General features: G+C 38.3%; 59 protein-coding genes, 1 tRNA gene and 1 riboswitch (2 of these 61 only partly in view). Of the genes, 8 read left to right on the forward strand and 52 right to left on the reverse strand.

The window, feature by feature from the left end; all coding sequences use genetic code 11:
• On the forward strand, positions 1 to 753 hold the 3' portion of the coding sequence (locus tag IGJ37_RS10615; protein ID WP_002362334.1) for an MFS transporter. 609 nt of this gene lie to the left of the window's left edge; 753 of the gene's 1,362 nt are visible here — the last part of the coding sequence; its start codon lies off the left edge, out of view; its stop codon occupies positions 751 to 753.
• Between the two features lie 49 nt (positions 754 to 802).
• Here IGJ37_RS10615 and IGJ37_RS10620 read toward each other — a convergent pair whose 3' ends face one another.
• Positions 803 to 1,993: an MFS transporter gene (locus IGJ37_RS10620; RefSeq protein WP_325815110.1), complete on the reverse strand. Its 1,191-nt coding sequence runs from the start codon at positions 1,991 to 1,993 to the stop codon at positions 803 to 805.
• 144 nt (positions 1,994 to 2,137) lie between these two features.
• On the opposite strand from IGJ37_RS10620, the gene IGJ37_RS10625 reads away from it, so the two are divergent.
• Positions 2,138 to 2,494, forward strand: coding sequence for a winged helix-turn-helix transcriptional regulator (locus IGJ37_RS10625; protein ID WP_002356348.1), 357 nt, complete (start codon positions 2,138 to 2,140; stop codon positions 2,492 to 2,494).
• A 93-nt stretch (positions 2,495 to 2,587) separates the two neighbouring features.
• Here IGJ37_RS10625 and thiD read toward each other — a convergent pair whose 3' ends face one another.
• The 8 genes from thiD to galE form a co-directional block, all read right to left on the reverse strand.
• Positions 2,588 to 3,418, reverse strand: coding sequence for a bifunctional hydroxymethylpyrimidine kinase/phosphomethylpyrimidine kinase (gene thiD, locus IGJ37_RS10630; protein ID WP_002362487.1), 831 nt, complete (start codon positions 3,416 to 3,418; stop codon positions 2,588 to 2,590).
• Entirely contained in the window at positions 3,415 to 4,050 is a 636-nt protein-coding gene (gene thiE / locus IGJ37_RS10635; RefSeq protein ID WP_002359423.1) for a thiamine phosphate synthase, read from the reverse strand. Before thiE ends, thiD begins: the two co-directional genes overlap by 4 nt.
• The gene (locus IGJ37_RS10640; protein WP_325815111.1) at positions 4,047 to 4,865 is read right to left on the reverse strand and encodes a hydroxyethylthiazole kinase; all 819 of its coding nucleotides are present in this window, start codon (positions 4,863 to 4,865) and stop codon (positions 4,047 to 4,049) included. Before IGJ37_RS10640 ends, thiE begins: the two co-directional genes overlap by 4 nt.
• Positions 4,849 to 5,337 (reverse strand): energy coupling factor transporter S component ThiW, encoded by a 489-nt coding sequence (gene thiW, locus IGJ37_RS10645; RefSeq protein WP_002356342.1) that lies wholly within the window; start codon positions 5,335 to 5,337, stop codon positions 4,849 to 4,851. The genes IGJ37_RS10640 and thiW overlap by 17 nt, the downstream gene beginning before the upstream one ends.
• A gap of 140 nt (positions 5,338 to 5,477) precedes the next feature.
• Positions 5,478 to 5,566: riboswitch (TPP riboswitch) on the reverse strand.
• Between the two features lie 147 nt (positions 5,567 to 5,713).
• Complete coding sequence (locus tag IGJ37_RS10650; RefSeq protein ID WP_002384048.1) at positions 5,714 to 6,028, reverse strand: YbaB/EbfC family nucleoid-associated protein; 315 nt, start codon at positions 6,026 to 6,028, stop codon at positions 5,714 to 5,716.
• Between the two features lie 20 nt (positions 6,029 to 6,048).
• Entirely contained in the window at positions 6,049 to 7,809 is a 1,761-nt protein-coding gene (gene dnaX, locus IGJ37_RS10655) for a DNA polymerase III subunit gamma/tau (protein ID WP_002356340.1), read from the reverse strand.
• Between the two features lie 71 nt (positions 7,810 to 7,880).
• Positions 7,881 to 9,131 carry a UDP-glucose--hexose-1-phosphate uridylyltransferase gene (locus tag IGJ37_RS10660; RefSeq protein ID WP_002380784.1) on the reverse strand — a complete coding sequence of 417 codons (1,251 nt, stop codon included), beginning with the start codon at positions 9,129 to 9,131 and terminating at the stop codon, positions 7,881 to 7,883.
• On the reverse strand, positions 9,112 to 10,104 hold the full coding sequence (gene galE, locus IGJ37_RS10665; RefSeq protein WP_002388439.1) for a UDP-glucose 4-epimerase GalE: 993 nt from the start codon (positions 10,102 to 10,104) through the stop codon (positions 9,112 to 9,114). Before galE ends, IGJ37_RS10660 begins: the two co-directional genes overlap by 20 nt.
• A 267-nt stretch (positions 10,105 to 10,371) precedes the next feature.
• On the opposite strand from galE, the gene IGJ37_RS10670 reads away from it, so the two are divergent.
• Positions 10,372 to 10,539 (forward strand): DUF3042 family protein, encoded by a 168-nt coding sequence (locus tag IGJ37_RS10670; RefSeq protein WP_002356337.1) that lies wholly within the window; start codon positions 10,372 to 10,374, stop codon positions 10,537 to 10,539.
• 162 nt (positions 10,540 to 10,701) lie between these two features.
• Here IGJ37_RS10670 and IGJ37_RS10675 read toward each other — a convergent pair whose 3' ends face one another.
• The 8 genes from IGJ37_RS10675 to IGJ37_RS10710 form a co-directional block, all read right to left on the reverse strand.
• Positions 10,702 to 12,540, reverse strand: a complete 1,839-nt coding sequence (locus IGJ37_RS10675) for an FAD/NAD(P)-binding protein (RefSeq protein WP_016615804.1) — start codon at positions 12,538 to 12,540, stop codon at positions 10,702 to 10,704.
• Between the two features lie 13 nt (positions 12,541 to 12,553).
• Positions 12,554 to 12,904 (reverse strand): DUF488 domain-containing protein, encoded by a 351-nt coding sequence (locus IGJ37_RS10680; protein WP_002365077.1) that lies wholly within the window; start codon positions 12,902 to 12,904, stop codon positions 12,554 to 12,556.
• 121 nt (positions 12,905 to 13,025) lie between these two features.
• Entirely contained in the window at positions 13,026 to 13,424 is a 399-nt protein-coding gene (locus tag IGJ37_RS10685) for a rhodanese-like domain-containing protein (protein WP_002356334.1), read from the reverse strand.
• Positions 13,425 to 13,439: 15 nt separating this feature from the next.
• Positions 13,440 to 14,411, reverse strand: a complete 972-nt coding sequence (locus IGJ37_RS10690) for an ROK family glucokinase (protein WP_002356333.1) — start codon at positions 14,409 to 14,411, stop codon at positions 13,440 to 13,442.
• Positions 14,412 to 14,630, reverse strand: a complete 219-nt coding sequence (locus IGJ37_RS10695) for a YqgQ family protein (protein ID WP_002356332.1) — start codon at positions 14,628 to 14,630, stop codon at positions 14,412 to 14,414.
• Between the two features lie 17 nt (positions 14,631 to 14,647).
• Positions 14,648 to 15,358: a rhomboid family intramembrane serine protease gene (locus IGJ37_RS10700; protein ID WP_002362481.1), complete on the reverse strand. Its 711-nt coding sequence runs from the start codon at positions 15,356 to 15,358 to the stop codon at positions 14,648 to 14,650.
• A 10-nt stretch (positions 15,359 to 15,368) separates the two neighbouring features.
• A complete protein-coding gene (locus IGJ37_RS10705; protein ID WP_252671539.1) occupies positions 15,369 to 15,911 on the reverse strand; it encodes a 5-formyltetrahydrofolate cyclo-ligase in 543 nt (180 codons plus the stop codon).
• 87 nt (positions 15,912 to 15,998) lie between these two features.
• Positions 15,999 to 16,769 carry an alpha/beta fold hydrolase gene (locus IGJ37_RS10710; protein WP_002356329.1) on the reverse strand — a complete coding sequence of 257 codons (771 nt, stop codon included), beginning with the start codon at positions 16,767 to 16,769 and terminating at the stop codon, positions 15,999 to 16,001.
• A 165-nt stretch (positions 16,770 to 16,934) separates the two neighbouring features.
• On the opposite strand from IGJ37_RS10710, the gene IGJ37_RS10715 reads away from it, so the two are divergent.
• The 3 genes from IGJ37_RS10715 (at position 16,935) to IGJ37_RS10725 (ending at position 20,251) form a co-directional block, all read left to right on the forward strand.
• Positions 16,935 to 17,510: a DUF805 domain-containing protein gene (locus IGJ37_RS10715; protein ID WP_002356327.1), complete on the forward strand. Its 576-nt coding sequence runs from the start codon at positions 16,935 to 16,937 to the stop codon at positions 17,508 to 17,510.
• A gap of 90 nt (positions 17,511 to 17,600) precedes the next feature.
• Positions 17,601 to 19,166 carry a hypothetical protein gene (locus IGJ37_RS10720; RefSeq protein WP_252671538.1) on the forward strand — a complete coding sequence of 522 codons (1,566 nt, stop codon included), beginning with the start codon at positions 17,601 to 17,603 and terminating at the stop codon, positions 19,164 to 19,166.
• A complete protein-coding gene (locus tag IGJ37_RS10725; protein ID WP_252671537.1) occupies positions 19,118 to 20,251 on the forward strand; it encodes a DUF4950 domain-containing protein in 1,134 nt (377 codons plus the stop codon). The genes IGJ37_RS10720 and IGJ37_RS10725 overlap by 49 nt, the downstream gene beginning before the upstream one ends.
• A gap of 259 nt (positions 20,252 to 20,510) precedes the next feature.
• Here IGJ37_RS10725 and IGJ37_RS10730 read toward each other — a convergent pair whose 3' ends face one another.
• The 9 genes from IGJ37_RS10730 to IGJ37_RS10770 form a co-directional block, all read right to left on the reverse strand.
• Positions 20,511 to 21,575, reverse strand: a complete 1,065-nt coding sequence (locus IGJ37_RS10730; RefSeq protein ID WP_002356323.1) for an FUSC family protein — start codon at positions 21,573 to 21,575, stop codon at positions 20,511 to 20,513.
• Positions 21,576 to 21,830: 255 nt separating this feature from the next.
• On the reverse strand, positions 21,831 to 22,082 hold the full coding sequence (locus IGJ37_RS10735; protein ID WP_002398678.1) for a hypothetical protein: 252 nt from the start codon (positions 22,080 to 22,082) through the stop codon (positions 21,831 to 21,833).
• Between the two features lie 89 nt (positions 22,083 to 22,171).
• A tRNA-Ser gene (locus IGJ37_RS10740) sits at positions 22,172 to 22,261 on the reverse strand.
• Positions 22,262 to 22,356: 95 nt separating this feature from the next.
• Positions 22,357 to 22,506: a 50S ribosomal protein L33 gene (gene rpmG / locus IGJ37_RS10745; protein WP_002356321.1), complete on the reverse strand. Its 150-nt coding sequence runs from the start codon at positions 22,504 to 22,506 to the stop codon at positions 22,357 to 22,359.
• 125 nt (positions 22,507 to 22,631) lie between these two features.
• Positions 22,632 to 24,767, reverse strand: coding sequence for a peptidoglycan D,D-transpeptidase FtsI family protein (locus IGJ37_RS10750; RefSeq protein WP_002362471.1), 2,136 nt, complete (start codon positions 24,765 to 24,767; stop codon positions 22,632 to 22,634).
• Positions 24,768 to 24,931: 164 nt separating this feature from the next.
• Positions 24,932 to 26,869, reverse strand: a complete 1,938-nt coding sequence (thrS, locus tag IGJ37_RS10755; protein WP_325815114.1) for a threonine--tRNA ligase — start codon at positions 26,867 to 26,869, stop codon at positions 24,932 to 24,934.
• A 396-nt stretch (positions 26,870 to 27,265) separates the two neighbouring features.
• On the reverse strand, positions 27,266 to 27,445 hold the full coding sequence (locus IGJ37_RS10760; protein WP_002356318.1) for a 2-hydroxymuconate tautomerase: 180 nt from the start codon (positions 27,443 to 27,445) through the stop codon (positions 27,266 to 27,268).
• A 164-nt stretch (positions 27,446 to 27,609) separates the two neighbouring features.
• Positions 27,610 to 29,055, reverse strand: coding sequence for a L,D-transpeptidase family protein (locus IGJ37_RS10765; protein WP_002370561.1), 1,446 nt, complete (start codon positions 29,053 to 29,055; stop codon positions 27,610 to 27,612).
• A 146-nt stretch (positions 29,056 to 29,201) separates the two neighbouring features.
• The gene (locus IGJ37_RS10770; RefSeq protein ID WP_002381386.1) at positions 29,202 to 30,065 is read right to left on the reverse strand and encodes an aminoglycoside 6-adenylyltransferase; all 864 of its coding nucleotides are present in this window, start codon (positions 30,063 to 30,065) and stop codon (positions 29,202 to 29,204) included.
• A gap of 121 nt (positions 30,066 to 30,186) precedes the next feature.
• Here IGJ37_RS10770 and IGJ37_RS10775 point away from each other — a divergent pair, with 121 nt between their 5' ends.
• Together IGJ37_RS10775 and IGJ37_RS10780 are read left to right on the forward strand one after the other, a co-directional pair.
• Entirely contained in the window at positions 30,187 to 30,768 is a 582-nt protein-coding gene (locus IGJ37_RS10775) for a YdcF family protein (RefSeq protein WP_002359392.1), read from the forward strand.
• Positions 30,769 to 30,925: 157 nt separating this feature from the next.
• Positions 30,926 to 31,870 (forward strand): endo-beta-N-acetylglucosaminidase, encoded by a 945-nt coding sequence (locus IGJ37_RS10780; protein ID WP_002382461.1) that lies wholly within the window; start codon positions 30,926 to 30,928, stop codon positions 31,868 to 31,870.
• Between the two features lie 278 nt (positions 31,871 to 32,148).
• Here IGJ37_RS10780 and IGJ37_RS10785 read toward each other — a convergent pair whose 3' ends face one another.
• The 26 genes from IGJ37_RS10785 to bgsA form a co-directional block, all read right to left on the reverse strand.
• Positions 32,149 to 32,979 (reverse strand): DUF6287 domain-containing protein, encoded by an 831-nt coding sequence (locus tag IGJ37_RS10785; RefSeq protein WP_252671536.1) that lies wholly within the window; start codon positions 32,977 to 32,979, stop codon positions 32,149 to 32,151.
• Positions 32,980 to 33,212: 233 nt separating this feature from the next.
• The gene (locus tag IGJ37_RS10790; protein ID WP_002356305.1) at positions 33,213 to 33,932 is read right to left on the reverse strand and encodes a YebC/PmpR family DNA-binding transcriptional regulator; all 720 of its coding nucleotides are present in this window, start codon (positions 33,930 to 33,932) and stop codon (positions 33,213 to 33,215) included.
• An 86-nt stretch (positions 33,933 to 34,018) separates the two neighbouring features.
• Positions 34,019 to 35,206, reverse strand: coding sequence for a nucleotidyltransferase (locus IGJ37_RS10795; RefSeq protein WP_252671535.1), 1,188 nt, complete (start codon positions 35,204 to 35,206; stop codon positions 34,019 to 34,021).
• A gap of 80 nt (positions 35,207 to 35,286) precedes the next feature.
• Positions 35,287 to 36,027, reverse strand: coding sequence for a class I SAM-dependent DNA methyltransferase (locus IGJ37_RS10800; protein WP_002356302.1), 741 nt, complete (start codon positions 36,025 to 36,027; stop codon positions 35,287 to 35,289).
• A 1-nt stretch (position 36,028) separates the two neighbouring features.
• A complete protein-coding gene (rsfS, locus tag IGJ37_RS10805) occupies positions 36,029 to 36,367 on the reverse strand; it encodes a ribosome silencing factor (RefSeq protein WP_033072556.1) in 339 nt (112 codons plus the stop codon).
• Positions 36,368 to 36,413: 46 nt separating this feature from the next.
• Positions 36,414 to 37,004: a bis(5'-nucleosyl)-tetraphosphatase (symmetrical) YqeK gene (gene yqeK / locus IGJ37_RS10810; RefSeq protein ID WP_002356300.1), complete on the reverse strand. Its 591-nt coding sequence runs from the start codon at positions 37,002 to 37,004 to the stop codon at positions 36,414 to 36,416.
• On the reverse strand, positions 36,982 to 37,641 hold the full coding sequence (locus IGJ37_RS10815) for a nicotinate-nucleotide adenylyltransferase (protein ID WP_002365150.1): 660 nt from the start codon (positions 37,639 to 37,641) through the stop codon (positions 36,982 to 36,984). The genes yqeK and IGJ37_RS10815 overlap by 23 nt, the downstream gene beginning before the upstream one ends.
• Positions 37,642 to 37,658: 17 nt before the next feature.
• A complete protein-coding gene (yhbY, locus tag IGJ37_RS10820) occupies positions 37,659 to 37,970 on the reverse strand; it encodes a ribosome assembly RNA-binding protein YhbY (protein ID WP_002356298.1) in 312 nt (103 codons plus the stop codon).
• Between the two features lie 23 nt (positions 37,971 to 37,993).
• On the reverse strand, positions 37,994 to 39,103 hold the full coding sequence (gene yqeH, locus IGJ37_RS10825) for a ribosome biogenesis GTPase YqeH (protein ID WP_002381381.1): 1,110 nt from the start codon (positions 39,101 to 39,103) through the stop codon (positions 37,994 to 37,996).
• Positions 39,100 to 39,627 carry a YqeG family HAD IIIA-type phosphatase gene (locus IGJ37_RS10830; protein ID WP_002356296.1) on the reverse strand — a complete coding sequence of 176 codons (528 nt, stop codon included), beginning with the start codon at positions 39,625 to 39,627 and terminating at the stop codon, positions 39,100 to 39,102. The genes yqeH and IGJ37_RS10830 overlap by 4 nt, the downstream gene beginning before the upstream one ends.
• Before the next feature lie 221 nt (positions 39,628 to 39,848).
• On the reverse strand, positions 39,849 to 40,637 hold the full coding sequence (locus IGJ37_RS10835; protein WP_002410108.1) for an acetyl-CoA carboxylase carboxyl transferase subunit alpha: 789 nt from the start codon (positions 40,635 to 40,637) through the stop codon (positions 39,849 to 39,851).
• Position 40,638: 1 nt separating this feature from the next.
• Positions 40,639 to 41,505, reverse strand: a complete 867-nt coding sequence (gene accD, locus IGJ37_RS10840; RefSeq protein WP_002356293.1) for an acetyl-CoA carboxylase, carboxyltransferase subunit beta — start codon at positions 41,503 to 41,505, stop codon at positions 40,639 to 40,641.
• 55 nt (positions 41,506 to 41,560) lie between these two features.
• Positions 41,561 to 42,931: an acetyl-CoA carboxylase biotin carboxylase subunit gene (locus tag IGJ37_RS10845; RefSeq protein ID WP_002400784.1), complete on the reverse strand. Its 1,371-nt coding sequence runs from the start codon at positions 42,929 to 42,931 to the stop codon at positions 41,561 to 41,563.
• Positions 42,932 to 42,938: 7 nt separating this feature from the next.
• Positions 42,939 to 43,364 (reverse strand): 3-hydroxyacyl-ACP dehydratase FabZ, encoded by a 426-nt coding sequence (gene fabZ, locus IGJ37_RS10850; RefSeq protein ID WP_002356286.1) that lies wholly within the window; start codon positions 43,362 to 43,364, stop codon positions 42,939 to 42,941.
• A gap of 3 nt (positions 43,365 to 43,367) precedes the next feature.
• Positions 43,368 to 43,856, reverse strand: a complete 489-nt coding sequence (accB, locus tag IGJ37_RS10855) for an acetyl-CoA carboxylase biotin carboxyl carrier protein (RefSeq protein WP_002368761.1) — start codon at positions 43,854 to 43,856, stop codon at positions 43,368 to 43,370.
• Position 43,857: 1 nt separating this feature from the next.
• The gene (gene fabF, locus IGJ37_RS10860; RefSeq protein ID WP_002356284.1) at positions 43,858 to 45,093 is read right to left on the reverse strand and encodes a beta-ketoacyl-ACP synthase II; all 1,236 of its coding nucleotides are present in this window, start codon (positions 45,091 to 45,093) and stop codon (positions 43,858 to 43,860) included.
• Positions 45,094 to 45,111: 18 nt separating this feature from the next.
• A complete protein-coding gene (gene fabG, locus IGJ37_RS10865) occupies positions 45,112 to 45,849 on the reverse strand; it encodes a 3-oxoacyl-[acyl-carrier-protein] reductase (protein WP_002356283.1) in 738 nt (245 codons plus the stop codon).
• A 3-nt stretch (positions 45,850 to 45,852) separates the two neighbouring features.
• Positions 45,853 to 46,782: an ACP S-malonyltransferase gene (gene fabD, locus IGJ37_RS10870; protein WP_002378665.1), complete on the reverse strand. Its 930-nt coding sequence runs from the start codon at positions 46,780 to 46,782 to the stop codon at positions 45,853 to 45,855.
• Between the two features lie 32 nt (positions 46,783 to 46,814).
• The gene (gene fabK / locus IGJ37_RS10875) at positions 46,815 to 47,771 is read right to left on the reverse strand and encodes an enoyl-[acyl-carrier-protein] reductase FabK (protein WP_002356279.1); all 957 of its coding nucleotides are present in this window, start codon (positions 47,769 to 47,771) and stop codon (positions 46,815 to 46,817) included.
• Between the two features lie 136 nt (positions 47,772 to 47,907).
• Entirely contained in the window at positions 47,908 to 48,135 is a 228-nt protein-coding gene (locus tag IGJ37_RS10880) for an acyl carrier protein (protein ID WP_002356278.1), read from the reverse strand.
• A gap of 52 nt (positions 48,136 to 48,187) precedes the next feature.
• Positions 48,188 to 49,153: a beta-ketoacyl-ACP synthase III gene (locus IGJ37_RS10885; protein ID WP_002359378.1), complete on the reverse strand. Its 966-nt coding sequence runs from the start codon at positions 49,151 to 49,153 to the stop codon at positions 48,188 to 48,190.
• Positions 49,154 to 49,168: 15 nt separating this feature from the next.
• Complete coding sequence (gene fabT / locus IGJ37_RS10890) at positions 49,169 to 49,609, reverse strand: fatty acid biosynthesis transcriptional regulator FabT (RefSeq protein ID WP_002362455.1); 441 nt, start codon at positions 49,607 to 49,609, stop codon at positions 49,169 to 49,171.
• Positions 49,610 to 49,998: 389 nt separating this feature from the next.
• Positions 49,999 to 50,229 (reverse strand): YkuJ family protein, encoded by a 231-nt coding sequence (locus IGJ37_RS10895; RefSeq protein ID WP_002379802.1) that lies wholly within the window; start codon positions 50,227 to 50,229, stop codon positions 49,999 to 50,001.
• Between the two features lie 100 nt (positions 50,230 to 50,329).
• Positions 50,330 to 51,220 (reverse strand): NAD(P)-dependent oxidoreductase, encoded by an 891-nt coding sequence (locus tag IGJ37_RS10900; RefSeq protein ID WP_002359377.1) that lies wholly within the window; start codon positions 51,218 to 51,220, stop codon positions 50,330 to 50,332.
• Between the two features lie 72 nt (positions 51,221 to 51,292).
• On the reverse strand, positions 51,293 to 52,516 hold the full coding sequence (gene bgsB, locus IGJ37_RS10905) for a cell wall glycolipid biosynthesis glucosyltransferase BgsB (RefSeq protein ID WP_002389260.1): 1,224 nt from the start codon (positions 52,514 to 52,516) through the stop codon (positions 51,293 to 51,295).
• A gap of 46 nt (positions 52,517 to 52,562) precedes the next feature.
• Positions 52,563 to 53,387, reverse strand: partial view of a cell wall glycolipid biosynthesis glucosyltransferase BgsA gene (bgsA, locus tag IGJ37_RS10910; protein ID WP_002359375.1) — the 3' portion only. The gene runs 180 nt beyond the window's last position; 825 of the gene's 1,005 nt are visible here — the last part of the coding sequence; the start codon falls outside the window, past its right edge — the gene reads right to left on this strand; the stop codon is at positions 52,563 to 52,565.

Genomic DNA, 53,387 nt, shown 5'->3' on the forward strand with positions numbered 1-53,387 from the left:
ATTGCCCTGTTATTTAGTGGTTTGTTGATGTTTTTAAGTAAAATTGGCACATTGTTTGGCTGGCTTTCACTTCTGGCAGCCGTTATTGGCTTTGTTATTTTTTATAAACGAGCAACGACCGCTGAACAGCCACTAGTTCGTTTGACAATTTTAAAAAATCCCGCCTTCGTTTTATTTTTATGTGGCTTTTTAGTTTGTCAATTCTTATTGTTAGGTATTTCCTTTGTCTTACCAAACTTTGTTCAAATCGTCCTTGGAAAAAATGCGTTTGTAGCTGGGCTAGTCATGCTGCCAGGTGCTACAGTCGGGGCCATTTTGGCACCACTTTCTGGACGAGTGTTGGATCAATACGGCGCTAAAAAACCTATATTATTTGGCTTAAGTTTGGCGACAATCGGTTGGCTAGCTTTAACAATTTTACTAGAGATGCCTGTTTTATTAGGATTCGTCGCTGGACATGTTACCTATATGATTGGTCTAGGTTTTGCATACAGTAATATGATGACGACTGGTATGAGCTTGTTAGAGGAGAAAGATTTTGGCGACGGCAATACGTTATTTAATACACTTCAACAATTTTCTGGCGCTATTGCGACGGCCATTGTAGCGACGATTATTAATATCGCTCAAGACCACGCAGATAATTTTGCTCAGGGGACAACGATGGGCTCCCTCATTTCTCTGATTTTCTTGTTAACCTTATTAGTAATTGTTTTAATTGCTTGCTGGAATTATTTCCGCAAAAAAGCTTAAAAAAAGCAGCTGGTCAGTTCCATAGTGACCAGCTGCTTTTTTTAGTTTTCTAAAGATAGTTGTTTTTTTGTTCTTCTTGCTTCCGAATATAAAGTACGAACAAGACAGCAATTAACACGATAAAACCACCAAAAATCGGTGTATATGTTACTGATAAATGATCTGTGACCACCCCACCTGTCATTGAGCCAACGGTAATCCCAATATTAAAGGCTGCAATATTAAAAGCTGAGGCCAAAGTGATATCTTCTGGAACATACTTTTCCGCTAATTCTACAACATATAGTTGTAAACCAGGTACATTCATAAAGGCAAATAGACCCAACATCAAACTTGCTAATAAGCCTAGAAGACTGTTATCCATTAAAACAGTAATAAATAAAAAGACTAAGGACAGAATTAATAAGCTAAACATTTTTACTAACGAATCTAAGGGTTTTTTATTTGCCCAGTGACCACCTACTGTATTGCCAATTGCGACCATTACGCCATAAACAACTAAAATAATCACTACCGCGTTGGCTGAAAAGCCTAAATTTTCCAATAACGGTGACAAGTACGTATATGCAGCAAACGTTCCACCATAACCAAAAGCAGTAATTAGAAAAGATAAAACGAGGGGTTTGTTCGTAAAAATCCGCGTGATTCCTTTTAAGTCAACCTTCCCTGGTATCGGTAAATTTTTGGGAACTAAAAAATAACTAGCAATCAGTCCCACCAAGCCAATACTGGCTATAAAAAGAAAGGACATATGCCAAGCTGTTTGTTGCCCAATAAACGTCCCTAAAGGTACGCCAGTCACTGTTGCAACCGTTAAGCCCGTAAACATAATAGCAATGGCACTGGCTCGACGTGACGGCGGCACAACATCTGCGGCGATGACAGTCGAAATAGACATGAAAATACCATGCGCCAATGCAGAAAGTATCCGCCCTATCAATAAAATAATAAACGTTGGCGCAAATGCAGCAATTAAATTCCCACTAATGAAAAGAATCATAATCCCTAGCATTAATGAGCGACGATTCCATTTTCCTGTCAAAATTGTTAATAACGGCGCCCCAATCGTCACACCTAAAGCGTATAAAGAAACAGTCAAACCTGCTTGGGAAAGACTAATATGAAAACTTTTAACAATCATTGGTAATAAACCCACACTAATAAATTCTGTTGAACCGATTGCGAAAGCATTGATAGCTAATGCAAAGAGCGTTAAATTTGGTGAAATTTTCTTTTCCATTCTCTTCCTCCTAAAAAACATTTGAATTTCAACAAAAATTACTATATACTAAGATTGAAATTTTGATAAGTACCTACTTTTTTGTATCATAGGTACCTTTTAGTAACTTTTGTTTATTATCAACCTATTAAGGAGGAATGTTTTTTGGAAACTCGTACATATGCGATTGGTGTCGAAGCAACGATGGATGTTATTGGCGGTAAATGGAAACCAATTATTCTGTGTAATTTACGGCACGGCGCCATGCGCCCCAGCGATTTAAAACGCGGCATTACTGGCATTAGTCAAAAAATGCTGACACAACAATTACGGGAACTCGAAGAAGACAACATTATCGAGCGGAAAGTTTACAACCAAGTTCCACCAAAAGTCGAATATTATTTAAGCGATTATGGTCAAAGCCTCTCTGCTGTCTTAGATAACTTATGTAATTGGGGAGAATCCCACGTGGCTCATTTGCAAGAACAAGGCCAAGAAATTTATTTAAAATGTGAAGATTAGTGAATAAAACGTTTATAAACTATATCAAAAAAGAGCTTTAAGCTATTTAAGAGCCTGGGGAAAAATCTAAAATGATTTTTCCCCAGGCTCTTCTTATGCTTTAATAACTTGAATATCTTGCGTTAATTGGGCCCAATGATTAGTGGGTCCGTGGCCATGTCCAACAGAAATTGCTTGGCTAATGGCCCCTTGTATAAACTGTTTGCCAATCACAATCGCCGCTTCTAACGGCGTACCTTTTGCTAATTCGGCTGCGATACACGCTGAAAAAGTATCTCCTGTTCCATGAGTATTTTTCGTTACAATTCGTGGTGCACTTAGCCAAAAGCTCGAACCGTCTTCCATTAACACATAATCAGCCGCTTGTTGATTTGTGCTATGTCCGCCTTTCATAATAATATTTTTTGTGCCCAATTGTTGTAATTTTTTTGCTGCGGTCTGCATTTCTTGCTCTGTCTTGATGGTCGTCTCTAGTAAAACTTCCGCTTCTGGTAAATTAGGTGTCACGACCGTTGCTAGTGGCAACAGTTGCTCTTTAATTGTTTGAACTGCCTCGGCTTCTAACAAATGATGTCCACCTTTAGCCACCATTACAGGATCGACAATCAACGGACCAAAATCAACTTTCTGTAAATTACGAACGACAGCTTCGACACGCTCACTATCTGCTAACATCCCCGTTTTCGCTGCCCCAATTTTAAAATCAGCCGCCAGTGATTGAAATTGTGCATCAATAAATGAACTAGGAATCGGTAAGCTATCTTGTACGCCATACGTATTTTGTGCCGTCAATGCAATGACAATATTTAAGCCAAATGCCTGCCGTGCTTGAAATGTTTTTAAATCTGCTTGCATGCCAGCTCCCCCACCAGAATCAGAACCAGCAATCGTGACTACTTGTGGTGTCAAATTATATTCGGTCATTTTCTCGCCTCCAACATTCGCTCCGTTACACGCATCAACCCTTGAACTTTCTCGGTTATCTGTTCAGCCAGCATAATTTCACTGACCAGTGAAACACCAGCCACTCCCGTTCCCATAAGTTGTTCTATATTTTCTTCTTTGATTCCACCAATCGCTACAACAGGAATCGTGACTGCTGCGGCAATTTCAGAAAGTGTCTGCAAAGAAGTTAACGGACTGTCCTTAGTCGTTGTGGGGAAAATTGCGCCCACGCCTAAATAATCGGCGCCCTCGTTTTCCGCTTCAACTCCTCGTGCCACCGTTTTGGCTGAAACACCTACGATTTTTGTGGACCCAACCAGTTTTCGCACAAGAGCAACCGGTAATTCATCATCCCCTATATGCACACCTGCTGCATCCACTGCCAAGCAAATATCGACACGATCATTAATAATCAACGGAATCTGATACGCATCTGTTACCGCTTTAACTTTCACTGCTAATTCGTAAAAGCGCCGTGTTGACACTTCCTTTTCGCGCAATTGGACCAATGTTACTCCACTGCGACAAGCAGTTTCAATTCGGTTTAAAAATTTAGTATCACTAAAATCATACCGGCCTGTCACCAAATAAACTTTCAATTGCTCTCTCATAGCACTCGTCCTTTCACCGCCTCAAACCAATCCTTCTCCTTCATTAAAAGAGATAACTGATTTAACGTATTTTGGCGAAAATCGGCCAGCCCTTGGCTCTTAGTCTTGGCTTTTTCTCCGCAAAGATTAAAATAGCTCACTGCGGCTACTGCCGCAGTCATTGGCGCGTTGCCTTCACCTAATAAAGCGGCAACTAATGCGCCGACTAAATCGCCCGTGCCAGTGAAACAATCCAACTCAGGAACGCCATTTTGTAAGACAATCACTTGCTCTTGGCTAACCAAAACATCTTGAATCCCTGTTGCTAAAAATACCGTCTGGGGAAACTTTTGTGTTTGTTGACGTAAAGCTTGAATCAGCTCGTCAATTGCTTCTTCACTTTGATCCAAATGGCTGCCATCCACTCCTCGGCCATGACTCACCAACTGGCAAAAAGTCCGCATTTCTGAAAGATTCCCTTTCACAACGGTTGGCTGATTGTGCACCAGCTTTTCCCCAACTTCATTTCGAATATCACTGGCGCCATAACCGACTAAATCGACTACGGTCGGTTTACTCACTTGCCGAGCATAATCACTAGCTGCTAACAAGCTCTGCTCTCGTTCTTGTGATAAATGGCCTAGATTCAAAACCAAGGCACTGGTTTGATGAAACAACTGCGGAAATTCCCGTGGATCATCTGCCATAATGGGCTTAGCATCAATATAAAGTAATGCATTCGCCATAGATTCACACGTAATTTCATTCGTAATGCACTGAATTAATGGTGCCGTTGTCAGTGGAAAAATCGTTTCAAACTTAACGCTTGTTTTCATAAAAGTACCCTCCCAAAAATAATTCCTGTGTTTGTTTAAATACCCGAGTTTCTTTCAGTTTTACTAAGACAAGCCAAGCAATCACTGAACCAATCAGTGTGGCACCAATAAATCGTGGTGTATAAATGAACCAATAAAAATTCTGCTTACTGCCAGTAAACCAAACCATTACAGGATAGGACAATAACGAGCCAATGATGCCTGTACCAAAAATTTCCCCTAGCATCGACCAGCCTAATTTTTGTCCCCATTGATAAAATAAACCAGCAAAAAATGCGCCAAAGACGGCACCTGTTAACGCTAATGGCGGAATACCTAAGAATGTCATACGGATCAAGCCGCAGACAAGTGCCATGAGCGTTCCATAAAGAGGACCTAATAAAACTCCGGCAATAATGTTCATGACACTGGACATAGGAGCCATTCCCTCAATTCGCATTAACGGCGATAATACGACATCCATCGCAATCATTAAAGCCAGTAACGTAACTCTGTGGATTCGATTTTTTTCCACGTAAAAAAACTCCTTTCTGCGAGAAGCAAAAGGAGGCGCGACTGAAAAAGACAGAAAAACCCAACCACAAATAAACGTAGTTGGGTGCAATAATCGGTCAAAATTTCAAGACATTTCCCTGCGCCAGTCCTAACTGTTTCAGGTTCCATGGGTATAATCTCAGCTAATAGCACCCCAAATGTTTCTCTTCAATTGGCTTTAGTATAGCATAGTTTTTTGGAAGCGACTACTAAAATTGCCAAAGAGTTTTCCCACAAAAACAGAAAAAACGTCATGCCCAAAAAGTTCGATTTTTTGGGCATGATGTTTTTCATACTTTCGTTTGTCTTATTTTTTAGAATCCTGGCATTCCTTTGGTATATTTACCTAAAGTTGCTTCGGTTTCTTTTTCAATTTTTACTAACGCATCGTTGACAGCCATAATGACTAAATCTTGTAACATATCAACGTCTTCAGGATCAACCACGTCTTCTTTAATGATCAAATCTTTCATTGTGCGATCACCAGTAAATGTCGCTGTCACAAGTTGATTGGTGGCTTCACCGATAAATTCTTTTTCATTTAGCGCTTCTTGCGCTTTGGCCATTTCTTTTTGCATTTTTTGTACTTGTTTCATCATGCCTTGCATGTTGCCCATTCCTCGCATCATAATTCCTCGACTCCTTCATATTAATCATCTAGTACTTCGACAAGCTCTTCACCAAACATAGCGATTGCTTCATCTACTACTGGATTTTCTTGTGAATGTTCATTTGTTACAGGCGGTTCGTCCGCTAGACGAGCCATTTCATTTTCAGGTTCAGAATGATTCAAACTGCCCTGATTTTGGTTAATAAAACTTTGTCTTAGTTTTGGCCAGCTTTCTCTAGTAATGCAGACCATCTCTGGTGTATAGTCCATCAAACGGCTTAAATTATTATTGAAAGCTAACTGCATCTCTTCATCGTCTGTTGCACGAGCACAAACAATCTCATAGTCAAATGCCACCACGATGCCCTTAGGACTCGCTGCGACAGGTTCACTAGCTTTGAGCATCGCTCGTTGAGTCACAGATAATGTTTGCAGTAAGTCTTCCCAGACATTTTTCACATTCATTAAATGTGTTCTAGTCGCTTCGTTTAGGACTTGATATACGCGTTCTGTGGGTACACGGAACGAACTTTTTGGCGCTTGTGGTCGTGCTTGTTGACGTGGCGCATCTGCTTCTTTGGCAGCTACACCGTGTTTCTTTAATTCAGCCAGTTCTTTCTTCAGTTGCCCGATTTGATTTTGTAAATCTGCTAATTCTGGATTTCCCTCTGCACTACCATCTTGATTAGCTGTTTCTGGCGTGTTGTGTTTATTGGGTTGCACCGTTTTAGCTAATTTGACAGTGGCTACTTCCAGATAGATATTCGCATTGTTGGTAAAGCGGATCTCATTTTGTGTGTCACTTAAAATTTGGATTAGTTGGTAGATTTTTTCAGCAGGTGTTTGTGTAGCTAGTTCCTTAAATGCTTCTGTCAAAGTGCCTGCTTTTTCTGCTAATAACTTCGGTGCTTGCTGATACATCAGCAAATCTCGACAATATAATAACAAATCTTCTAAGAAACGGCGCGCTTCTTTGCCTTCGCCTAAAATACTTTCCAAACCTTCTAATGCTCGTTCAACATCACCGGCGACACAACACTGAATATAATGATCCATCATTTCATAGGTTAGGCTGCCTGTCACTTGCATTGCATCTTCCAGTGTTACTTTTTCATCACTAAATGAAATCGTTTGATCCAAGATACTCAAGGCATCTCGCATCCCACCTTCCGCAGCACGCCCAATCACATAAAGGGCTTGTTCCTCATAATCGAGAGCCATTTCCTGCATGATATGGGCCATATGATCGACGATATCTTGCGTACTAATTCGCTTAAAATCAAAGCGTTGCGTCCGTGAGATAATCGTTAACGGAATCTTGTGTGGTTCAGTCGTTGCTAAGATAAAAATAACATTTTGTGGCGGTTCTTCCAAGGTTTTTAAAAGTGCATTGAACGCGCCTGTTGATAGCATATGAACTTCATCAATAATATAAACTTTGTACTCGGCTTGTGTCGGTGCATACTTTGCTTTATCACGAATATCACGGATTTCTTCCACGCCATTATTACTCGCCGCATCAATTTCAATGACATCATTTAAACGACCTTCCGTAATGGCTACACAGGTTTCACAAACATTACAAGGTTCACCATCTTGACTATGTTTACAGTTAATCGCTTTAGCGAAAATTTTTGCGGCACTGGTTTTACCTGTACCACGAGGGCCAGTAAATAAATAGGCATGAGATGTTTTCTTTTGCACTATCGCATTTTTCAGTGTCTGAGTAATTGCTTTTTGTCCTACTACGTCATCGAAACGTTGTGAACGCCAGACCCGATAAAGTGCTTGATAAGCCATTTTTTACCCTCCCTTATTTTTCATTCTTATCTATTATACGTGATTTTTAGTCATTCGGCATCTTTTTTCTTTTAATGAGTCACTGGCGCAACCATTGCTAAAAAAGCCGCTTTTCCTTCACTTGTTTCTGCAAACGCACTGGCTTCTTTTAATCGCTGTTGATACGCTGAAGCGACAGTTTCAAGTGCCTGCGTTTTCTGGTTGTTCCAAGTCGTTAAACCTTGGACTTCTGCTAACGTTAACGAAGGCTTTGCTTGAGGTCGACTAAAAATTAAGTCCATGACATATAAAAGTTCTTTTCGTCGGGCAACGATTTGTATCTCATCCGTTGGCAGTTTTAGCATTTGCCATTGCTCAAAAATATCATTTGCGGCTTGGGCAACTTCTGACGCATTCGGTCCCTCTAGGCGAAATGTCGCAACTGGCCAATTCACCATTCCTGCGTTGATTAAAGGATAGTTAGCTAACTCAACATATTCTGAAATGCTCGCTTCGGCTAATGGAAATTGTTGCAAACCCGTTTGATAATAGACATGCTCATTTTGTTCAAAGTCAGCATCAATCCCAGCAAAATAATGAGGAAAGACCTCAACAATTTTCAACAATTGCTGAAAAGTCTTAATTGAACGTTTCGCTGACTGATGTTTTTCAAACGCAATCACACCTTGTTGCTGATATTGTGCCTGTTTTACAAAGGAAAACCCCCAGCTTTCGCCATCTAAGTTCATTCGAATCACTCGATGGTTCGTAGTCGCAGGAAATTGCTGACTTCCCTGGTAGCCTTCTGTTGCCATGCACCATTCACAGCGGGGATAGCTTTGTGCAGAGAGCGTTGCTTTTGACGCCTCACTGTGGACCTTATTTGCTAAAAAATCACCATAGACTGTTGAAAAAACAACAGGTTCTTCCTGTTCAATGACCGTACCGTTTTTTTGACAAAGTTGGTAAAAATACTCGGTAGCCTCTTGTGGCTCTTTGGCATAATGTTGTGCAAAAAAAGCATTAACCACAGAAGGTGGCGGTGTTAACAAATCCATCAATTGCACCATGAACTGTTCTTTTTGTTGCTCTGTTTTTACAAGTTGGTTGGCACTCGCAACTTGACACAATTGTTCCGCCAAATCAGCGGCGGGTGTTGCCACAGGCCGTATGTCTACTTCGCCTAATTCTTGTTCACCAATCATTGATAATAAACGGTTCTGAAGATATAAGCGATCCAATTCCATCCAACCACCTGCTTGAATAGCAAGTGTGGTAAAATCGGCAATCATTTGACTCGTGGTCATCGATTCATTCCTCCTATTACTTTTCTTGATATCCATGTGGATGAGCTTGATGCCATTGCCAAGCGGTGGCGATAATATCCTTGACCTCAGTTACTTCTGGTTGCCAGCCTAAAACTCGTTTGGCTTTTTCACTAGAAGCAATTAACGTACTAGGATCCCCTGCTCGGCGTGGCGCGATTGTCGCAGGAATTTCTTGACCTGTCACTTCGCGAGCAGCATCTAACATTTCTTTAACAGAATAGCCGTTGTTGCTTCCCAGGTTAAAGACGTCACTTTCGCCGCCATTTTTCAAATATTCTAAAGCCAAAATATGTGCTGCAATCAAGTCTTCAATATAAACATAATCTCGAATGCACGTGCCATCTGGTGTATCATAATCATCCCCAAAAATACTTAGCTCTGCTCGTTGGCCTAATGCCACTTGTAAAATAATTGGCACAATATGCGTTTCTGGCGTGTGATCCTCACCAATTGAGGCATCTTTTTTTGCTCCTGCAACATTAAAATAACGCAAAGCAACATATTTCATTCCATAAGCGTTGTCGCACCATTTCATGATTTTTTCCATCATTAATTTACTTTCCCCATACGGATTTTTAGGATTCGTTGGGGTTTCTTCTGTAATAGGCATTGCTTTTGGTTCGCCATAAGTGGCCGCTGTGGAAGAAAAAACAATGTGTTTCACTCCGAATTCTTGCATGACTTCCAAGGCAATTTGAGTGCCGTGAACATTGTTATTGAAATACATTAACGGTTTCTCCACGGATTCTCCTACTAAAGAATTGGCCGCAAAGTGCAACACCCCTTCAATTGATTCCTTTTCAAAGACACTACGTAAAAAAGCTTTATCACGAATATCGCCTTCATAGAAAGTCGCTTGTTCATGAACTGCTGAACGATGCCCCGTTAATAAATTATCAACAACCACAACGGCATATCCTTTTGAAATTAATTGATCGACGGCATGTGAGCCGATGTAGCCTGCGCCACCTAATACTAAAATAGACATAAATACGCTCCTTTTTCTCTCTAATTTCTTTTTCTATTGTACCATTAAATAAGGTTTACTTCTGAATTATTTCATTTTGTAAACAGGATTTAATTTGGCCATTTCTCCTTATTCATTTTTCCTATCAAAATACAGAAAAGACTTGGTAAATTTTAACAAATCTCTAAATTAGTCGTAGAGTTTATGAAAAATCATTGTAACTATTGGATTTTTTTGCTTTTTTCCGTCATAATAGAAACAAATACAATTTGAAAGAAGGAATGAACGATGAAAAAATTTGTATCAGGTATGTTAGTCGGTACTGCTATCACAGTTGCTGCTTTAGCCGGTGTGGCTACAACTATTAAAAAAACAGTCATTGATCCAATTGAAGAAAAAGAAGATATGATTGAAGAAAACCGTAAAAAAGCGATGCGTAAACGTATTGCACGTTAAAAAATAGCTGTGACGTTGAGATAAAAAATCTAACGGCAAGAAATCAACAGGAGCGCTTCTGGCTCTGTTGATTCTCTTAAGCATAACAAGTGGTCATCCATCGCTTTGATGGATGACCACTTGTTATGCTTTCTTTTTTACCAAAGGAGCTGACTATTTTTCTTAACTATTAAAAATAGTGGCAGCAATCCGATCCATATCACGCATATTCCAAGGATCCACACCAGGACGAGCTGCAGCGGCTGTTAACCAATGAATACCTTCTGTTGGAATACCACAACTAAAAAGGCCTGTCGCCACCTGTCCACCTTTTGTGATGACTTGATTCGTGGCAGGCACAATCAAGAGTGCGCCTGTTTTGACTATTTGACCATCAGCTAATGCCAGTTGATGGAGCGTAGCTAGCTTATCGGCTAACAACTGCCTCGTTAAAGGATTCAAACTTTTTTCATTATTAACTTTGGGAATGCGTGCTTCAATTAAAAAGTGACTATTATACCGATTTTCCGGAAACAAATTAGCATAAGTAATAAATTGACCCGCTTTCATTTCGACACGCATTTCTGGCCCCAGAATCGTGACTAATCCCAGTTCAACTAACGCCTGTAGCTCTTCTGTTCTTTCAACAGAAGGTCCCACTGACAAAAAGGTATTCAACGGGGTAAACCAATGCCACAACCACTTTTGACTCTCGTCATTCGTTAATAACCCCTCATCCAAAACAAAGCGAATCTGATCTCTTAAATCTTTTAAACTGTCTAAAGCAGTGGTCAAAGGACCGCTAAGATTGCCTTTCTCTGCTTCTTGAATATCCCATTTTAAATACTCTAGTAAAAACGAACGAAAACTTTCATGAGTGGTTTTCTTTGTTTCAGGATGTTCTAACGCTTGCCAATCAAACCAATCTTGTTTTTCAAAGTGGGCTAAGCTTTCCGGCGCTCCCTTGGTTTGAATAAACAGCTGTTGAAAGGCCTCTTTAGAAAGATGCGGATATTTTTCTTCGATTAAGCAAGTGTAATACACATATTCCACTTCTTTTTTTAAATACCCAAAAAACTCTGCGCCTGTAACCTGTCCTTTTTTACGACATTCAGCTAAATACGTTTCGGTTAAAAAAACAGGCTGATAGGCTTCCCCGTAGCCTTTTTGATTAATCCCTCGAGGATGAGAAGGAAAACCGCGACCAGAACCAGCAATAATAATAGGCTCTCTTCCAGAAGTTTCATAACGTAAGCGGCCATTTTGACGAGAAAAAACACCCCCGCGGCCAATCGTCAAGGCAGATAAATAGTCAAAAAATGCCAAACCTAAGCCTTTTAACACAACGGGTTGTTTTGCAGGTATATTGGCAAGTGCCAATAAAGCATCCGCCGCATTTTTAGGAGAAGAATAAAACAAACGATGCTCCTTGGCGTAGTCCGCCAGCTCTTGTTCAACAGTCGTTAATTCATTTTCTTGGTGACCCAAAGCTAAAATTACTTTGTCTGCCGTAAACTCAATGGATTGAGTATACACATAATAGTTATCCTCTCCTGCCCGCACAGCAGTTACTGGCTCTTTAAAAAACGTCAGCGATGTTTGTTCGTTACACCTCGTGGCTAAATACGTATAAAACCATTTTTGGTACATGCCATAAAAAGCCCTCGAGCAGTGATCATTCGGTCCAAGGCGATGACATTCTTTCAACAACTCAAGATAATTATAGGGTTGTTGCTGTTGAATGTACTGCGCAGCTTCTGTTTGGGTCCATTCATAGAGAGTGGGGCCCTTGACAATTGGTCCTTCGCCACTAAAAGATTCATCTGTAAATAAAGTGACTTGACTAATCACGGTGTTCATTAATAAATAATTAGGTTGCTCTGCTCGCCAAATTTTCCCACCTGGACCGTATGGATCAAACAACGTGAGCTGAACATTTATTTCCGTTTTACGAGCCCATTCAATGACTCGTTCTGCAGCTGATAAGCCTCTGGGTCCAGCACCTACAATTGCAATTTTCATCCAATCACCTACTCTATTTTTCTAATAATTCTTTTAAGACAACCGCTTGATTATGCACTGTATCTTTCGCCCCATAGACCAGCGTGACTACTGGCTGATTTTTTACAATCGTCTGTAACTGCTTAAACGCTGTGGCAGTTGGCTCATGTTTCAATTCTTCTTGGTATTTTTGTTTAAACTCGGGATATTTATTTACTTCATGATTAAACCATTTCCGTAGCTCTGTACTTGGGGCCACTTCTTTGAGCCATTCATCTAACTTTTCAGATTCCTTGGATTTTCCTCGTGGCCAAATACGGTCAACTAAAACACGGTAGCCATCTTGCTCTGTCGGTGCTTCATATGCTCGCTTGATTTGAATCATCTGCCTTCACCTCTTCTCTTTATTGTAGCTCAAAAAGTGAGGACTGACAAAAAGCAACATCTCTATTAAGCTTTCCTATACAAAAAGAGTTGGTCTCAATGAAGACCAACTCTTTTTGTTATTAACTATTTCTCTTTTTCACTTTCCCAGTCCAGCCATCATAGCCGCCTTTTAAAATATAAATATCAGTATAGCCATTTTTGCGTAATAAATTAGCTGCTCGGATACTTAAAGCTTTCTTCTGATCATAAAGATAAACAGGTTGATCCTTACGAAGAGAACCAATTGTTGTTTTTAACATGCTGTATGGCATGCTGCGCGCCCCTAAAATATGCCCAGCATCAAATGTATCTTTCTCACGAACATCAATCACTTGTGCTTTACGCATTGTTTCTTTAAATTCTTCTTCCGTCAGCATTTTTGCTGAACGTTTCACCATAATTTTCAAATATAATTCATTGAATACCATCGCTAGTACAATAACTAGCAAAATGCCATTGATTACCCATAAAATACTCATTCTAAAAAGCCCTCTCTATTTCTCTTTTGAAAATTGTAATGCTAGTGAAGCGGCACCAATGACGCCGGCCTCATTACCTAGCTCTGCTAATTTGATTTTTGTACTATTTCGAACTTGCGGGAAGGTAAATTCTTGGAAATATTTTTCGACACGACTACGTAAAAATTCTCCTGCTGCAGAAACACCTCCACCGATAACCACGCTATCTGGATTTAACGTGTTGCCTAAGTTTCCTGTGGCTAAGCCTAAATAGAAGCAAACACGATCCACAACCATTAAAGCAAAATGATCGCCTTTTTCGGCAAATTCAAAAACGTCTTTACTTGAAACATCCTGTCCATCATCAATCGCTTGTTTCAGTTCAGAGTCACCTGCAAACTCTTCTGATAAATGACGTGCAACACGAACGACACCAGTGGCACTAGAAACAGTTTCTAAACAGCCACGTTTCCCACAGGTACAGTCAAAGCCGTTAGGATCAACCGTCACATGCCCAACTTCACCAGCGCAGCCAGCAACACCGTGGAGCAATTCTCCCGCTGCAACAATGCCTCCGCCGACACCTGTTCCTAAAGTAATAAAAATCACGTCGGGATTGTTTTCCCCCGCGCCTTTCCAACGCTCACCTAAAGCGGCAACATTGGCATCATTATCTAAGGCAAACGGAATTCCTAAAGCAGATTCGATTTGTTCTTTGACAGGCTGTACAGTCGTCCAGTTTAAATTATAGGCACCTACAACAGTTCCTTTTTCAATGTCGACACTTCCTGGTGTTCCCATACCAATTCCCACAAAATCTTCTTTTTTCATATTATAAAGATCTATACGGTGACGAATACTTTCAATAATTGATGGCACAATATGCTTGCCATCTTCTAAAATATTCGTTTCAATACTCCATTTTTGTTGAACAACGCCATCGGTTGTTAAAATAGCAAATTTGATGGTCGTTCCACCTAAATCAATCCCAATAATCTTCTTATCCATTTAGTCGATTCCTTTCTGCTTCCCTCTAGATTCTTCTATTCGATGCTCTCTTTGCAAAATATGCCGGGCCTGTAAATACGTATCTCGGTCTACCAATTGACCTTCATACAATTTTTTTAATTCAATCATCATTAACTCAATATCATAAATCCGTGCACCGACATAAATATACATCCCAAACTGTTTAAAAAGTTGTTGTACATCATATAACGTTTCCATACGAAAACACTTCCTTATTATACAGGTAAACCGTATTTTTTAAAACCCAATAACAGACAAATTACGACAAGAAAAATAAAAATTAACGTGGCCATAATTCGCTCGTGCTTATTAAATGCTTCTTCACGATTTGGAACAGCAAAAGCCGTCGCTACTAATAGTCCACCAATTAGACCGCCAACATGACCCATCATATCTACAGAGCTACTAAACAAGTTAAATAACAAATTAATCACAATAAACATTGAATAGCGTTGCACCATATACATAATCGCTGGATTGTCTCTAAAATGGCGTCCTAAAATAACAAATGCGCCGAACAAACCAAAAAGCGCTGTACTAGCACCCGCTGAGACACTGTTGGGTGTCCCAAAGGCAAAACTGGCGATATTTCCAGCAATCCCACTCAATAAATAAATTCCCAAATAGCGCCAATGCCCATAAATTGCCTCAACCTGTGCGCCGATATAATAAAGAGTAACCATATTCAAAATAATATGCATAAACCCAATGTGAAGAAACATTGGCGTGATAAACCGCCAGTATTCATGATTTTGAGCTACCAGTGGACGAACCATTGCTCCCCAATTAACTAAGTTTAAAATATTTTCTGATCCTCCAGTTAATTCCAATCCAAGGAAAACAATGATTGAAATACCTAAAAGGGCATACGTAATGAACGGCTGATTTTTTAGCCGTTTCAATTTCATTTCTGTTTGATAATTCATTCCATTCCTCCTATTGTATAAATAATTGTTCGATTGGCTGATCAAACGCTTCTGGTTGCCATTGTTCATGGAGTTGTTCACTAAAAACTAAACTACATGAATGGCCCGAAAAATGTTCCAAATAACGATCATAAAAACCACCGCCGAAGCCTATTCGATAGCCAGCACGATTGAAAACAATCCCTGGCACAATCAATAAATCAATTGCTGTAGCTGTTATTTCTGCCGCTGTTAACGGAGGTTCTTCCACGCCAAATGCACTGGTGTCATAAACCGTCTCTGGAAAAACTTGATAAAAGTGCATTTTGCCTCTTTTAAATGTTCGCGGCACCGCCACTTGCTTGCCCTCTTGCATGGCCCGTTCGAAAATTGGCTGTGTTGATAATTCTAGCGGTAACGACCGAATCATTCCGATTGTTTGTGCTTGTTGCCATTGCTGACTAGCAAACAACTGTTCATAGAGACTTGATTCTTTATGTTGTTTAATTTCTGGATGTTGTTTTAGCCATTCCAGGGCAGTTAAGCCCACTTTTCTCAACTTATTTTTCTCCATGTACACCTTCAACCCCTTTTCTGTTAAGTTTATAGAAAGTGTTCTTAAAAAACAAGCTGATTCCCCTTTTCTCTTTGAAAAATCCCGTTATTTTTCTAACGTTTTTGACGCTTCTTTAAAAAAGTCAACAACCAAATCCATTGTTTCTCCTTTCACTAAATGCCGCTCACCGATTTCCGTTATAAATTGCGTATTTCTCGCATACGTTTTCCCAGACACTAATTGTTCAAAATCAGCCATGTCTTCATAGGGAATTTTTTCATCTTCCGTTCCATGCCAAAACAGCATCGGTCGTTCTTGTAGTCTTTCTGGCGTTTGTGATAAATCGTATTGATGTACCCAACTTAGCAACAGTGGCAAGTCTTTAGGTACAAAAATAGCAAATTCTTTCGCCCGTTGAATCACTCGCTGAATATAGCGCGCCGGATAGGGTGTTCCCATTAAGCAAGCGGCAGCTTGAATCTCAGGATGTTGGGTCATAAGAGCGCTGGTAGTAATACCGCCCATGGATACACCACCCACGCCAATCCAATTTTCTTTAATCAACCCTAATTTATGAAAATGATGGATAATTACTGGAAATTCAATCAAATTATATTGAATGCTACTCCAAAATGTAATCGATGGAATCGTGGAAATAGGTCCTGTTTTTCTTTCTCCATGGTTCATGGCATCTGGTAAAATGACCCGAAACCCCTCGTGTGCTAATTTTCTTGCTTGTGTTAAAGATAATTCTTTAGCTGATTGCCAACCATGATAGTAAACAATTAAAGGTAATGCTTCGTTTTTTTGCTCTTCTGTTGTCACTTCTAATGCTGGAATTTTTGCTATGTAGCGATGTCTAATACTGATTTTCATTCATGATTCCTCCATTATAAAATATCTTCTCTTATTTTACCGTTTTTTGATAAAACCTGCTCTTTATATGATTTATCAAAAAAACCACAAAATATGCGAATTCGCATTTTCCTATTTTATTACTTTCCGTTATAATCATTTTATTAAATACAAAGGGGTGTTTTTATGGTTAAAATTGAGGAAAAAGGTAAAGTAACATTTGGACAAGCTTTTAAAGATTATTTTCGTGGATATGTTGATTTTAAAGGTCGGACCACACGTGCTGGTTATTGGTGGATGACATTGGTATTAAGCATTTTAGCACTTATTTTTTATATTGCCATTGTCGGCAAAGCCGTGTCAGCAATTTTAGCAGCTGAATATTTTGAAACCTATGATTTTGGAAACTTATTACCGTTGATGCTTTTTGCACTTGTTTTATGGTTAGCTTTATTATTACCAACGTGGGCAATGTGTGTACGTCGTTATCGTGATGCTGGGATGACAGGTTGGGGCGTGCTTGTTTTATATCTACTTTCTATTGCCTGTAGCTATACACAAGTTTTCTCTGTTATGTCAACACTGAAATATGATGTTCAAACAGATACTGTGATAACAGGTGGCAGTCCCGTCTTCTTATTTTTCACTCTTGTGATTAGTCTGTTTTTCTTCTTACTAACAGTCTTACCGACAGATAAACTAACAACAACTAGCCAAAATAGCGTCTTACGCTTCTTCTTCCGTTACAAAGAAGTGAAGTAAGGAAAAGTTTTAAGCCTTTCTTTTAAAAGAAGGGCTTTTTTCTTATTTTAAAATCTTTATGATAAAATAAGAACTAGTCTAGCTAAAAAAATGGAAGGAGAAAATATGGCTACTTTTAAACGGATTCTGAATCTAGAAAATTATATTTTTACTTTTTTTATTTTATTTGTCTTTTACGGCGCAATTAACTCTCCCTATTCGCTGGTAAAAATTCTTTGGGAAAAGCCTAAGCACTTGCTTGTTTTACTTCCTCTATTAATTATTCTATTGTTGATTATTTATAAAAACAAAAAATTTCTTTACACTAAGATTCAAGCGCTCTGGCACTTAATAAAAACCCATGATCGTGTGGTTATTATTGGTAGTTTGGTCAGTTTATTTTTACTACAACTTTTACTCCTGACGCAGATTACTGTGCCGATTGGCTGGGATGTTTTTGACAACTTTCATAGTATTACCACTGAAAATAGGGATTATTCAAAAATCGTACTTTCTTTAAACCCCAATAACGAATTTTTCTTTTTCATGATGTATTACCTGAATAAATTTTTGCGTTTCATTGATGTAACAGGGAGCTGGAGCAACACTTGGTTTAGTTGGCAAGTGGTTAATTGCTTGTTTATTAATAGCAGTTTATTTCTCTTTTATCATGCCTCTAAACGTGTCTTCAATCCATTAACGGCCTTCGTTGCTTATAGTTTATTTTTTCTTTCTTTCGGATTGTCTCCATGGTTACTCACGCCTTATACAGATACGGCCGTCTTATTGTTCATCAACCTAGTCTTTTTTGCATATAGCCTTTTTGACCAAGTTTCCCCTCCCTTCGTAAAATATTGTTTATTACTGTTTATTGGGATTGGCCTAGCTTGGTGTTTTTTAATGAAACCTTCGTCTATTATCTTTTTTATTGCATTTAGTTGTATCAAAGTGCTGCAACTTCTTTTAGTAAATCGGAACAAACAGTCTATCGTAAAATTAACCGTGGTTGCTCTCTTTTTACTGACTGGTTTCGCCAGCGCATATTATAGTTTTCAATTTTTTGTGGAAAAACAAACGATTACGGAAATCGATAAAGAACAAGCCAAACCTTGGACACTTTTTGTAATGATGGGTTTGACTGGAACTGGCGGTTACAATGATGCAGATACACAAGCAGTAAATCAGTTGCCTACACAAGAAGCCAAAAAAGCTTATACCATAAAAATGATTCAAGACCGTTTAAAAAATAAAGGATTCTTTGGTTATCTCCGTTTTCTGGCTCAAAAAAATCGTCATAATACTGCCAATGGTGATTTTGACTGGGGTTGGGATGGCGGTGATTTAATCCCAGAAACACCTTCTAAAAATCGTTGGCAAGAACACTTGCGGTCACTGTATTATCCGCAAAATCAAAAAAGTAACTATCTACGAATTTATATGCATTTTTTCTATTTACTCACATTACTAGGTCTATTGTTCAGTATCCCTCTAAAAGATTCAAAAAATAACTACACGATTTTAAAATTAGCTTTCATTGGAGCTATTCTGTATTTATTGCTCTTTGAAGGCGGCCGCTCTCGCTATTTAATCCAGTTTATGCCGTTTTGGTACTTGTTATCAGCGAGTGGTTGGCTGGGGTTGAGAGAGATTCGAAGATACAAAAAAACAGTAAAATAGAAAAGAGGATTGAGTTAAAAATGAAAAAAAGTTTACTGGGGTTGATTGTTTTTTTATCCTTACTGACCCTTACTTCTTGCAGAAATAAAGTGACCACAAAAGAGCTAATGGCAAACGAGTGGGCCGTAAACTCCAACGTTGATGAAGTAGTAATGATTGTATCATTCAGCGAAGATACCGCTACTTTCAAAATCAATACAGATGAACACACATCAACTGCAAAAAATGATTTGGAAAAAGCAGGCGAAGAATTAGGTAAACAAATTGCAAATAAAATAGAATACAAAGTCAAATACCATCTAAAAAACAATCAAATTCGTTGGGAAAATGAAGGAAAAGAAGTAGCTTACAAGATAAAAAAAGAAAAGCAAAATCTACTTTTCACTCCTACTAAGACAAACAATTCTGATAACCAAACAAAACTAGTTTTGAAACCTTACACAAAGAAAAGTATTGATTCTTCCACTCAAAAAGATAAAACGGAAGAAACCAGCTCTAATTATCAAAACGTCTCATCTGAAACAAACCAATCTACCTCTTCATCTACTACTAAAGAACCGCTACCACAAGTTAGCTTAGCTGATTTTATAGGCGGTTGGGGTATTCCTCAAAGTGATAACTTATTTTTTATAAATGCTGACGGAACACTCACTAGCATAACTCAATCGAATGTTCCTCTTCAAAATGTAAGTTTTTCTGTGGATGAGAATGGTAATCAAATAATGACGTTTCTTTTGAATAATACGCCCCGAACAGTAACGAAAAATAATGATGGTACTTTAACTGTTAATGGACAAATATACACTTATCTAGGTAATATTACGTTGGAACAATTAATTGAAAGAAATAATCAAACTCAACAAGTTTTTGAACAATCTGAACAGCAACCACCACAAAACTCTGATTCTCGTGAACAAATACAAAATTCTAAATCAGACCAACCTATATACGATACGGTACGAAGTGGTGAAGGTGGGCGACAGTTAGCCGAAAGAAATGGTTTAACCTTAGAAGAATTATTAGCATTAAATCCAAGCATTGAAACTTCTGTTTTTTATCCTGGTCAGTCATTACGAATTAAATAGAAATTTAGGTATACTAATAGATAATAGTCTATAAAAGTAGAACTGGACCATCTACCATTTACTTTGGAATACCAGTTGATGGCAATAGGTTTGACGAAGTGGAACTAGACCTTGTACCTACTGGCTCAGCAAAAATTGCGACATTTGATATAGCAGTTGGGCATTGATTAACAGCATGCATATAATTTGATAATATGGAATATAAACAAAAATGTCTAAGGAGCCTAACATTCTTTCTTGAAAGAATGTTAGGCTCCTTTTATTCAGACAATTTCAGCCACTCCTTACGATTGCAATAGGACATAGTTTTTACAAAGACAAAATGATAAAGCAAACCGTAAGCTAGTCCCAACATATTTAACAAAATTCTTAAGTAAAGACTTGTTTCTAGCCCAAATATCATAGAGGCTGCCATGATAGCACCAACACAATTAAAAATCGTTTTACTTTTATAAGATGTGCATAAGCCTAAACAAAGTCCTCCTAAAATACCAAGTAGGTTCGTTGGTATATAAAATAACAAGATAGCCGATACTAGAGAACCAATAACGACCCCTATTATTCGTTCTTTTGCTCGTTCAGACAATTTAAACGTATCATACCCAGAAAATAATGACGAACTAGCAAATGTTGCCCACATAAAGCGGTCAATCTGAAGGTGCGTTCCTATAAAAAGTAATAAGCTAATGCCTAAAGCGTAATAACCAAACCAAATATTTCTTTGATTAAAAAAACCATTTTCTGTAACCATCTGTATAAAAGTAATCTCTTGATCCAATTTTTTATGTTTCACATGATAAACAAAAGCTAAAAGTAGATAAGCAAACACTAATACAAAGAAAGTTTGTTCTAATTGCTGAAACGATTGATAGTGAACCGTGCCAACTAAATATAAGTAGGAGAACGTATACAAGCCAGGATTACCCATTTTAGGGTTTTTACCAGTTAAGAAAAACAATGCCAGCAAGCAGATAAAATGAAGGCCCAATTGTAAAAATGATACAGAAATCAGTGAAATTAATGGACTAACACCTAGAATTGTTAACACGATTCCTAAACTAAGCAAGGCCTGTTTTTCCCTGTAGCCATATGAGACGAAACGGATACTCAACAGCAAACAAAATAATACAATTGAAAAAGGCGCTACAGCTTTTCCAAAGAAAAAAGTAATCGTCGACACCCATAAAATCGCAAACGAAACTAATAAGATATCCCTTATTAACAAGGCGCGCCAAAAATATCTCCGCTGTTTTTTAGTATCCGCTTGATGAATTTTTTGTTTTAAAATAAATGGATCTAACTGCAATAATTGATAAAAAGTCACCTAAAATCATCTCCTAAAAATCGACTCTTCTCAATTCATTATTCCAACTTTTCCTTCTATGAAATCAGAAGAAAAGTAGTTGTGACGAACATTTTACTACAACTTTTTTTCTGAATCAATACATGCTTTATTTCTTAATTCAATACCTCTCCCGATACGATTTGCTTACTTCATAAAAAATAAGCCTAGAAAAAATCAAAACGATTAATTCTAGACTCAAAATTAAATAACTGTTGAACAAAAGCTAGCGCTTTTTTACATAAACTTTTCCAACAGATCCATTTCTTTTTCTAATTCTTTTTCATCATACTTGTCATACTTACCAGCTTCGTGTGCAATTTTTTTAATCTCATGAATGGCTTTTTTTTCAACAATCCATTTCTTCATACTATGTTTTTTTGTATCCTCATCTAGCGAGCTCAACTCTTCTAAACTTGCATCCAATTTGTTCAAAACGTCGGCAATTTTTACTAATGCTTGCGCTTCTTTTTCTTCATAGTTTGACATAATAGACACCTCTTCTTAAGTATTTTTCTACTTTAAGTGTACGTCTCTGTCGTTTTATTTGCAACTAATAACTCAACTGCTTCTCAGTACGGAGGATAAGGGATTCGAACCCTTGCACGATGTTACTCGCCTAACGGTTTTCGAGACCGTCCCCTTCAGCCAAACTTGGGTAATCCTCCCTCTACATTCCATCTACAAATGAACATGTAATGAATCAAAAGATAAAAAGCCTAGACCTTTACACAACAAGGATTCTAGGCTCTATCTAAATAAATTATTTAGTTTCACGGTGTAAAGTAACTTTTCTTTCACGTGGGCAATATTTTTGTTTTTCTAAACGATCAGGATTGTTACGTTTATTTTTATTTGTTAAGTAGTTACGTTCTTTACAAGAAGTACACTCTAAAGTGATGTTTACGCGCATGTTTTCCCCTCCTACTAATAATTGATCTTTCCAAGAGATTTCTTAGACTTGAATATCATACCATTTTTTTTGTCATTTGACTACCCTTTTGGGCAAATTTGTAAAGTAGTTCTACTTTACAAATTTTATTTTTTGTACATTTCCATATACGCTTCTAAAACTTCTTTGGCAATCGTTTGATTTGGTTTGGAAGATTCATCATTTAAGTGTGGTAAAACAACGCTAATTGCAATTTCAGGATTTTCGTACGGCGCATAAGCCACCAAGTTACTATTAACCGTTGTATGGTTTACTCCATTAGCATCTGTTGCTTGCGTTTCGGCGGTCCCTGTTTTAGCAGCAATCGAAAACTTGTCTGATTTTAAACCACGTGCAGTTGTAAAAGGACTAGTTCCATTTACTACATTATAGAAACCTTGTTGAAGAATTCCTATCTGGTCTTCAGAAATATTCACCTTATTCAAAACTTTTGGTTCAATTTCTTTTAAAATTTTTCCTAAAGCTCCATTTTCATCATTGCCATAGATTCCTTCTACCACATGGGGTTGCACGCGGATACCATTATTTGCGACAGTGGAAACGTACTGTGCTAATTGTAACGCGCTATAGGTATCATATTGCCCAAAAGATAGGTCAAGAAGATTACCACCTTGTGGCGCAGAAGACGAATCCTTAAAGTCCTTGTTTTGAATTCCTGTTGTTTCTCCTGGTATATCAATTCCAGTTTTCGTTCCCATACCATATTCTGCAAAAGCTTTTCTTAATTCTTTAAAGACAGTGTCATCTCCTACTTCATAAGGGAAAATCATATTGGGATAATAATTCACACCCATCATTTTAAAGACTAATTTCATCATATAAGCATTCGAAGAATATTCTAACGCTTGCTCCGCAGTTAATTGCATGGTTGTTCCGCCAGAAGCATTCCACCAAGAAGCTTTTGGATTACTACCTGCTAGTAAAATAGCTTCATCTGTTAAAACGTCATTGCCTTTAATGACGCCTGTTTCATAACCAGCTGTTAAAGTACCTGCTTTCACAACTGATCCAGGAACTTCAGAATTCAAAATAGGTGCTAAAGGATTAGGTGTGACTTCTCCAGTTGCTAAATCATGATGAAATCCGGACATCGCTAAAATAGCACCTGTTTGAGGGTTCATAGCAACGACATATGCATTTTCTGAGTATGGTCCAATGGTTTTGACTATTTGTGAATAGTTTCGTTGTAAAATTTCATCAACTTTGTTTTGGAAATTTGAATCAATCGTTAATTTTAAGTTGGAGCCTTTTTCCCCTTTGGAAATTGGGGTTTGTGAAACAATCTTTCCGTTATTGTCTAAAACGACTTCTGATTTTGCTTTTTTACCTTGTAGTACGTCTTCATATTGTTTTTCTAAATAGCTAGTCCCGACACGGTCATTTCGTGCATAGCCTTTTTTCAAATATTCATCGACTTCTTCGGCTGGCAATCCTTGTTTTTCAGTTGAAACGGTGCCCAACAGGCTACGTAATGCGCCACTTTGAGAATAATCACGCGTCCAATCAGTCCCTGTTGAAACACCAGATATTTCCGCTGTGTGTTCACCAATTGTCGCAATTTCACCTTCTGTTACCCCTTCATTCTTGATGAAGACCGTGTTCATTTGTGACGCTGCATTCATTCGTTTAAAAATCGTCACTGCTTGTAAGGTTCGGTCATCAAATGCAATTTCTTCAGGGGTGACTTTTTCAACTGCTTTGGCATATAATGTGCCTTCGTCCGTAATTTTGTTGCCTTTTTCATCTTCTTTATCTTGATCGGTTAAACGGCCTTGGGCTGCTTTTAAATTTTCAGGATTCGCTAACCAATAATCTTTTTTATCACGATCCGTTAAGTTTGGATCAACTGGAACGTTAATAAGTTCGTTAACTTTATTCGCAATCGGTAAAATATCTTTTCCTTCAATATTTTTTCCTCGTGTGTAAGTGATTGCTAAATTGGCTTTGTTAGAAACCAAGACTTTTCCTTGTGAATCATAAATTTGTCCTCGAGGGGATGGTGTCGTGATTTGTAGTGAAGAATTGGCAGTGATTTTTTTATTAAACTCTTCTCCTTCTACAATCTGTAAATATCCTAAACGGACAATTAATGAAACAAATAAAGTGAATATCACAAAAAATAATAAGTTCAATCGAAAAGGAATATGTGGCTTTCTACCTCGTTGACTCTTTGCTGCGGCATCTGTTTTTTTTATTTTATCTATAAATGAGTTTTTCTTCATACCTCTAGTCCCTTCACTAAAAAGTTTCGCATTCTCATTGTAACAAAAAATAGTCAAAAAATCAGGATTATTCCCAGCTCTAAGGAAATATTTAATTATTTTGTTGTTGAAAAAAGTCAAAAGGACTTCTGAATTCAGAAGTCCTTTTGACTTTTTCTCTTTTTTTAACGGCTGTAATTGTGAACTTCAGCAGCCATGCTGTCAATGAAAATTGATAAATCTTCGACAGACGTTTCTTTGCTTCCATAACGACGGACGTTCACCGTTGCGTCTTCCATTTCTTTGTCCCCGACCACTAATTGATAAGGTACTTTTTGTGTTTGAGAGGCCCGAATTTTGTAGCCCATTTTTTCGTTACGATCATCGACTTCAACACGTAAGCCTTGTGCTTGTAAACGTTCTTTGATTTCATAAGCATACTCAGAATGCGCTTCTACAGAAACTGGGATAATAGTTGCTTGAATTGGTGCTAACCAAGTAGGGAAAGCGCCTTTGTAAACTTCTGTTAAGTAAGCCACAAATCGTTCCATTGTTGAGACAATACCACGGTGGATAACAACTGGGCGATGTGTATTTTCACCATCTTCGCCAACATAAGTTAAGTCAAAACGTTCTGGTAATAAGAAGTCTAATTGGATGGTTGATAATGTTTCTTCCATTCCTAAAGCTGTTTTTACTTGAACATCTAACTTCGGACCGTAAAAGGCAGCTTCGCCTTCTGCTTCAAAGTAATCTAATTCTAATTCATCCATGGCAGCTTTTAACATCGCTTGCGCTTTTTCCCACATCGCATCATCATCAAAATATTTGTCTGTATTATTTGGATCACGATAGCTTAAGCGGAAACGATAATCCGTAATGTTAAAGTCAGCATAGACTGCCACCATTAACTCCAAAGTACGTTTAAATTCGTCTTTAATTTGGTCAGGACGAACAAAAGTATGTCCATCGTTTAAAGTCATTTCACGAACACGTTGTAACCCTGATAATGCGCCAGATTTTTCATAGCGGTGCATCATCCCTAATTCAGCGATTCGAATTGGCAATTCGCGGTAACTATGAATGTCATTTTTATAAACCATCATATGGTGTGGACAGTTCATTGGACGTAATACCAGCATTTCGCCATCGCCCATATCCATTGGTGGGAACATATCTTCATGGTAATGATCCCAGTGACCAGATGTTTTGTATAATTCCACATCTGCCATAATTGGTGTATACACATGTTGGTAACCTAAGCTAATTTCTTTGTCCACAATATAACGTTCAATTGTACGACGAATGGTTGCGCCTTTTGGTAACCAGAAAGGTAACCCTGAACCAACTTCTTGTGAAACCATAAATAAATCTAATTCTTTTCCTAATTTACGGTGGTCACGTTCTTTGGCTTCCTCGCGCATTTTGATAAACTCTTTTAAATCTTTTTTATCGAAAAAGGCAGTGCCGTAAATCCGTTGCATCATATGATTGTCAGAGTTTCCGCGCCAATAAGCACCAGCTACTGAAAGTAATTTAAAGACTTGAATCCGTCCTGTTGAAGGGACGTGAACACCACGACATAAATCAACAAAATCGCCTTGATCATAGACAGTGATGATTTCATCTTCTGGCAAATCTGTAATTAATTCAACTTTGTAAGGATCATCAGCAAATAATTCTAACGCTTCTGCACGTGAGATTTCTTTACGAACGATTGTGTTATTTTCCTTCACAATTTTCATCATTTCGGCTTCAATTGCAGGTAAATCTTCCGCTGTCACAGGGGATTCCCCATTATCTGTATCATAGTAGAACCCAGAATCAATCGCAGGACCTACGCCAAATTTAATGTTAGGGAAAAGACGGCGTAAGGCATTAGCCATTAAATGAGCTGCCGAGTGACGTAAAATTCCTAAAGCATCTTCATGATCAGGTGTCACGATTTCAAGCGAACCATCTTCTACAATAGGACGATCTAAATCGATTAAAACACCATTGAATTTACCAGCTAAAGCTTTTTTGGCTAAACTGTTGCTAATACTTTTAGCAACATCAAATGTTGTAATTCCAGAATCAAACGGTTTAACAGCGCCATCTGGAAAAGTAATGTGAATAGACATAATAAAATTCTCTCCTTTTAATTTTTTTGATTTGAAGCGTTTCATTGTGTTCCTGTTTTTCACAATGAAACGAAACAGCCACCTGTTCCCCTTGTTAAAAAACAAAAAGTCCTAGTATTCTAACGAATACTAGGACGAAAATATCGTGGTTCCACCTAATTTTGAACACAAATAATCTGTGTTCCTCTAGCGTGTTAACGGTGCGACCGCCTTTGTTTCAACAAAGGTTTCGAAAGTGGTCATCCCTTGTGCCAATCTGGAAAATTTTCAGCCAAGATTTTCCTCTCTAATAGATCGCGGGCAAGTTCAGTTGTCTTTCTCATCAATCATTTATGCACTTATTTAACCACTTATTTTCAGAAAAAGCAAGTGATTCAACAGAAATTCTCTGAAAACTTATTTTTTCCATTCGCCGCCTTGTGCATAGCGGTCTTTTTTCAATTCATTGACAATCACATGGATATTCTCTTTTGGTGCACCAGCGTTTTTTGACACAGCTTCTGTAATATCTTTGACCATATTAGTTAACTGTTCTTCTGTGCGGCCTTCAATTAATTCTACATGTACAAATGGCATCTTCGTTCCCCCAATTTAAATTGCTTGTTCTGTTTGTATCATAGAGCGGGTTATGACGCTTGTCAATAAAAAATTGGGGACGTCAGTCGTTACGCTGACGTCTCCAATTTTTACTTTTCAGATACACAGCTGGACCAAAGTACGGTCTTGCCTAATATCTCTTTTTATACTTCTTCGCCGTAATCTACAGGTTTATCAAATTCACCTGGTGCATCATCATAGATATGTCCATAAATAATTACCGGCATTCCGTCATAGGATACATCAAAGATTTTTGAAACTTCTGTTCCTGGCGTATTGATACAGCCATTACTACCAGCATCGGTTTTAAAGGCTTCTTTATCGCCATACTTATCCAATTTATGGTCGGAGTCATGAATCCCGATTTGTGTGACAACGCCCCCTTGACTTAATAACGGCATCCAATATTTTACTGGCACACTGTATCGAGAACCATCAAGCATTTGACCTTCTAAATTCACATCGGTTGTCCGATATAAAATTGTATGGAATCCTGGTACTGTTGCGGTTCCTTTGTTATATCTGCCAGTAATGACATCTGTGGTGACTATTTTTTTGCCATCAATGAAACAATACATTTTTTGATCTTTTAAATCAATTTCAATGTAATTATTGGCAATTTTACTATTTTCTTTGGTATCACCAACCAACGGAGCAGTGATTGCATTCGTTTGTTCTTGGCTATTCAGCGCGTTTACTAGTAGTTCTTGCGTTTTGGCCCCATCAATCGACCAGCCATAACTTCCGTTGTTTTTAAAACGACGTGTCGTGCCGTGAACATCTGTAAATAAAACTGGTTGATTAGCAGAACCATATGTTGTTTCTAATTGTGTCACCCAAGTAGTTAGTTTTTCTTTGTTGATTGTGCCATCATCATTCAGCACGTTTTGAATTTGTGTTTTATCAAAGGCTACTTTTTCACCATTAATATCAACTGTAATTGTTTTATTTAACTTGTTATTGAGCGTTGTCAATGTTGCCTTTAACGTTTGATCCTCTTTTGTAATTTCAGGGGCTTTATAAAAATCTTTGGCATTATATTGATAGTTGCCTTTTCCCGCTTCAACATCCGCAATAATCTGCTGGTTTAAGCGCTGTGTGTCCACTACTGTGCCTTGTTCTTCGGGAACAATTTCAAAAGTGCCATTGCCTCGACGGATACTCGCATTTTTGCTTGGTTTCCCCTCTGGAAAACTCAAAGTTGCTAATTTGGCTTCTAGTTCTTTTTTGAATGCCTCGTTTAACGGTAGCTTCACCTTGCTACTGTGTAAATGGTCTTTTAAAAATTTTTGATCCAATTGGTATTTTTTAGGAAGTTGAATTTTTTCTTCTTTTGTCCCCGTTTGAACCACAACTTCTTCGGTTTGATTAACTTGCGCTAATTTTTCTTCTGCAGCATTTACATTTAACCAGCCTACAGAAACTCCATTTACTTTTGTGGTTGGTAAAAAGTGACTTTGAAAATAAACATAACTGCCCCCAGCAACCAGAGCTAGTCCAACCAAAGAAGTAATAATTACTTTCTTTTTATTATTTTTTCCTGATTTTTGACGACGTGTATTACGCATTTGCATTTCTTCTTTTTTCATTTGTTCATCCTTTATATCAATAATTTTAGGTTTATTTCTTAGAGACTAGGCAACAAACAACTGCGGTGATCTACAATCAAAAAAGGTTCCCTTTCTCTCGCAGATTAATTTTTTCAATTATACACTATTTTTATGTTGTTTTCAGCTTATTTTCCTTGTAAATCCTTTAATCTTAAAGAATTTGTATACTCTGTGACTTTTTTTGCTTCTTGTAAATGATACGTAAACTGGGCCATTTTAGCAAAATCCTGAGCGACGACGTCAAAAAAGGCTTGTGTCTTTATTAAGCTGTTCCAACAAGCTTCTTTACTAGAAAAATCCAGCAACGATGCTAATTGATCCATCGTGTCAGGAGTGACATAATTTTTCAGATACTTAAATTGTTTCCCAACAGAAATTGGCTCCGGTTCCTGCCAAGCCGCTTGCCAAGAAAGCAAGCGCAACAGTTCCTGCTGACAATATTCATAGAGATGTGTGACAGCGTAAAATAGTTCATTCCGACAAAGCCCCTTAACTACATACGTACTAACCCACCAAAATTCATTGCAACAATCGTTAAATTGCTGCTGATCCGGAACTGTTACTGTATAATTTTTATCAGATGCTACAGGTAAAGGCGGCAAATTTTCATCTTTGTCTAACAAGATAATTGCTAAAGAATCGCCTTCATGCCAATTATCTTTTTCTGCGAGAGGACACAACGTTAAATCGATACGTTGGCCATCTTCAAATAACATTAAAAATGTTTCCCGCGTCTTCGGTTCTGTGGGAAATAAGGTCATTTCCTTGGGACGTTGCATAATTAATGGTTGTCCAAATTTTGCTATCCACGTTGCTGTTTCAAAAAACTCAGCACATGGTTCTACAATATAAACAATGTCGAAATCTTGAAAACTATCTTTTGGCGCTTTCACATTCGTGCGAGACCCCACCATTCCCACAGCTCGAATGTGTTCTTCTTGTTTTGCTACATCCATAATAAGTTGAAACATTTCTTCTTCTGTACGCATGCATTCGCTCCCTCTCTTCAAAAGTTTCTATTAAAACATAGATTTTTTTATAAGTCTTTTGTTTTCTATCGCTTTTTCTATGGTACTTCGTATACACTAACATTACAAGGAGGGATGTTTCATGCATTGGTTAAAAATAACAAGTTTATCCATTGTCAGTTTTGGCTTTTGTATTCTTTTGATTTTAGGTCTACTTATTTTTACTGGCAAAAATACGCAACCCACCGATAAACCAGATGCTATTTTAATTTTAGGGGCCCGTGTTTTAGGGACGTCTAAAGAAACCGCACTGCCCAGCCGTGTTTTGCAAGCTCGGTTAGATGTGGCTATCCCCTATATTAAACAACACCCCGAGACACCCGTTATTGTTAGCGGAGGGCAAGGAGCAGATGAGCCGGCTACGGAAGCCGCGGTTATGAAACAATACTTGCTAAATAAAGGTGTTCCAGAAAAACAGATTCTCTTAGAAAATCGTGCCACACGCACCAAAGAAAATATTGTCAATTCACAAAAACTCCTTTCTTTTAAACGGCTAGTGATTGTTACTAGTGACTTTCACATGTACCGCTCGCAACTTTTAGCCAAGCGAGCAGGCATCTCAAATGTTTCAGGCATCACTGCGGCTTCTTCTTTTCCAAAAGATATCAAAAATTTTGGTCGAGAGCTGCTTTCTTTAGGCTATGCCTTACTCTTTGATTGGTAAAAGAGCGTCCTTCGCAAGACCATTTTGCGAAGGACGCTTTTATATTCTGTGGATTTGCTCACTTTTGTTCTCTTCTTCTTGTGTTTAAATTATAAAAATGATAACATATCTTTGTTAGCGCTTACAAATAATATTTATTTTATAGGAGGAGAAAGTTATGGGGCATCAATTGAGCACTCATTTTTTTAACAAGAAAACAGGGATTATTTCAACTTTTTTAAGTTTGATCCTTTTAGTCGGTGGGTTACTGTTTGCACTACCTGCATTTGAAGTACAAGCAGCATCAACTGTTACACCTAAAACAGTCATGTATGTAGAAGTAAACAACCACGATTTTAACAATGTGGGAAAATATACTTTAGCTGGAACCAATCAACCTGCTTTTGATATGGGGATTATTTTTGCAGCCAATATTAATTATGATACGGTCAATAAAAAACCTTACTTATATCTAAATGAACGGGTCCAACAAACTTTAAACGAAGCTGAAACACAAATTCGTCCAGTTCAAGCACGCGGCACTAAAGTCCTATTGTCTATTTTAGGCAACCATGAAGGCGCTGGCTTTGCTAACTTCCCAACTTACGAAAGTGCGGATGCCTTTGCAGCTCAATTAGAACAAGTCGTTAATACGTATCATTTAGATGGTATTGATTTTGATGATGAGTATGCTGAATACGGAAAAAATGGAACGCCTCAACCAAATAATTCTTCGTTCATTTGGTTACTTCAAGCCTTAAGAAATCGCTTAGGCAATGATAAATTAATTACTTTTTATAATATTGGACCAGCGGCTGCGAACTCTTCTGCTAATCCTCAAATGAGTTCTTTAATTGATTATGCTTGGAACCCTTATTATAGTACCTGGAATCCGCCACAAATTGCGGGGATGCCTGCTTCTCGTTTAGGTGCTTCTGCCGTTGAAGTTGGTGTCAATCAAAATCTAGCTGCGCAATATGCTAAACGTACAAAAGCGGAGCAATATGGTATTTATCTAATGTATAACCTCCCAGGAAAAGATTCATCTGCGTATATCTCGGCGGCGACACAAGAACTTTATGGTCGAAAAACGAACTATTCACCAACTGTTCCAACACCTTAATATTATCTCGTGTCTACAAGCGCCAACATGTAAAGAGTTAAAAGCCAGCTTACTACAAGCTGGCTTTTTGGTATCTTGAGCGAATAGTTTTACACAAAAAAAGACCCGCCCTTTGGGTAAGGACGGGAAAGGAGTTAAAAATGAAAAAGTGTTTTGTGTTGTTAAGGTTGTTTGTTGATATGCTTATATCTTACAAACTAAATGTGAAGATTTTGTGATCATTTCATTCTTATTTTGCTACTTTTATAGGAATTAAATAGATTGCCACGAGACTATCTTTAGTTGCCTTGTGCATCCGTTATTCTGACTGCTCCTTGTGGCGATACTCTGAAAAAACCAACAGTCCCAGTCCCTCCATTTGCAGCCATCTGTTTCGATTGGGCTCTAAAAAAGAAGTCATTTCCATTCATACCAAAAAATCCAAGGTTCGTATCATCATTTTCTGCATCAGTCAATGTACTTCTGATACATGCCTCTGCTTGTTCTTGGTTCTCGATGATTTTTGCCTCTTCATTTTGGTCTTGAATTTCCTCTTCAGAAGAACGATAGTAATACTCTTCCGCAGGATAATTTCCACTATCTTGAGTAATTAACAATCGCGGTTTCGTCTTATCCGATTGGTCGCCGTTAGGATTTTCAACACCAATTTTATATAATAATAACGCAGCACCAGTAGGCCCCCACCTAATACTTAAGCTTGTAATTGGTCGCGACTCATCAGTAGGTGAATCCTTCGTAATCATTCCTCCGGTATTTGTACTACCATCAGGATGAATGATCAAACTCTCTCCTTTACCATTTTTCCATGTTCCAACTAAAGTAGTAAAATCGCCAGCATTAATCGCTGTAGTATCTAAATCAGCTACAGTTAGCTGACTATTGTTTCCATCAGCTGTCGGCTCTTCATTTTTCACTGATTCGTTAGACTCGACACTGCTGCTCGCTTGTTCGTTTGTCTTATCAATTGTTTCACTGGTTTTTTCATTCGTCTCTTCAACTTTAGAGGATGCCTCCGTTGAAGCGGTCACTTTCTTTTCTTTTGGTTCCCGACAAGCAGTTAATGATAAAACCGCTAGCCCGACAAAAAACGCTAACATTCCCTTTTTCACGCCTATTCACCCCGTTCAATGATCTATCTTACTAGACTATTGTACTATTAATTCAACTGTTTAGACAAATATTTATGGAACAGACAAAAATTGAACCTGTCATTGAATGCTTTGTGTCACATGGACTTATCAATCAACTTTCTTTTTTCTATGTATTATATGAAAAAAAGTGAGCCATCAGTCAAAATGACCGATGGCTCATTTCTAAATCTTAAAACAAACGAACAAATGGATTATTCAGGTAAATCTACATTATGATGAACTTTTTGAACATCTTCTAAATCTTCTAAAACGTCTAACATTTTTTCAAAGTTCGCTAAATCGTCGCCTTCTAATGTTACTTCGTTTTGTGGAACCATTTCTAACTCAGTAACCGTGAATTCTTCAATGCCTTTTTCTTTTAACGCTTCTTGTGCATGGTGGAAATCTTCTGGTTCTGTGTAAACGATAATTTGACCGTCTTCTTCAACAACATCGCGAACATCAATGTCTTTTTCCATTAAGTATTCTAAAATTTCATCCGCATCGTCACCAGCAAAGCCAATGATACCTGTATTATCAAACATGTAGGAAACAGCACCGCTGACACCCATATTTCCGCCGTTTTTACCAAATGCGGCCCGCACATCTGCTGCTGTTCGGTTCACGTTGTTTGTTAAAGCATCAACAATGACCATTGAACCATTTGGCCCAAATCCTTCATAGCGTAATTCAGAATATTGTTCATCTGCTGAACCTTTTGCTTTTTCAATAGCACGATCAATAATATGTTTTGGTACATTGTATGTTTTGGCGCGTTCGATTACAAACCGTAATTTTTGGTTTGCATGAGGATCAGGGTCTCCTGACTTCGCTGCTACGTAAATTTCAATCCCGAATTTTGCATAAACACGGCTATTGTTTGCGTCTTTGGCAGCTTTTTTCTCTTTAATATTTGCCCATTTACGGCCCATATTCTCACTTCGCTTTCTCTGATTTGTTGTTAGTATCTTATCCCTTGTTTATTATACTGGGGAAACTGATTTTTGTTAAGTATTTTTTAGGTATCTGGCGAAAATCGTAAGGGAAACCGACCAAAATTTTGTTCTTTTAAAGAAGAATCTCCCATCTGGTATAGTTGATTGGCGCGAATATCTAACGAAAGCATTGCGCGGTTTTCTTTAGATACTTTGGAAATTACCGGCAATTGAATTTGTGCTTTGGTTTCTTTTAGATAAGCTTGTCCCTTTGGCGTAAATCCTAGCACATGGAGATAGCTGTATTGCCAAACAGTTTCAACTTCTTCTTTGGTCATATTTAACAATATATAGGTTGCTAATCGTTGCAATCTTGTCCAAGTATAACGCTTCGTTTTCATACGTTCCATTAATTCGTGAAAAGAACCTGCTGCTTGGATTTGATCTTTTAGTCGATATTCAAGTCCTTCCGTCATTTGGTAAATGGCTTGTAACTCTTCTAACGAGGATTGAACAATTTTATACTTTAGGAAGGGCCAGTAGTTTTCCCATGAAATCATTGCCTGTGTTTGTAAATGTTGTGCGGTTATAGAAGGCACCGTTGGCAACACTTGCGTTATTTCTTGTTGAAAAACACTTTGCCTAATCGCCGTGGCGCTAGCAACTTTCCCAGAAATCGTTGCATCATGAAAGCCCGCTTGTTTTCTAGCAATTGGGTAGAGCGTCATCGGGGTTGGATACGTGGCATTTTCCTTTGCATAACTCATCCCCAAAATATGATTAGGCGAAGAAAAATCAAACCTGCTTTCAGGATATACTTGACGAAAAACAGCAGTCATTTTTTGTGGATAACTCAATTGTTTGTCTGTCAATGCGTGGAACGTTTGATCAATTAAGGATTGATTTTCTTGGACAAACTGGCCGAAAGCCGCATAATCAATTGCGCTTGTACTATCTGTTCCAAAACATAAGCTCTCACATTGCAACGCCTGCAATAACTTTATACCGCCTTTGGCAAAGTAATCCGCAGACTGTACCGACCAAGCTGTCGGCAATTCAATGACTAAATCCACACCATTTTGCAAAGCTTCTTCTGCTCTGGCCCACTTATCTAGTAAGGCTGGTTCTCCTCTTTGTAAAAAATTTCCACTCATTATAGCAATCACTACTTCAGCTCCGCTTTGTTGGCGAGCTTGTTGGGCATGATAGCGATGTCCATTATGAAAGGGATTATATTCCACGATAATGCCACAGGCTTTCACTTTAGCCACCTCCGTTATAAAAAAATGGACTTATCAGCAAAGAGACAAACGTTTTTAAGCGCTGTCCCAAGCTCATAAGCCAAATCTTATTAATCTCTTTGACAAACAAAGAACCAGCGTTCACTTGTTTCAGTTGGTGCTTCATCTGTAAAGTCTGCATAAACTTTGACGTTCATGAAACCAGCACTTTCTAACATTCGTAAATAGTTATCTAACGAATAGGTTCGTTCTTGATGCAATTCATCATACCGAACAAAGTGCTCATCTGTTTCCTGTTCTTTCACAAAAAATGTTAAGAAATGTTCGATGCTGTGTTCTTTTTCACCAGCGTAACTATCCCATAGAAAAGCAAATTCTTCTGTTTGATAATGATAGCTATATTCTGGAAAAACTGAATCAATTTTGTAAGTAGAATGAACATCAAAAATGAACGTTCCTTCCTCTTCTAACGCTTGATAAACTTCATCGAACACTTGTTGTACTTCTTGGCGATTAGCCATATAGCACAGTGAATCAGAAAAACAAGTGATGGCTTGGTATTGTCCCACTTCAGATAAATCTAGCATATTTCCCTGAACAAATTGAACTGGCACTTCTTCTTCAAAGGCCCGTTCACTAGCAATCATCAACATTTCTTCTGATAAGTCTAAGGCCGTCACATCGTAACCACTTTTCGCGAAATCAACTGCTAAAGCGCCTGTACCACAAGCCATTTCAAGAATTTGTTGGGTTCCTTGTGGGAGATGACGATTGGAAAAATCCAACCATTTTTGGTATAGGCTTTCGTCCATCACTTCGTCATAGACGAAAGCAAACGTTTCATAGGCCATTTTAGTCGACCCAAGCGCTTAGATCAACCATTGGGGCATCTGACCATAATTTTTCTAAGTTGTAAAAGGCACGTTCTGAAGATTGGAATACATGGACAATAACATCGCCTAAATCGATTAAAATCCATTTTCCGCCTTCTTTACCTTCCACACGCTTGACTTCTACTTGATTTTTGGCTTCTTGTTCGTTAATTTCATCAACAATCGCATTGATTTGACGTTCACTATTGGCTTGGCAAATTAAAAAATAATCTGCTAATAATGAAATCTCTCTTACGTCTAATGCGACAATTTCTTCTGCTCGTTTTGAATCTGCTGCTTTGACAGCAATTTCTAAAATTTTCTGGCTATCTATGATAGTTCCCTCCTAGTAATTCTTTCTTCTTTTATTTTTGATTAACGACCCATTGATTGTAGGTCTCTAACGTTTTTGGATAAATTTTATGTTCTTGTTCAATCAAATGTAACAAGGTATGTTTCGTTTCATAAGCAACCGCTGCATCTAAGTCAACAAGGGCAATTTCACGGGCTTCTTTCACACCTGGAAAATCACGTCCTGGTTCAATGTAATCTGCGACATAAATAATTTTATCTAGCAAGCTCATCTTAGCAGCCCCAGTTGTATGCACACGAATTGCCTGCAAGATTTCTTCGTCATCAATGGCTAATTCCCGTTGAACAATATCCGCCCCAACTAAGCCATGCCAAATTTCATTGCCATAGTTTAATAAAGCCAAATCAAAACCATCTCGGCGAATAATCAACTCGAATTCATCGTTTGGACGTTCTTTGGCGTAATCATGCGTCAAAGCAGCAATACTGGCTTTGGCTTCATCGGCACCATATTTCGCTGCCAAGGCCACAGCTGTTTCCTCGACTCCTAACACATGGCGAAAGCGACGTTCACTCATTTGCATTTGAACTTTTTGCATTAATAATTCACGTTGTGCAGCATCATAATTTGTTATCCAGCTCATCTTGATACAGTCCCTTCTCTTGAATATAGTTTATCACATTCTCTGGAAGAAGATAGCGTGTTGAGCAACCACTTTTGACTTTTTGTCTAATCAAAGTGGAACTAATCGCCATCTGCGGAACATCGACCCAAATAATTGGATAGGTAGATTCCGTTGGATAATTAGGACGCCGAATGCCGACAAATTGAACTAAATGGAGTAAGTCATCAATCCGATGCCATTTGGGCAAGTATTCCACCATATCTCCACCAATTATAAAATAATAATCAGTATCTGGATTGGCTTCTTTTAAAGCTTTCATCGTATCATACGTGTAACTTTTGCCTTTGCGAATTAACTCAATTGGCTCAATATCTAAGCAGGGATTATCAGCCACTGCTAGTTCTAACATCGCTAACCGATGTTCACTGCTAATTGTTTTCTTTTCGTCTACATGTGGTGGTAAGTACGTAGGCATTAAGTAAACTTTGTCCAAACCTAGTTGATTTTGAACTTGATCGGCCATGACAAGATGTGCTAAATGAACGGGATTAAAATTACCACCTAACAAGCCGACTTGCTTTCTTGTTTGAAAACGTAACGGTTCCTCTTGCAAGAGAACGTCCGCTCCTTGACGCGCTTGTCTTTTTTCTCCCATTGTTCATCCCTCCAATATTAAATCTCTTTGACTGCTGCTGAAATTTTTTGATATTTTTCTTTACTTGATGGCTTGAATAAGACCAACACGCGACCAATGATTTGTACCACATCGCAATGAATGGCTGCTGTTAGTTCTTCTGCAACCTCTTCTGCTACTTCATCTGTATTTTGTAATAACGTAATTTTAATCAATTCACGTTTTTCCAACGCTTCATCAATTTGTGTAATCATTGCGTCATTCAAACCACCTTTGCCTACTTGAAAAATAGGTTGTAAATGGTGTGCCTGACTACGTAAATAACGTTTTTGTTTTCCTCTAAGTTTCAAATTGTTTGCCTTCTCTCTAAAATTTAAATTAATGCTTTTCTACGTAAAACATCGACACCTTTAGGCGCCCAACCAGCGACTACACCAGGTTCTGTGACAGTAATCCAACCTAGACCAGCAAACACAATATCCGTTTTTTCTTTCACGGAAAATTCAAAGCGCACTAATTCAGGAAACTCAGCGACTTCATCGGCACGTGGGGGCTGCAATAAGCCACCAACATGTTTTTCATAAAAAGCATCGGCGGTTGCTGTTTTTGTTCGGTGTAAATTTAAGTCATTGGAAACGTAGGCAATGAAGGAACTTTTAGCACCTTGGACATAATCAAAGCGAGCCAAGCCACCTAAAAACAAGGTTTGTTCAGCATTTAATTGGTAAACTTTCGGTTTGATTTCTTTTTGCGGTGCAATAATTTTCAAGTCTTTTTTACCTAGGTAATGTGCCATTTGATGACGGTGAATAATTCCTGGCGTATCAATTAAGAAGTGGCCATCGTCTAATGGAATTTCAATTTTATCTAGCGTTGTTCCAGGAAATTGTGATGTCGTAATCACATCTTGAACACCCACTGTTTGTTGAATGATTTGATTGATTAATGTTGATTTTCCAACATTGGTCACACCTACGACATAAACGTCTCGGCCTTCACGATATTTTTCGATCGTATCTAATAACTCTTGCATTTCTTGTGGTTTCTTGCCACTTGTTAGTAAAACATCAACAGGGCGTAATCCTGCTTCATGGGCCCGTTCTCTCATCCATTGAACCATTTTAGGTTTTTTTAATGATTTAGGCAAAATATCCACTTTATTGCCAACTAACAACACAGGATTATCTCCGATAAAACGATGCAGTCCTGGAATAAGAGAGCCATTAAAGTCAAAAATATCCACTACGTTCACAATCAGTGCATCTTCTGTTCCTAAACCATTCAATAAACGTAAAAAGTCATCGTCTGTTAATTGGACATCTTGAATGTCATTATAATGTCTTAAGCGAAAACAACGTTGGCAATAAACTTCCCCTGTTTCCATTCCTTTTTCGAAAGCTGTTTTTGGTGTATAGCCTAATTCATGAGGATTTTCCGTTTGGATAATCGCACCACAGCCAATACAATGAATTGCCTCTGTCATTCTAATCCGCCTCTCCATGTCATTTCTGGATGTTTTTTTGATAAGTATTTCATAATTTTCCGTTCAAAGAACCGATTGATTCTAGTATTCCAGCCATCTGTATCGACAATCGGTTGAACTAAAACATTGCGTATACCCGCTGCGTTAGCTCCCCGAATATCTGTCATAATCTGATCGCCGACCATTAACATTTCAGATGGCTTCAAGCCTAATTTTTTTTCTGCTAATTTGAAGCCACGTGCGGTTGGTTTCAAGGCACGTGCTACATAATCTAAGTCAAACTTTTCAACAACGCGTTTAATCCGGCTGTCTTTGTTGTTTGAAACAACGAGGACAGTAATTCCTGCATTTTTCATTTCTAATAACCAAGTTTTTAATTCTTCTGTTCCATCGGGATTATTCCAAGCAATTAACGTATTATCTAAGTCAGTTAGTACTGCCTTAATCCCTAGTTTTTTTAATTGTGCGGGGGTAATTTTATAAATCGCATCAATCATCCATGTCGGTTTATATTTTGAAAACATCGTGACTCCTCTCACTGACACTATGTAGTTTCTTCGATTTTAAGAGACTGAAACATAACTAAACAATTATGCTTCAGTCTCTACCTATTGTATTATACTGCATTTTACTGAAAATTTCTATAAAGGACGGTCGTTCCTTGTAAAAGAACAAGTAAAATAAAAGAAAAAATAAAAAAAGCCACCCATCAACCCCTGAAAAGTTCGTTGATGAGTAGTAACTTCTAATATTTGCGAAAACGTTGGTATCTTTTTTCTAGTAACGTTTCCGTATCTAATTTAGCTAATTCAGTTAATTTTGAAATGAACGCTTTTTGTAACATCCGATTAATTTTTGTTTGTTCCAGAGGCTGACCGTTCATAACTTCTGGAATTACTTTATCTACAATAGCTAATTCCTTCAGCTCTGTCGCTGTGATTTTCATCAATTCTGCTGCTTCTTTCGCACGACTGCCATCTTTCCACAAAATAGAGGCGAAACCTTCTGGCGAAAGAACCGCATAAATCGTGTGTTCCAACATCCAAACTTCATCTGCGACTGCTAACGCTAAAGCACCGCCACTACCGCCCTCACCAATGATGACTGAAATGATTGGCACTTTCAAATCAGACATTTCTAACAAGTTTTGCGCAATGGCTTCCCCTTCTCCCCGCTCTTCGGCACCAATTCCACAATAGGCACCAGCAGTGTTCACAAAGGTAATGACTGGTCGATTAAATTTTTCCGCTTGTTTCATTAAACGTAACGCTTTGCGATACCCTTCAGGATTAGGTGAACCAAAATTACGTTCAATATTTTCTGGTAGATTTCGGCCTTTTTGGATACCTACTACTGTAACCGGTTTGCCTTGCAAAGTAGCAACACCACCGACTACAGCTAAATCATCGGCAAAGTAACGATCCCCATGAAATTCTAAAAAGTCCTCAAAAATTGCTTCTATATATTCTAAAGTTGTCAAACGATCTTGGGCTCTTGCCAAGGTAACAACATCATTGGCTGTTTTCTTTTCCATGTTAGCGCCACCCTTCCAAAGAATGTAAACGTAACAAGTCGCTCAATCGTTGACGCAAAAGATTTCTTGGCACAATCTGATCTACAAAACCATGTTCTAAAAGAAACTCGGCCTTTTGAAAATCATCTGGCAACTCTTGACGAATCGTTTGTTCAATTACACGGCGGCCAGCAAAACCGATTAAACTCTGAGGCTCTGCCAAAATAATATCGCCATCCATCGCAAAACTTGCGGTAACACCGCCAGTCGTTGGATCAGTCAATACCGTAAGATACAGCAGCCCTGCTTTGTTATGCCGTTGCAAAGCGGCCGAAATTTTCGCCATTTGCATCAATGAAAAAATTCCTTCTTGCATACGGGCACCACCAGATGCAGTGAAAATCACTACTGGTAAATGCTTTTCTGTCGCCCGCTCAAACAAGCGTGTGATTTTTTCACCAACAATCGTTCCCATACTGCCCATGATAAAATTAGCGTCCATGATTCCAATTGCAACAGCTTGTCCTTCAATTGTTGCTTCTCCCGTTAAGACAGCTTCATCTAGCCCAGTTTTTTCTTGCATTTTTTCAATTTTTTCAAGATAACCAGGAAAATTTAGTGGATCTTTTGTCACTAATTCACTGTCCCAATTGTGGAAACTTTTTTCATCAACGGTTATCGCTAATCGTTCCCATGCACCAATCCGAAAACTATAGCCACAATGCGGACAGATTTTTTCTGCACCCATTTCTTTTGTATACAGTGTTCGCTTACAAGAAGGGCATTTTGCCCACATATTATCTGGAACAGAAGGCTTCTTTGATGCATCATTTGCATCAGCACGATTTGGATTAATGCGAATGTAATTTTTCTTTTTAAATAATGCCATTTGCTTACTCCTCGTATTTTAGCGGCAAGAGCACAGCTCTTGCGGCGTTCTTTCTTTAATGATTGCTTTCTGGCTCCCAATTTGGTAGAAATGTTTCTTGTAAAAAGCTTGTGTCATAGTCACCTGTCAAAACATTGTCATGTGTAATTAAATCTAATTGGAATTCGGCATTCGTAATAATACCTTCTGTTACAATTTCATTTAAAGCCCTTTGCATTTTCATCAAGGCATCAAAACGATTTTCACCATGTACGATGACTTTTGCAATCATTGAATCATAATAAGGCGGAATTGAATACCCTGAATACATAGCGCTGTCTACACGCAAGCCCATTCCACCACTAGGCAACAAGAGATTTTGAATTTTACCTGGTGAAGGAGCAAAATTAAAGGCAGGATTTTCAGCGTTAATTCGGCACTCAATCGCATGCCCAGTCATGGTAACATCCTCTTGGGTATAGCCTAAAGGTTCACCTGAAGCAATTTCTAATTGTGCTTTGACTAAATCAATCCCTGTTACCATTTCCGTAACTGGATGTTCGACTTGGATGCGGGTATTCATTTCCATGAAATAAAAGTCGCCAGCTGGATCCATCAAAAATTCAATGGTTCCGGCATTTTCATAATGCACAGCTTGTGCCGCTCGAACGGCCGTTTCGCCTAACATCTGACGCTTTTCTTCAGAAATAGCAATCGATGGTGATTCTTCTAACACTTTTTGATTATTTCTTTGTAGTGAGCAATCACGTTCTCCTAAGTGAATCACATGCCCATATTGATCACCTAAAATTTGCACTTCGATATGACGTGCTGGATAAATAATTTTTTCTAAATACATATCATCATTACCAAATGCGGCTTTGGCTTCTTGCTGCGCTGAAGTAAAGTGTTTCGGTAACTCTTCTTTTGAAAGAACTTTTCGGATTCCTTTTCCGCCACCACCAGCAGCTGCCTTTAACATCACTGGGTAACCAATTTCTTCAGCAATCGTCAACGCTTCTTCGACAGAATCAATGACGCCATCACTCCCAGGAATAACAGGTACCTTGGCTTTTTGCATCAGTTGACGTGCGTTTATTTTATTGCCCATTGCATCAATCGTTTCTGCTTTAGGACCGATAAAAGTAATGTTACATTCTTCGCACATTGAAGCAAATTGACTATTTTCAGATAAGAAACCAAACCCTGGATGAATCGCTTCAGCATTGGTAACAATCGCTGCACTTAAAACAGCTTGAACATTTAAATAAGAATCAGTTGCTTTCGCCGGTCCAATACAAATGGCTTCATCTGCTAACTGTGTGTGTAACGCTTCTTGATCCGCTTCAGAGTAAACAGCAACTGTTTGAATGCCTAATTCGCGACAGGCACGAATAATACGAACAGCGATTTCTCCGCGGTTTGCGATTAATACTTTCGAAAACATTTTTCACCTATCCAATCATAAAGGTTAATTCAGCCTCGGCAACTTTTTTTCCATTAACTTTTGCCACACCTTTACCCATTCCAGCAGAAGCGCGGACTTTTAAAAGTTCAACCTCTAAAATTAATGTGTCGCCTGGTGTTACCTTTTGTCTAAATTTTGCTTTATCTAATCCACCAAAGTATGCCGTTTTCCCTTTGAATTCAGGCATTGAAAGTAATGCCACGGCGCCTGCTTGAGCCAACGATTCAATAATTAAAACTCCTGGCAAAACAGGATTCCCAGGAAAATGACCTTGAAAAACTTGCTCATTAACCGTTACATTCTTTTTCGCTACAACGCGTTCCCCGGGAATGACTTCTTCAACACTATCTAATAATAAAAAGGGATAGCGATGTGGTAAAATTTCTTGAATTTCTGTAATTGTTAATTTCATGTTTTATTCTCCTTTAGCAACTCGGAATAGCGGCTGACCAAATTCAACCACATCTTCATTGTTGACTAACACTTCCGTAATCACACCGTCAACTGTCGCCGTAATTTCATTCATTAATTTCATCGCTTCAACGATACACACAACGTCACCCGTTTTAACAGTGTCTCCTACTTTGACAAAGTTCTCTTTATCTGGTGCTGGTTGTAAATAAACGATTCCTACAATGGGTGACGTAATTTCTTCTGTCTTTTCATTGGCTGTCGGTGTGTTGGTTGGAGTTTCTTCAGCGACAGAAACTGTTTCAACAGGCACTGACACACCACTAGCGGCTACTGGTGTTTCTTGTGGTTGCGCCACTGGTTCTACGGCACTTCGCCCAGAAACTGTATTTTTATTCATATATAATTCAAACGAGCCTTCTCGTAAATCAAATTCGGTTAAAGTTGATTGATCAAATTGTGTTAATAGTGCTTTTACTTCTTCTAACTGCATGTTAATCCTCCCAGCGTTTTAAGCAAATAACTGCATTGTGGCCACCAAAGCCTAGCGAGTTACTTAAAGCATAATCAAATTTATGCTCTTTGCTTTCGTTTAAAACAACGTTCACCGTAATTGCTTCATCTTGATTTTCCACATTAATGGTTGGCGGAATAAATTGATGTTGTAAAGCATTTAGGGTAGCAATTCCTTCAATTCCACCAGCGGCGCCTAAGAGATGTCCCGTCATACTCTTTGTACTACTTACATACGCCGTTTTTGCGGCATCACCTAAAGCCAATTCAATTGCTTTAGATTCTGCACTGTCATTGGCTTGTGTGCTTGTTCCATGGGCGTTAATATAGCCAATTTTTTCTGGAGAAATCCCCGCTTCTTCCATTGCTAGTACCATGGCTTTCGCTGCGCCGCTCCCATCTGGTGTTGGTGATGTCATATGATAGGCATCGCAATTAGCACCATAGCCAACCACTTCACCTAAAATAGTTGCGCCTCGTTCTAGAGCATGATCTAATGATTCTAAAATAAAGACACCCGCTCCTTCCCCCATCACAAATCCACTACGTTCTTTATCAAAGGGAATTGAGGCTTTTTCTGGATCAGTCGCCTTTGTTAAAGCGGTCAAGGAAGCAAATCCTGAAATACCGATTTCTGTAATAGGCGCTTCTGCTCCACCAGCAATAATGACATCGGAGTAGCCATGTTTGATATTGCGGAACGCTTCCCCAATTGAATGAGTTGCACTAGCACAAGCTGTCACTGTTGAAGTACAAATTCCTTTGGCACCAACACGTAAAGCAATATTTCCCGCCACCATGTTTCCAATCGCCATTGGAATAAATAACGGTGCCACACGTTCAGGTCCTTTGTCGTGCATCCGAATTACTTGATTTTGAATTGTTTCCAAACCACCAATTCCGGAACCCACCATAACGCCAAACCGATCCACATCTAGTTGACTGGTATCCAAGCCACTCATAGCCATTGCTTCTAAGGCCGCATAAATGCCAAATAACGAAAACTTATCCATGCGTTTGCCATCTTTTTTAACAAAATATTTTTCCATTGGAAAGTCTTTCACTTCAGCTGCTAAGGTGACACCTGTTTCACTAACATCAAATTTACTAATCGGTCCGATACCATTTTTCCCTGTTTTCAAACTTTCTAAAAAAGTCTCAGGTTCATTGCCAATCGGCGAGGTGACACCGTAACCGGTAATAACTACTCGATTCATCCTTTTGACTCCTTTCGTTTATCCGTGCATGACTAAGCCGCCATCGACATTCACGACTTGCCCAGTAATATAGGGACTTTTAGCTAAGAAAATCGCTGTAGCTGCGACATCTTCGACTTGCCCAAACGTTTGTAAGGGAATTTGCGCATTCATTTGTGTTTTAACTTTTTCCGATAAAACATCCGTCATTTCTGTTTGGATAAACCCTGGTGCAATCGCATTGCAGGTAATACCGCGCGGCGCAACTTCTCGTGCCACCGATTTAGTAAAACCAACGACACCGGCTTTACTCGCAGCGTAGTTTGCTTGACCAACATTTCCCATTAAACCAGAAACGCTAGCCATATTAATAATCCGACCACTTCGTTGTTTCATCATACGTTTAACCGCTTGCTGGGTCATGTTAAAAGTTCCTACCAAGTTAATATCTAAACAGGCATTAAAATCCTCTTTTGTCATTCGTAATAATAATTTATCATTCGTAATCCCAGCGTTATTCACCAGAATATCAATCGAGCCTAATTGGTCAACGGTTGCTTGAATCATCTCACCTGCTGCATCAAAATCGGAAATATCTCCAGAAAGGCCAATACATTTTACCCCAAAGGCTTCAATTTCTTGTCGTTGTTCTGGCGTAATCTCACTCCGACCGTTTAAAACAATATTGGCGCCCTCTTTCGCAAAAGCCAACGCAACTGCTTTGCCAATCCCACGAGTGCTTCCAGTAATAAATACATTTTTTCCTGTTAATTCCATTTTTTACCTCCCAGTAAGTGCTGTTAACGTTTCTGTTAATGTTGCAACATCTTCCACACGGTGCATTTCAATTGTTTTGTCAATTTTTTTAACAAAACCAGTTAATGTTTTCCCTGGACCAACTTCAATCATCGTTCCTACGTTCATAGCCTTCATCGTTTCGATACTGTCTTCAAAACGTACCGCAGACATGACTTGCTTTTCCAATAACGCTTGAATTGCCTCTTGGGGCATAATTTCGGCAGTCGTATTACTAATGACAGGAATTTGCATCGTTTGAAAGTTCAATTTTGCTAAATCCTGAGCCAATTTTTTTGATGCTGGTTGTAACAGTGCCGTATGGAAAGGGCCACTCACATTTAACGGAATCATTCGCTTCACACCAGCTTCTTTGAGAAGTGTCATCGCTTGATCAACAGCAGCAACCTCACCACCAATCACGATTTGTTGTGGTGTATTATAATTTGCTGGAGCCACAATTCCGAAAGCACTTGCTTCTTGACAGGCTTTTTCAATTACTTCACGCTCAGCATTCATGACAGCAACCATTTTGCCAGTTCCTTGTGGTGCTGCTTCTGTCATGTACTGACCGCGCTTTTGGACCAAGGCCACTGCTTCTGAAAAACGCAAAGCCTCGCTGGCAACCAAAGCACTGTATTCCCCTAAGCTTAAACCCGCTACGACATCAGGCGTTAGTCCTTTTTGTTGCAAAAGACGGTAAAATGCGACACTGACTGTTAAAATAGCAGGTTGCGTATATTCTGTTTCATTTAAACGTTCATTTTCAGTAAAACAAAGTTCTGCCATCTCATAACCTAAGATATGACTTGCTTCATCGAAAGTTTCCCGAACAATCGCTTCTTGGTGATATAATTCTTCACCCATCCCTTGATACTGGGCTCCTTGTCCACTAAATAAAATCGCTGTTTTCATACGACACCTCATTTTTTGTTAAAATTATTCACTTAGCCCCAACGCTGATTCATCTTATGTACAATCGCTTTGCATTCAGACATGAGTGAATCAATGATTTCTTGGGCTGTTTCTTCTTTTTTTATTAACCCGGCAATTTGTCCCGCCATGACGGAACCGTAATCCATATCCCCGTCAACGACAGCTTTGCGCAAAGCGCCTTGACCAATCTTTTCAAACATTTCTAAATCAGGTACTTCTTTTTGAAGTTCTTGCTTTTCTAATTGATTATATTGAGCAGTTAATTTATTTTTTAAAGTACGCACTGGATGGCCAAAATGTTGACAGGTAATTACTGCATCTAAATCACGTGCCTTTAAAACTTTCTGTTTATAATCTGGATGAACGTTGCATTCTTTGGCAATTAAAAAACGTGTGCCTAACTGGACTGCTTCAGCACCTAACATAAAGGCCGCAGCCATACCACGACCATCACCAATCCCACCTGCTGCAATCACAGGAATTGACACAGCGTCAACGATTTGCGGTAAGCCACTCATAGTGGTCAACTTGCCAATATGTCCACCAGCTTCCATTCCTTCAAAAATGACAGCATCGGCACCAATTTTTTCCATTCTTTTTGCTAAAGCAACAGAAGGAACTACTGGGATTACTTTAATGTTATGTTCTTTAAAACGAGCCATGTATTTGGCTGGATTGCCTGCACCTGTCGTTACGACAGGAACCTGTTCTTCACAAACCAAATCGACAATTTCATCGGCAAAAGGTGAAAGTAACATAATATTGACACCAAAGGGTTGCTCCGTTAATTCTTTAACTTTTTTAATTTCTTTTTTTACGACTTCTTTTGGGGCATTGCCACCAGCAATAATCCCTAATCCACCAGCGTTTGACACGGCACTTGCTAATGAAGCATCGGCTACCCAAGCCATACCGCCTTGAAAAATGGGATAATTAATTCCAAGCAACTCACATAACTGTTGATTCATTGATTTTATACGTCCTTTAGTTCTAAGATAAGTACACTTCATTCAAGTAAAAAAGGATTTTTCCGGCTTATTTACTTGTTTTTTTAGGGACTGGGTCATTTAGCAATTAAATGTCCCAGCCCCCTATTTTCATGTATTAGTTTGCTTGTTGTTTTTCTACATATGTTACTAAATCTTGAACGGTTTGGATGCCATCTTCTGTTTCGATTTTCACATCAAATTCATCTTCGATTTCGTTAATGATTTGGAATAAATCTAAGCTATCCGCATCTAATTCTTCTTGAATGTTTGTAGTTAATTGTACCTCTTCAGCATCTTTTCCTAATTCTTCTACGATAATTGCTTGAATTTTTTCAAATACCATGTGTATATTCCTCCAAAATAGTCATTTTCTTCATTTATATGTGAACAGTTTTTTACAGCGTTAGGAGCAGTGAGCCCCATGTTAAGCCGCCGCCAAATCCTGTTAGCACCACGCGTTGTTGGGAACCTAAAATTAAGGTCCCATTTTCAACTGCTTCATCCAACAAAATAGGAATGCTAGCAGCTGAGGTATTGCCATATTTATCCATATTCGTTAAAAACTTCTCGCGGGAAATCTTCGTCTTACGTGCAATTTTATCGATAATGCGCACATTTGCTTGATGTAGTAGAAGATAATCCACGGTTTCGTCCGTCACGAGTGATAAAATATTTTGTGAAACATCTTTAATCGCAAAATCAAAAATACTACGTCCTTCCATCTGTAGCGTCTTACTCGCCTGCTCATGCCCCTGATAAAAAGGACTTTCGTTGATCGTGTAGCCTGACGTTAAAGCCGCCCACCGTTGTCCATCTGCTTGTAATTTTTCATTTAGAAAATGCGGTGTCTCAGCCGCTTCAATCAAGACGCCGGCAGCCCCATCACCGAAAAGCACCGCTGTGGAGCGATCGGTCCAATCCAACATTTTGGAAAATGTTTCGCCACCAATTACTAGACCTGTTTGATAACGACCACTTAAGACTAGTTTTTCTGCCATGCTTAAGGCATAGACAAAACCAGAACACGCTGCACTGATGTCAAAAGCAAAAGCCTCAGTAGCGCCAATTGCGCCTTGCACTTGGCAAGCAACAGAAGGCATATTGAAATCTGGTGTCACTGTTGCAACTAAAATAAAGTCAATCTCACTTGCTTGCTTTCCAGATTTTTCCAATAACTGTTTTGCGACTTGATGACATAAATCAGACGTATTTTCTTGCGTAACGATGCGACGTTCACTAATGCCTGTTCGCGAATGTATCCATTCATCAGAGGTATCCATCATTTCACTCAGTTGGTGATTCGTGACACAATTCTCTGGAACATAACGGCTTGTACAACTAATTCGTGCATAATTCTTCATGGGGATCCTCACTTTTTATTTGTATTCTTGCAAGAAATCATGAAGATTTTTTAGTGCTCTTAACAGCGCTTGTTCTTCTTCTTGCTCCATGCCTTTCAAAATGTTTTTAACCATTTCACGATGAAAATGCTGATGGACTCTAAAAAGTAATTTTCCTTTTTTAGTTAAGCCAAGCTTTACTACACGTCGATCATCTTCACTACGCAAACGTTCAACATAGCCTTTTTTAACTAAGTTGTTAATCGCTACAGTAAGTGTTCCGACGGTAATTGACAGTTCCTTGGCTACTTCTGAAGACGTTTTTTTCTTGTACATACCAATTGCTTCGATTGTGTGCATCTCCGTAATGGATAAATCATTAAATTGTGATTTTTTCAATTCAGATTCTTCAATCGTTAAGATGTCATTAAAGACACTGACTAAGTAATCGTTGACTGTTTCTAAATTAGGTTCCATTCTGTGCACCATCCATATACTTTGATTATCAAAACATTTGATGTTCAAACTATATCGTAAATAAGCAAAGAATGCAAGAGAATTTTCTATATTTTTAATGAAATATTCTTCAAATATTTCAAAAAAGGCGCATTTTCAAGGGACGAGGCTTTTAAAAAAAGGATCAATTACTTTGATACCCAAACTATTTTCACAGAAAAAGGAAAGAAGTGCAACTAAAAAGCATCACTGGCACTCCCCTGATTGAGAAGTGCCAGTGATTTTTGTTATATAATTCTTAAACTCCCACTAAGCTATTGCTACAACTTGACTGGATAATACGAGAAGAGAGTGAACCAGAAGCTTTGGTGCTTCTACTCCACTCCCTTATTAAAATGTAGGACGATTAATTATTGAATTAAGTCGTAAATTTCCATTGCTACAATATCGATGTTATCGAATTGATAGCTTTGGTGCGTATCAGATTCTGTTAATTCAAATGTTTCTGTTGATTTATCAAAACTTACAATACATTTCTCTACGCCTTCACGTTCAAAGCGGCGTACTTGTACTTCATTATCTGCTGCTTCGATCATTGCTTCCAGTCTCTTAATAATCGCCACAAGTTGTGAATGTTTCATCAGTGGGCCTCCTTTTGCAAACTAGTTCTGTACCATTGTAACAAAACATTGCCTAACTTGCATGATTTTTCGTCATTTTTTTTGATTTTTTTGTTGTTCTTTAATTTTTATTCGTTGGTTGCTTGCCATCTGTCCACCAAAGCTTAATTAAGGCCTGTGTGCCATCATTTTCAAATCCTTTATCTGCAAGGCTTTCATATAATTCTGTCGCTTTTTGCGTCGCTGGCAATGGAAGGTCAAGTTTTTTTGCTTCATCTAACGCAATCTTTAAATCTTTGATAAAATGTTTAACAAAAAAGCCTGGCGTATAATCTTCTTTTAAAATACGCGGTCCATAATTACTTAATGACCAGTTCGCAGCACTACCACCACCGACTGTTTCCAGAACTTTTTCTAAAGTTAATCCTGTCGCATTTGCGTAAACGAGCATTTCAGTCAAACCGGTCATTGTGCCTGCAATCATTAACTGATTCGCCATCTTAGTATGTTGCCCTTTTCCAGCTGAGCCGTGTAGCATAAACGTTTTACCAAATGTTTTGAAAATTGGCAAGACGGTCTCATAACTTTCTTGATCGCCACCAACCATAATTGTTAAAGTACCATTTTTAGCACCTAAGTCACCACCAGAAACTGGCGCATCCAACGCATGAGCACCCACTTCTGCTGCTTTTTTGGCAATCTTTTCAGCCAAGGTCGGCGTACTTGTGGTTAAATCTACTACTATTTTACCTGTAAGATCTGCTTGAAAAATCCCTGTTTCATTAAAATACACGCCTTCAACATCTGAAGGAAAGCCAACCATTGTAAAAATGATATCACTCGCTTCCGCAATTGCTTTTGGCGTATCATACCAAACTGCTCCTTCAGCAACTAAATCATCTGTTTTACTTTTTGTTCGATTGTAAACATTGACAGATAAATTGTTTTTCATCATGTTACGAATAATTGATTTCCCCATGACACCCGTTCCAATAAAGCCGATTTTAGACATAGTAGCTTCCTCCGTTCTTAAAATAAAAAACTTTCCTCCTTCAGTATAAACGAAGGAGGAAAGTTTTGCAGTTTATTTTCTTAAAGATGTAAATTTTACTTTAATTTTTTTAATTGAGTCCGCATTTTCTTTTTCCATTTGAAGTTGATCAAAGTAAATCAATGTGTCTTGATAAAATTCAATCATTTTGTTGCCAAAGTTTGTAGAAGAAATTTCAAATAATTTTTCATCTAAAATAGTTTGGTCCATTTTAATATTTGCTTGTATATAGTCAATCAATGTTGGGGCAAAATCACTGTCTGTCTTAAAAGTTTTGCCTAAGCTTTCATGATCAAATAAATTATTTAAATAGGCGTTCCCTTCTGCAACACATTGAACGCCAGCAGCCATCGCTTCTGTATAAGTTAAGCCTTGTGTTTCCGACGTTGAGGCGCTGACAAAATAGTCAGCAGCTTTATAATAAATCGCGACTTCTTCATTTGGCACTTCACCCGTAAATTGAACGTATTCACTGACTTCTAGTTCTTCTGCTAATTCTTTTAAATCCTCTAGATAGGGACCATTTCCAACTATTACTAAACGAGTTTGTGGTAATTTTTCAATAATTTGTGGTAACCCTTGAATAATTGCTTGAATATTTTTTTCATAAGAAATTCGACTTAACGATAACAACATAATCTGTTGCTCTTCAATACCTAATTGTTGACGCATTCCAGCGATCATTTCTTCAGTAATATCGGGACGTAAAAACTTATCAATTTCGATCCCTGTTGGAATAATTCTCATTGGTGCGGTCACTCCATAATCCCGTAATTTTTCAATTACACGTTCACTGGGACAAACAACACCTGTCGTATGATTTGTAAACACTCTTGAAAAGAATTTAACATGTGATGGACGGACAACTTTTCCTTTAGCAATATAATGTAAGTAATCTTCATACATCGTATGATACGTATGGATGACAGGAATTTTCATTTTTTTCCCAACCATTTTCCCTAAAATACCCGCACCAAATTCAGTATGTGTATGAATTAAATCTAATTCCAATTCTTTGGCAATTAAATAGGCGTACCACATGCCGCGAACCACTACTCGGCGATCTTTAAAAGATACGAATGGCACACTAGGCATTCGTATGACATCTTCTTCAAAATCAGTCGCGTTAGGATCGGTTGTCGTAAAAATATACACTTCATGGCCGTGCTTTTCTAATTCATCTTTTAAGGTCTTAATAGAAGTCGCTACCCCACTCACTTGCGGGAAATACGTATCAGTAAAAAAACCAATTTTCACTCTCATTACCTCCATTTCATCTAACAATAACTGCCTTCAATATTTGTTAAGATAAGACTGTTTCGTAGACTTCTTTTAACTCGTAACCAATTTGCTTGATACTTCTTTGCTCTGCTACTTGATAGCCTGCTTCTCTAGTGCTAGGTATTTTCCCTTCTAATAAGCCTTCAATATATTTTTTAAATTCTTCAATAGAATGACCCATATAACAATTTTCATTAGCTACTAGCCAGCCTTGATAAACTGGAATATCACGCACTAAAACTTGTTGCTGACTAGCTAATGCTTCTAAGACAACAATTCCTTCCGTTTCTTCACGCGAAGGGAAAAAGAAGAGATTCGCTGCCGCATAGGCCCCTTCGATGACATCTCCTTTAATATAACCTGGGAAAATAACATTTTCTGGATGATCTTCTTTAACTAATTGTCGAATATTTTTTGGGATAGAATACATTGGTGTATCACCAAACCAAATAAATTGATACTCTGGTAACTGTCGCGCAACTTCAATAAAATCAGTGATTCCTTTACGTTCAAAAAATAATCCCACACAAATAATTACTTTTTTCTCTTCATCTATTTTAAAATATTCTCGGAATTTTTGTTCCTTTTCTTCTGAAGGATAAAAGCGTGATAAATCAATACCATTTGAGATCGCCGAAATAGGCACTTTAATGCCATATCCTTCTAGCAATGTTTTAGAATACGGTGTTGGTGTAATTAAATGATCCGCTTTGGAGTACAAACTGATAAGATATTTTTTTACTAATGGTGCCAGTTGATTAGACCCAATAAAGGAATTACGAAAATCTTCTTCTGTCGAATGGGCATGATAAATAACTTTTTTTCCTAGTTTACGTGCTTTTCTGAC

It is taken from the genome of Enterococcus sp. AZ104, assembly GCF_050546705.1.
Classification (GTDB): Bacteria; Bacillota; Bacilli; order Lactobacillales; family Enterococcaceae; genus Enterococcus; species Enterococcus faecalis.

What these genes read in the sequence shown, in the direction of transcription:
- galE (WP_002388439.1), bottom strand. Translation starts at nt 10,104, where the DNA reads ATGTCTATTTTAGTATTAGGTGGCGCAGGCTACATCGGCTCACATGCC.
- IGJ37_RS10640 (WP_325815111.1), bottom strand. Translation starts at nt 4,865, where the DNA reads ATGAAAACAAGCGTTAAGTTTGAAACGATTTTTCCACTGACAACGGCA.
- IGJ37_RS10735 (WP_002398678.1), bottom strand. Translation starts at nt 22,082, where the DNA reads ATGTCAAACTATGAAGAAAAAGAAGCGCAAGCATTAGTAAAAATTGCC.
- yqeK (WP_002356300.1), bottom strand. Translation starts at nt 37,004, where the DNA reads ATGAGCTGGATAACAAATTATGATGCTGCACAACGTGAATTATTAATG.
- IGJ37_RS10790 (WP_002356305.1), bottom strand. Translation starts at nt 33,932, where the DNA reads ATGGGCCGTAAATGGGCAAATATTAAAGAGAAAAAAGCTGCCAAAGAC.
- IGJ37_RS10685 (WP_002356334.1), bottom strand. Translation starts at nt 13,424, where the DNA reads ATGAGTATTTTATGGGTAATCAATGGCATTTTGCTAGTTATTGTACTA.
- IGJ37_RS10900 (WP_002359377.1), bottom strand. Translation starts at nt 51,220, where the DNA reads ATGTCTAAAATCGGCTTTATTGGAACGGGTGTCATGGGGAAATCAATT.
- IGJ37_RS10705 (WP_252671539.1), bottom strand. Translation starts at nt 15,911, where the DNA reads ATGGAGAAAAATAAGTTGAGAAAAGTGGGCTTAACTGCCCTGGAATGG.
- IGJ37_RS10695 (WP_002356332.1), bottom strand. Translation starts at nt 14,630, where the DNA reads ATGGAAACGTTATATGATGTACAACAACTTTTTAAACAGTTTGGGATG.
- IGJ37_RS10775 (WP_002359392.1), top strand. Translation starts at nt 30,187, where the DNA reads ATGCATTGGTTAAAAATAACAAGTTTATCCATTGTCAGTTTTGGCTTT.
- IGJ37_RS10650 (WP_002384048.1), bottom strand. Translation starts at nt 6,028, where the DNA reads ATGATGCGAGGAATGGGCAACATGCAAGGCATGATGAAACAAGTACAA.
- accB (WP_002368761.1), bottom strand. Translation starts at nt 43,856, where the DNA reads ATGCAGTTAGAAGAAGTAAAAGCACTATTAACACAATTTGATCAATCA.
- IGJ37_RS10760 (WP_002356318.1), bottom strand. Translation starts at nt 27,445, where the DNA reads ATGCCATTTGTACATGTAGAATTAATTGAAGGCCGCACAGAAGAACAG.
- IGJ37_RS10835 (WP_002410108.1), bottom strand. Translation starts at nt 40,637, where the DNA reads ATGGAAAAGAAAACAGCCAATGATGTTGTTACCTTGGCAAGAGCCCAA.
- fabZ (WP_002356286.1), bottom strand. Translation starts at nt 43,364, where the DNA reads ATGAAATTAACAATTACAGAAATTCAAGAAATTTTACCACATCGCTAT.
- IGJ37_RS10675 (WP_016615804.1), bottom strand. Translation starts at nt 12,540, where the DNA reads ATGAAAATTGCAATTGTAGGTGCTGGACCCAGAGGCTTATCAGCTGCA.
- yqeH (WP_002381381.1), bottom strand. Translation starts at nt 39,103, where the DNA reads ATGACAGAGGCAATTCATTGTATTGGCTGTGGTGCGATTATCCAAACG.
- IGJ37_RS10750 (WP_002362471.1), bottom strand. Translation starts at nt 24,767, where the DNA reads ATGAAGAAAAACTCATTTATAGATAAAATAAAAAAAACAGATGCCGCA.
- thiD (WP_002362487.1), bottom strand. Translation starts at nt 3,418, where the DNA reads ATGACCGAATATAATTTGACACCACAAGTAGTCACGATTGCTGGTTCT.
- dnaX (WP_002356340.1), bottom strand. Translation starts at nt 7,809, where the DNA reads ATGGCTTATCAAGCACTTTATCGGGTCTGGCGTTCACAACGTTTCGAT.
- IGJ37_RS10800 (WP_002356302.1), bottom strand. Translation starts at nt 36,027, where the DNA reads ATGGCCTATGAAACGTTTGCTTTCGTCTATGACGAAGTGATGGACGAA.
- IGJ37_RS10830 (WP_002356296.1), bottom strand. Translation starts at nt 39,627, where the DNA reads ATGTTTTCAAAATATAAACCGACATGGATGATTGATGCGATTTATAAA.
- IGJ37_RS10845 (WP_002400784.1), bottom strand. Translation starts at nt 42,931, where the DNA reads ATGTTTTCGAAAGTATTAATCGCAAACCGCGGAGAAATCGCTGTTCGT.
- IGJ37_RS10710 (WP_002356329.1), bottom strand. Translation starts at nt 16,769, where the DNA reads ATGAAAATCAGTATTAGACATCGCTACATAGCAAAAATTCCAGCATTA.
- IGJ37_RS10715 (WP_002356327.1), top strand. Translation starts at nt 16,935, where the DNA reads ATGGTTAAAATTGAGGAAAAAGGTAAAGTAACATTTGGACAAGCTTTT.
- IGJ37_RS10690 (WP_002356333.1), bottom strand. Translation starts at nt 14,411, where the DNA reads ATGGATAAGAAGATTATTGGGATTGATTTAGGTGGAACGACCATCAAA.
- fabD (WP_002378665.1), bottom strand. Translation starts at nt 46,782, where the DNA reads ATGAAAACAGCGATTTTATTTAGTGGACAAGGAGCCCAGTATCAAGGG.
- IGJ37_RS10720 (WP_252671538.1), top strand. Translation starts at nt 17,601, where the DNA reads ATGGAAGGAGAAAATATGGCTACTTTTAAACGGATTCTGAATCTAGAA.
- fabT (WP_002362455.1), bottom strand. Translation starts at nt 49,609, where the DNA reads ATGGAACCTAATTTAGAAACAGTCAACGATTACTTAGTCAGTGTCTTT.
- fabF (WP_002356284.1), bottom strand. Translation starts at nt 45,093, where the DNA reads ATGAATCGAGTAGTTATTACCGGTTACGGTGTCACCTCGCCGATTGGC.
- IGJ37_RS10815 (WP_002365150.1), bottom strand. Translation starts at nt 37,641, where the DNA reads ATGGGAGAAAAAAGACAAGCGCGTCAAGGAGCGGACGTTCTCTTGCAA.
- IGJ37_RS10700 (WP_002362481.1), bottom strand. Translation starts at nt 15,358, where the DNA reads ATGAATTATCAAACAGAAATGAAATTGAAACGGCTAAAAAATCAGCCG.
- IGJ37_RS10670 (WP_002356337.1), top strand. Translation starts at nt 10,372, where the DNA reads ATGAAAAAATTTGTATCAGGTATGTTAGTCGGTACTGCTATCACAGTT.
- IGJ37_RS10780 (WP_002382461.1), top strand. Translation starts at nt 30,926, where the DNA reads ATGGGGCATCAATTGAGCACTCATTTTTTTAACAAGAAAACAGGGATT.
- IGJ37_RS10880 (WP_002356278.1), bottom strand. Translation starts at nt 48,135, where the DNA reads ATGGTATTTGAAAAAATTCAAGCAATTATCGTAGAAGAATTAGGAAAA.
- IGJ37_RS10680 (WP_002365077.1), bottom strand. Translation starts at nt 12,904, where the DNA reads ATGATTCAAATCAAGCGAGCATATGAAGCACCGACAGAGCAAGATGGC.
- thiE (WP_002359423.1), bottom strand. Translation starts at nt 4,050, where the DNA reads ATGAGAGAGCAATTGAAAGTTTATTTGGTGACAGGCCGGTATGATTTT.
- thrS (WP_325815114.1), bottom strand. Translation starts at nt 26,869, where the DNA reads ATGTCTATTCACATTACTTTTCCAGATGGCGCTGTTAAACCGTTTGAT.
- fabK (WP_002356279.1), bottom strand. Translation starts at nt 47,771, where the DNA reads ATGAATCAACAGTTATGTGAGTTGCTTGGAATTAATTATCCCATTTTT.
- IGJ37_RS10620 (WP_325815110.1), bottom strand. Translation starts at nt 1,993, where the DNA reads ATGGAAAAGAAAATTTCACCAAATTTAACGCTCTTTGCATTAGCTATC.
- IGJ37_RS10770 (WP_002381386.1), bottom strand. Translation starts at nt 30,065, where the DNA reads ATGCGTACAGAAGAAGAAATGTTTCAACTTATTATGGATGTAGCAAAA.
- IGJ37_RS10895 (WP_002379802.1), bottom strand. Translation starts at nt 50,229, where the DNA reads ATGAAACATTCACAACTTGTGGCGATTATTAAGAGACTGGAAGCAATG.
- fabG (WP_002356283.1), bottom strand. Translation starts at nt 45,849, where the DNA reads ATGGAATTAACAGGAAAAAATGTATTTATTACTGGAAGCACTCGTGGG.
- IGJ37_RS10885 (WP_002359378.1), bottom strand. Translation starts at nt 49,153, where the DNA reads ATGAAGAATTATGCACGAATTAGTTGTACAAGCCGTTATGTTCCAGAG.
- IGJ37_RS10660 (WP_002380784.1), bottom strand. Translation starts at nt 9,131, where the DNA reads ATGGATATCAAGAAAAGTAATAGGAGGAATGAATCGATGACCACGAGT.
- accD (WP_002356293.1), bottom strand. Translation starts at nt 41,505, where the DNA reads ATGGCATTATTTAAAAAGAAAAATTACATTCGCATTAATCCAAATCGT.
- IGJ37_RS10765 (WP_002370561.1), bottom strand. Translation starts at nt 29,055, where the DNA reads ATGAAAAAAGAAGAAATGCAAATGCGTAATACACGTCGTCAAAAATCA.
- thiW (WP_002356342.1), bottom strand. Translation starts at nt 5,337, where the DNA reads ATGATTGCGATGGATGTCGTATTATCGCCGTTAATGCGAATTGAGGGA.
- rpmG (WP_002356321.1), bottom strand. Translation starts at nt 22,506, where the DNA reads ATGCGCGTAAACATCACTTTAGAGTGTACTTCTTGTAAAGAACGTAAC.